This is a genomic window from Bradyrhizobium sp. WSM4874, from assembly GCF_055811835.1.
Window position 1 is genome coordinate 54903 of record NZ_JBVVPR010000001.1, and the last position, 55144, is coordinate 110046.

Sequence of the window (55144 nt, forward strand, 5' to 3'; positions counted from 1 at the left end):
CGTGAGGCGTTTGCGCTCGGTCTCGACGTCGGCCGCCGGCGCGCCGGGATTCTTCCGGGCAAACACCTTCGCGATCACCTCGCCGGCGCGCTGACGCGCATCGCCCTCGAAAATGATGAAGCGCCAGGGCGCAAGCTTGCCATGGTCGGGCACGCGCGCGCCGATGGTGAGGATGGTCTCGAGCTCGGCCGGGGAGGGGCCGGGACCGGACATCTCGCGCGGCTTGACCGAGCGGCGGGTCTTCAGGAGTTCGATGGCGTCGGGCACTGCGGTTTCCTCTTCGGCTGGTCGTCGGGCGTGCAGTCCCCACATAGGAATGCACGCCCGCAACCGAAAGCGAGTTTAGACCGATTTCAGATGTCAGGCCGCGCCGCGCGCCCGCTTAACATCCGGCGAGGTCGCCTCGTCGACGAGGGCGGCGATGGCCTCCGCCGTTGTCATCACGTTCTGCCCGTCGCTGCCGAGCCGGCGGATCGAGACCGACTGCGTCTCGGCCTCTTTCTTGCCGACCACGAGCAGTGCTGGAATTTTGGCCAGCGAATGCTCGCGGACCTTGTAGTTGATCTTTTCGTTGCGCAGGTCGATCTCGGCCCGAAGTCCCGCACGCCGGACTTGCTCCAACACCTGCTTGGCATACTCGTCGGCTTCCGACGTGATGGTGGTGACCACCACCTGCACCGGCGACAGCCAGAGCGGGAAGTTGCCGGCATAGTGCTCGATCAGGATGCCGATGAAGCGCTCCATCGAACCGCAGATCGCGCGGTGCACCATCACCGGCGGCTTCTTGCCGCTGTCGTGGTCGATGTAGAACGCACCGAACCGTTCCGGCAGGTTGAAGTCGACCTGCGTGGTGCCGCACTGCCAGTCGCGGCCGATGGCATCTCGCAGCACATATTCGAACTTCGGCCCGTAGAAGGCGCCTTCGCCGGGATTGATCTCGGTCTTGATGTGATTGTTCTGCGACTGGATCTCGCGCAGCACCGTCGCCATCACGCGCTCGGCGTGATCCCACATCGCGTCGGTGCCGACGCGTTTCTCCGGCCGGGTCGACAGCTTGACGGTGAGGTCGCCGGTGAAACCGAAATCGGCATAGGTCGACAGGATCAGTTCGTTGATCTTCAGGCACTCGTCGGCGAGCTGGTCCTCCATGCAGAAGATGTGCGCGTCGTCCTGGGTGAAGCCGCGCACGCGCATCAATCCGTGCATCGCGCCGGACGGCTCGTAGCGGTGCACCACGCCGAACTCGGCGAGCCGCAGCGGCAGGTCGCGGTAGCTCTTCAGGCCATGTTTGAAGATCTGCACGTGGCCCGGGCAGTTCATCGGCTTGAGCGCGAACCAGCGTTTGTCCTCGGCCTCGTCGCCGGCCGACTGCGCAGCGAACATGTTCTCGCGGTACCAGCCCCAATGGCCGGAGGTCTCCCATAGCGACTTGTCGAGGATCTGCGGGGCGTTGACCTCGCTATAGTCACCAGCCAGGCGCCGCCGCATATAGGCGATCAGCTGCTGGAAGATGGTCCAACCCTTGGCGTGCCAGAACACGACGCCCGGGCCTTCCTCCTGGAAGTGGAAGAGGTCGAGCTCGCGCCCGAGCTTGCGATGGTCGCGCTTTTCCGCTTCCTCGATCTGCTTCAGATAAGCGTCGAGGTCCTCCTGCTTGGCGAATGCCGTGCCGTAGATGCGGGTCAGCATCGGGTTGTTGCTGTCGCCGCGCCAATACGCGCCGGCCACTTTCATCAGTTTGAAGGCGTTGCCGACCTTGCCGGTCGAGGTCATGTGCGGGCCGCGGCAGAGATCGAACCAGTCGCCCTGGTAATAGATCTTGATCGGCTCGTTGCCGGGAATGGCGTCGACCAGCTCGACCTTGAACGCCTCGCCCTTGTCGCGGAACACCTGTTTTGTCTTTTCGCGATCCCAAACCTCCTTCGTGAAAGGTTTGTCGCGCGCGATGAGCTCGCGCATCTTTTTCTCGATCGCGGCAAAGTCTTCCGGCGTGAACGGCTCGTTGCGGAAGAAATCGTAATAGAAGCCGTTCTCGATCACGGGGCCGATGGTGACCTGGGTGCCCGGCCACAGCGTCTGCACGGCTTCGGCAAGCACGTGGGCGCAGTCATGGCGGATCAGCTCGAGCGCGCGCGGATCGTCGCGGTTGATCAGCTCGATCCTGGCATCGGCTTCGATGGGATCGTCGAGGTCGGAGACCACGCCGTCGAGCGCCATCGCGACCGTGCGCTTGGCCAGCGACGGCGAAATGCCTTTGGCGAGTTCGAGGCCGGTGATGCTCTTGGCGTATTCGCGCCGGGCGCCGTCCGGGAAGGTAAGGGTGATTTTTTCCGGCGGGGTCACGGGCCTCAAATTGCTGAGGCTGTACTGGAAGCCGGATTCGGATTTGGGCTGCTCGGACTTGGATGGGTCCTTGGATTGGTCGTTGGGCTGGTCGGTCATGGCATGTCTCCTGAGGCTCACTCCTGCGAACGAGCGCAGGTAAGCGGGAACGAGCGATATATCAGGCGATTCGGCCTGCGCAATCCGGCATTTCCAAGAAACCGGCGCGCAAAAGCGGGGGCGCTGCACGAACTATTCCGGGCAACGCCCTTTAACTGGTCGCAAGGCGGCTCTACATGCGTTTGCATGGAAAATGCACGCGCCGGCCGTTTCGCGCCAACAGCCCTGATGCTCGGAAATCTCGTCACCGGCTGCTCGGTCTTGGCACCGGCCGGCATGCTGCCCGAATTGGCGACGGGGCTCGACGTCAGCATCCATGCGGCCGGGCTCCTGATCACCTTCGGCGCCATCATCCTGTGCATCGGCTCGCCGCTGACGGCCTGGCTCACCAGCCGGATCGAGCGCCGGACGCTGCTCGCCACGACGCTGGCGGTGCTCGCTTTTGGCAATCTGGCCTCAGCCTTTGCGCCCGACTATGCAAGCCTCCTCGTCATCCGCCTGGTGATGCTCGCGGTCGGCGCGCTCTACACGCCGCAGGCCGCCGGCACGGCGGCGCTGATCGTGCCGGTGGAGCGTCGCGGCAGCACGATTGCCTACATCTTTCTCGGCTGGTCGCTCGCTGCCGCCGTCGGCCTGCCGCTGATCACCTTTATCGCAAGCCGCTATGGCTGGCGCGCGGCCTATGGCGGGATCGGCGCCCTTGGTTGCGTCAGCTTGCTGCTGTTGCTGATGCGGCTGCCGGCGGGCTTGAAGGGGACGCCGGTGGATCTGAAGACCTGGAGCGCGGTTGGTCGCAACAGGACGATCCTGCTTCTGCTTGCGATCACGATGTTGCAGATGTCCGGGCAGTTCGTGGTGTTCACCTTCATGGGGCCGCTGCTCAACAAGCTGACCGGCGCAGGGTCCGATGCGATCGGCCTGGTGTTCGCTCTCTATGGTGTCTGCGGCTTCCTCGGCGTTGTCATCGCGACCCGCATCGTCGACACCTCGGGGCCCTATCGCACCTCGCTTTTGTTCACCTGCCTGCTGCTTGCAGGAATCACGGGCTGGGCGCTCGGCGCCGGCACGCTCGCGTTGATGGCGGGTGCGGTCGCGATCTGGGGCCTCGGCTTTGCCTCGACCAATTCGATGCAGCAGGTGCGGCTGGTCTCAGCCGCACCGTCGCTGGCATCGGCGACCGTCGCACTGAACACCTCCGTCCTCTATATCGGCCAGGCGGTCGGCTCTGCCGTCGGCGGACTGCTGTTCGCCCGCGAGCTCCTGCATACGCTCGGCTTCGTCGCGGTCGGTTTCGTCGTGCTGGCGCTGATCCTGGTGGTCTTGACCCGGCCCCGGCCGGCAACTGCCGCCCCGGCCTGAACGGAAGCGTGTCCGTGTGCGCAAGGTGCTTGGCAAACCGCGCGCCGGGAGGCTAGAAGGCCGGTCATGGGGACCAAAGAGGGTTGACTGAAATGAGGATGATTCTGGCGGTTGCCGCGGTGCTCTATTCAGCTTCCGCTTTCGCGCAAGCCGACAAGCCACCAATGATCGGGGACAAGCCGTTGGTGCAGGTCAAGCCCAAGGGCAGCAAGGAGGCTGCGGCCAAGCCGGCTGCGGCGCCGAAGGGCAAGCCACAATCGATCGCGGCGCGGCTCCAGGCTTGCTTGGACCTCGATGACGGCACCAAAGACCGGCTCAATTGCTACGACGCCGTGATCGCGCCGACACCGAAACCGAAGCCGGCGAAGGCCAAAGGCTACGCCGATTGCCGTTTCTTCAAGGAAGAGGACGAGCGGCTGGCTTGTTTCAACGGCTTTGCCGAAAGCATTCCGAAGCTGCCAAAAACCTGAGGCAGATCGCAAAGTCTGGGAGCCGGGCGGTTAGTCGCTGACCCGGCTCAACACGGCCCTGAAGGCAACGCCCGGCAGTTGCAGTGCGGTGCCTTCGAATTCCGCGGTGTCGCCATCCTCCCGTCCCGCGAGCGTCAGCGTGATCCGGTCGAGACCGAACAGCGCCTTGAAGGACGGGTCGTCATTGTAGCGCTCGGTCGAGATCTTGACCTTGATGCTGTCGCCTTCGCCCGTGCAGGTGCCGATGAACGCGAAAGCGGAATTGCCGCCGCGCATCTTGCCCTCCGTCACATAGACGACGCCGCAACCGGTGCCGTGAACCGTGTGGAAGTCGACCTTGTAGAGTCCCTGACGCACTGCATGTCCCCGCAGAATCCCAATGCAACTTGGCCGGCAAAGTATGATTGTTGCCAGCGGAAACAATCCGGCCGGCCCCGGGACCGTCGGCCATCAACATCAGATTTGGTCAAGGCCTGAGAAAATTGCGGGGCGTGCAGCCAAATGCTGACCGGCGCAATACGCTACCGGCTCGACGCGGATGGATTGGTGGAGGCCACGCGCGTGAGCGCGAGTGATGGCGTCGCCGACATCTTGACCAGGACGTCCTTGAGCGGGTCCCGCGTCCACGCTCGGGTCACATAGTCGCGATGGGTGATGCCGTCCCCGGTTTCGACGAACACCACGCTGCCGGGACGCAAGGGGCCGTCCATGTCTTCGGAGACGGTGATGCCTTTCTGCCGCAGCGTGCTCATCAGTTCGCGGTCGCGCCGCGCGGTGTAGCGGGTGTAGGAGCTGACGAAGAAGCCGGAGCGGTGGCTCTCGATCCACGAGGCGAACTTGTCCATTTCGCCGTATACGGCGTCGAGCAGCACGACGCCGCGGACACGGTCGCTGATGCCACCGACCTCGAGGCTCCAGGCCGTCGGCAGGAAGCCGCCGCTGTAACCGACGATCACGACCGGCATATTGGCGAAGGCGCGGGCGCTGTTGGGATCGCCAGTGAGCCGGGCCAGATGGTTCGCAGATTCGTCCAGGAAGCGCTTGAGGCCGCCGGCCTGCCAGAATTTGCCGGCGCTGGAATCGGCGGCGTCAACCGCCATTTGCGGCGCAAGCAGGATGGCGTTGGCGCCGGAATCGGTGACCTGCTGCGGCACCAGCTGTCGATCGCGGACGTCGCGCTCGAGCGTTGCGCCGTTGCCGTGGAAGAACACCACGATCACGCCTGGCTTCCGCACGTCGAAATGTTCGGGTACGTGCATCAGAACGCGGTTATCGTTGTAGGTCTCGTCCTGCCAGAACACGCGCCCGGAATAGCTGCGGTGGCCGCGGCGGTCGCCCTTGGAGATGTTGAGGAACGGCGCGTCGGAGGCGGGGTTGTTGCCGAAATAGGGGAAGGCTGACGACTTCATGCTGACGAGCGTTGTCAGGTCCTCGCGGGGTGGACGCTGGTAGGGGATCTGCGGCGCGAGCGAAGCGACCTTGTAAGGCGCCTGCTCCGGCTGTGGCTGCACGGCGCGCTTGGGTGCGAAGTCCGACATCTGCCGTTGCAGAAAACCCTCGCTGGCGGATGGGAAGCGCTCCCTGAACTGGGGGGCCGGGAAGCGATCCTCGAACGTGTCGTTGCTTGCGACTTGCTGGTTTGTCTTCGCAACGACCTGGACGTTGGCTTGGGCGTTGCCTTGAACGTTGGCCTGCGAGTTCGCCGCGAGCGCTGCCGGATTGGGTGCCTTGCCGCATTGAACCAGGGTCAGCGACAACGGCACCAAGGCTGAGATCAGGGCGATCCGGAGCGCACGACCGCGCGCGCCGGACGTCGTCCGGTCGGCGCGGATGTCAGCTCTCGGTTTCGGAACGGCCCCGACCATTCACCCATGACCCCAAGTCATGACCACAAGTCCATCGGCAGTCATTAAGGCAATTGAGCCGATGGGCCTTTAGGCGACGTTAAGTGTCCGGAGAAACTTCCCCACATCCGGAACGCTCAAAGGGACCACGCAATCGTGTCCTGATTGTGGGGGAGGGAGACGGGATGGTCCCGGTGTTTGCGAAGCTTTATTGCCCCGGACCGTGCAATTATGGTGTTGGAGTACCGATTTTGCCCGCCTCATTTAACCCTTGTTAACCCTGCTTGAATTGACTGGACCGAACTGCACGATGCTTCCCACGAGGCGTGACGCCTGAGGTTGAGGACGGCGATGACGGCATCAGATGCGGGTACTGCACCCTGGACCGGCCGGCTGACCGGAAGCGGGTCGGGGGTCTCCGTTCTGGTCGCAACCGCCATTGTCGTGGCCGACATGATCGGGGTCGGCGTTTTCACCAGCCTCGGCTTCCAGGTCAAGGACATTCCCTCAGGGTTCTCGATCCTCTTGCTGTGGACCGTCGGCGGCATCGTCGCGCTGTGCGGGGTATTCTCCTACAGCGAGCTCGGCGCGATGTTTCCGCGCTCGAGCGGCGAATACAATTTCCTCGGCCGTGCCTATCATCCCGCCTTCGGCTTTCTCGCCGGCTGGGTGTCGGCGACGGTTGGCTTTGCGGCACCTGTCGCGCTCGCCGCGATGGCCTTCGGTGAATACGCCAAATCGGTCGTCCCCGATGTGCCGCCGATCCCGCTTGCCATCGCCGTGGTGTGGCTGGTCTCGCTCGTGCAACTGACCGGCGTCAGGCACTCCTCGACGTTCCAGTTGATCTCGACCATCCTGAAGGTCGTGCTGATCGTTGCCTTCCTGGTTGCCGGCTTCATCGTCGGCGTACCGCAGCCGATCGCCTTCACGCCGCAGGCGGGCGATCTCGCGCATATCGTCAGCGCGCCCTTTGCGATCGGGCTCGTATTCGTGATGTATTCGTTCTCGGGCTGGAATGCCGCAACCTACATCATCGGCGAGATGAACATGCCGCAGCGGGACCTGCCGCGTGCGCTGCTCGCGGGCACGCTGATCGTGCTCGTGCTGTACGTCGCGCTCAATGCGGTGTTTCTCCATTCGACGCCGGTCGGCGCGCTCGCGGGTCAGCTCGACGTCGCCAGCGTCGCCGGCAGCGCGATCTTCGGCAATCTCGGCGGCCGGATCGTCGGCGCGATGATCTGTTTCGGCTTGATCTCCTCGATCAGCGCGATGATGTGGATCGGCCCGCGCGTGATGATGACGATGGGAGAGGATATTCCGGCGCTGCGCGTGTTCTCGAAGCGCTCGGTGCGTGGCGCGCCGGCCTATGCCATCCTGTTTCAGCTCGCCGTCGCCAATCTGCTGCTGTTCACGCGCAGCTTCGAGGCCGTGCTCGATTTCATCCAGTTCGCACTGCTGTTCTGCTCGTTCTTCACGGTCGCCGGCGTCATCAAGCTGCGCATCACGGATCCCGACTTGCCGCGGCCCTATCGTGCCTGGGGATACCCGTTCACGCCGCTCGTTTTCCTGCTCGTGACCGGGTTCATGATGTACTATTTGTTGACCGAGCGGCCCGTGCAATCGCTGTTGGGGATGCTCGTCATGGTCTCGGGCCTGTTGATTTATGCTGTTTTCCGCAGGCGGCCGGTCGCCGCTGGCACTTCATCACATCGCGAATAGACATGTTTCGACCCATGAGAATTGCGGCCGTCGCTCTCGCCTTGCTGGCTGCGGCCGTCTCGTCCGCACGTGCTGCCGAGGCAACCTTCGACGACACCGCGCGCTTCCTCGCGGGCATGCAGCCTTCGGCGGATTCGCCGCTGGTGCCGCTCACAAAGGACCCGGGCTGGCAACGCCACGCAAAGTTCTTCGACGGCGCCTTCGCCCAGCTCGAGCAGCGCCAGCTCTCGAAGATCCGCAACTGGGCCGACGTCAATCTGGCGGCGCCCAGGCCGACCATGTTTTATTTGTTCAGCGGCCCCGACTTCCTCTACGCCAATGCCTTCTATCCCAAGGCCAGCACTTACGTGCTCGGCGCGTTGGAGCCGGTCGGTGCGGTGGCTGACCTGACGCGATTGCCGCGCGGTTCGGTCGGCGCCGCGCTCTACAACGTCGAGCGCTCGCTCGGCTCGATCCTGAGTTTTTCCTTCTTCATCACCAAGCAGATGAAGGTCGACCTGCACACCAACCAGATCAACGGCACCTTGCCGATCCTCTATGTCTTCCTCGTCCGCTCCGGCAAGACCATCCGCAACGTCGAGATGGTCGCACTCGACGACAAGGGCGGCGTGCATGTCGGCAACGACAATCCTGGACCGAACGCGACGCGCGGCGCCCGCATCACCTTCGCAGGCCCCGACGGGGAAGCTCGCACCCTATATTATTTCTCGACCGATCTCTCCAATTCAGGTGCACGCGCGGCAGGGTTCCTGAAATTCTGCGAGACGCTCGGCCCAGGCAACAGCCTGATCAAGAGTGCGTCCTATCTGCTGCACTCCGGCAACTTCACCGTCGCGCGCGACTGGTTGCTCGCCAACAGCGCGACCATCGTCCAGGACGATTCCGGCATTCCGCTTTCGAACTACAATTCGCGGCAATGGCGGTTCTTCCCGTTCGGCCGCTATCTCGGACCGATCGGCGAATTCCCCGGCCGCTACCAGGAACGCTACGCCGCGCTGTTCACGCGCGCCCAGCCGATCGATTTCGGCGTCGGCTACCGCTGGCGGATGCACGAGTCGAACTTGCTGCTGTCGGTGAAGGTACCGGGAAGCGAGACGGCGCCGGGCGCGGAGACCACCTCGTCCGCCGAGCCGTCGCCGAAACCGCCGCGTCCGAAGCGGCCACGTCCGCCCGAGCCGGTCCCGCCGCCCGGGCGCTTTTTCTGGTCCCGTTAAGCCTGGTGCCAGGCCCGGCGTTATGCCGCCGGGCTCTGGGCGACGACGACCAGGACCTCCGCCTTCTGTCGGCCGAGGCTCCTGACCTCGTGCGGTGTCTCGCCTGAAAAATACAGGCAATCGCCCTTGCCGAGGACGAGTTCTTCGCCGTCGAGCTTGATGGCGATCTTGCCGTTGATGACAAACAGCAACTCCTCACCCGCATGCGAGGCGCGCGTCGCCGATTTGTGCGGCGGGCTCAGGAGGAACGGCTCCATCATCTTGCGGGTGCGGCCGGTTGCCAGTGGTACCACGCCAAAGGTGTCCTGAAACAGCGGGACGTTGCCGCCTTCACGGCGGAACAGCGTGTAGCGCGGCGCCGGCTCGGCGTTCGGGTCGAAGAAAGTCGCGACGTTGACCTCGAGCGCGGCTGCCATCCGCAGCAGGGCGGCGAGCGAAGGGATCTTCAGGTCGCGTTCGACCAGCGAGATATAGCCGCGCGTGAGATCACTCTGCCTGGCAAGCTGGTCCAGTGTCAGGCCCTTGGCGATCCGCGCCTGGCGAATATTGGCCCCGACGGCTGCCGCTTTGCTGACATCAAGCACGCATGAGTCTCCCGAACTGCTGATGTCTCTTTGCAACAGATGTCGCCCGACTGCCAGTCCGTCGGGGGGCGCTGTCGCTTCCGCCAGCGCGCAAGTGTATTCCCTAGGAAAACTCATGCGCAGAAATTTAGAGCAAGGGCGCGGATATTGTAAGCAGAAGCTTTGGAATATCGCATAAAATAGCTCAGGAACGGTGCAGTAAGCGTGTTTTGCCGCTCCGTACGGCAATTGCCGCGTTCCGCGCCGTTGATTTCCAGGAGTAAACATGATCGATTTTACCGTCCGGGCTGCCGATGGGCTCCGTGGACAGAACCAACTGCTTCCCCTGGCGCCGGTACTTTTGGAGACATCGATGACCGTAGCAGACGACGTAACCCTGAACGTAGCGCCGGACGAAGCGGCGAGCTTGCGGCGGATCGTGTGGTCCAGCGTGATCGGCACTGCCGTCGAATGGTACGACTTCCTCATCTACGGCACGGCGACCGCGCTGGTCTTCAACAAGGTCTTCTTCGCTGCCGGCAATCCCACGCTCGCCACCATCGCGGCCTTCGGCACTTATGCGGTCGGCTTTCTGGCGCGACCGCTTGGCGCCGCGATCTTCGGTCACTACGGCGACCGGGTGGGCCGCAAGGCGATGCTCGCGATCACGATCATGGTGATGGGCATCGGCACCTTCCTGATCGGCCTGCTTCCGACCTATCAGCAGATCGGGATCGCCGCGCCGCTGCTCTTGATTGGGCTGCGATTCCTTCAGGGCATTGGCCTCGGCGGCGAATGGGGTGGTGCGGTGTTGATGGTGGTGGAGAATTGCCCGACGCACCGCCGCGGTCTGCTCGGCAGCATGGTGCAGGTCGGCAATCCCATCGGCAATCTCGCCGCGATCGGCATGTTTGCGCTGGTGGCGAGCCTGCCGGAAAGTGAGTTCATGTCCTATGGCTGGCGCATTCCGTTCCTGATCTCGATCTTGCTGGTCGGCGTCGGTCTCTACATCCGCCTCAACATGGAAGAGACCGTGGCCTTCCGTCAGGTCCAGGCCAAAAAGGAGGTCGCAAGTCTGCCGCTGGTCGAGATCTTCAGGCATCACCGCCGGCCTTTCTTTACTGCGGTCGGGCTGAAGATCTCGGAGATCGCCTATGCCAGCATCGGCGGCGTGTTCGTGATGTCCTACGCCACGGCGAATCTTGGCTTGTCGCGTACGGTGGTATTGAACGGCGCCTTCGCGGCATCGCTGGTCGCGCTGCTCGCCATTCCGCTGTTCGGTTGGCTGTCCGACATCGTCGGCCGCAAAAAGATGTTCTATGCAAGCTGTCTGTTTTCGGCGCTGTTTGCCTTTCCGCTGTTCTGGCTACTCAACACCCGCGATCCCACCATCGTCATCTGCACCATCGTGGTCGCGATTACTTTCGGGCAGATGGTGATGTTCGGTATCGGCGCGCCCTGGTACTCCGAGCTGTTTTCCGCGCGGCTGCGCTATAGCGGCGCCTCGCTCGGGTTTCAGGTCGGGGCGGCCATCAGTGGCGGATTGACGCCGCTGATTGCGGCGGCTCTGATGGCCTGGAGTGGCGGCGCCACCTGGCCGGTTTCGCTGCTGCTGATCGGCTGCGCCGCCATCACGGCGACCGCGACCATGTTCGCGCCGGAAATGGCGAACAAGGAACTGACCTGATCCCGCGGCGCGCCGCTGCTGGCGGCGCGCCATCACTTCGCATAAGGATTTTGTCATGCTCGATGAGATAGGCGCCGGCTCGGCTGATAGCACAGCACGCCTCGGCTGGACTGGCCTAGTCCGCTTCCTCCATCTCGCTCCACGCGCGTTCCTGCCAATGCGCGCGATGGAGCAGCTCGTTCTCGTCGCCGGCCAAGGGATCGAGGGCGACCGCTACATGATCGGGCGCGAGGAAGGATATTATTCGCACAAGCCCGAGGAGGGCCGGCAGGTCACCCTGTTCGAGCTCGAAACCTTGATCGCGCTCAAGCGCGACGCGGGAATCGAACTCGGTCCCGAAGAGCATCGCCGCAACGTGACGGTCGAGGGCGTGCCGTTGAATCATCTGGTCGGCCGCCGCTTCTGGTTAGGTGAGACCTTGCTGGAAGCAACCCGATTATCGATTCCATGCCGGCATATCGAGGAGATCACCGGCAAGGCGATCTTCGATCCGCTCATCAACCGCTCGGGCCTGAACTGCAGGATATTGCAAGGCGGCATCGTCAGGGTCGGCGACACCGTGCGGAACGCGGCATGAGCGTACGGCCCATCACGACGATCAAGACGGTTGTCGCCGGCATCGAGGGCGCCGGCGCGGGCATCAAGGTGTTCACGCTGGCCGATCCCGACCGTTGGGCCCTGCCGCCGTTCAAGCCTGGCGCCCACATCGACCTGCATCTGCCGAACGGTCTCGTGCGGACCTATTCGCTGTGCAACGAGCCCGCCGACAACTCGCGTTACGTCATCGCGGTCAAACGCGAGGCCGATGGGCGCGGCGGTTCGCGCGCGCTTCACGACGAGGTTGGCATAGGCGACGTCATCGGCGTGTCACTGCCGCGCGGCGGGCTGGAGCCGGGTGCGGACATTGCGCGCCATGTGTTCGTCGCGGGTGGCATCGGCGTGACGCCGTTCTTGTCGATGGCCCGTCACCTCCTGCAGATTGGCAATGCAGACTTTGTGCTGCACCTCATCGTTCGCGAGGAGGTGCCGCTTGCCGCACACCTCGCGCCGCTGATGGAAGCGGGGCGTGTCGTCGTGCACCGCACGTCCTGCGCCGGGCGTCCGGATCTGGCGTCGCTGGTCGGAGAGGTTGGGGTGCAGACGATGGTGGCCTGCTGCGGGCCCGAAGGCATGACCGAAGAGTTCGAGGGCGTGACCGCAGCCTGGCCCGCAGCCAACGTTCACATCGAGCGCTTCGTGGCGCCGCCACCGGTGATCGACCCCGACGCAAAACCTTTCGTGCTGTCGCTGGCACGTACGGGGACGGAAATCCCGGTTCGCGCCGGCCAGACCATGCTGGCCGCCTTGCAGGAAGGAGGCATCGACGTATCGACGTCCTGCTGCGGCGGCATCTGCGGCGCCTGCAAGGTCGGCTGGATCGAGGGCAAGCCCGTGCACCGCGATCGCGTCCTGTCGCCCTATGAGCGCGAACGCTTTCTCATGATCTGCGTCGCCGGATCAGACGCCGACCGGCTGGTGCTGGACCTCTGAAGTCTAGCCCTACCAGTGCACGCTCTGGCTCGGCACGATGAATGCCGTCGTGCTGGGCGGCGTGGCAGTGCTCGTCGCCAAATACCAGCCGGAGCCGACGACGAGCATTAGCAGAGCGATGATGGCGATCATGTCGAGGGTTCTGGGATCGTGGCCTCGCGAACCACCCCGCGAATCCGGTCTAGACCTGACGCGAAAATGAGGGCTGATTTTCCAGCGCATTGTTGTTTCCTCCCGCGGGAGCATCACATCAACGCGAGGGGAGAATTTCGGTTCCACTCAGGGTAGCGACGCCTAAGGAGCCGCATCAGTCTTGGGATGCGTTGACGCCGCGCCAGCGGCCGTAGCGCCAAGGCGAGTACCAGTGTGCGCCCTGTGGCGCGGTGAGGGGCACGTTGTCGATGCCCGAGGTGCCGAACGGGTTGCAACGGAGCAGGCGCGCGAGCGTCATCCAGCCGCCGGCCCACAGCCCGAACCTTTCGATCGCCTCGTCGCCATAGACCGAGCAGGTCGGCAGGTGCCGGCAATTGTAGCCAACCAGCGGCGAGAGCGTGTGGCGGTAGAGCCAGATCAGCGCACGGCCGAATTTGCGCGGAAGCCGGAGCGCGCCCGCGACGGGATTGGAACAGTGCTCGCAGGCTGATTGCTTCATGGGCGCTTTGCTGAGATCGTGGGCGAGGTTCTGCGCGGTTCCGGTGCAGGGAACTGTAAGCTGTTGTTTGTACGTCATATTTTGCATGCTTTTTGGGAGCAGTGCAGCAAGTGCCTATGGACGAGCTGTATTCCCCCGGATACCATTTTTGTGACGTTCATGTGAGACTCATTGGAACGTCAGAACGGGGCTTGGCTGAGTCGGTTCGCTGTAAGGCTTGGGTCAAAGCTTGGGACTTGGGGAAGGGACCAGTTTGAAACTTCTGAAGGCGCTCAAACTTCGCGGCTGGTTGCTGGTGGGAACCGCTGCTTGTGGAGTCGTGTTGGCTGGCGCCGTCGCGACCCTCGGGTCGTCGGCTCGGGCCGGTGCTGCCCTCGAAGAGCGCAAGCTGCCGATGAAGTTCGGCTGGGTCGCCTGCGAGCCGAATTGCCGCGGTTGGGTCAGCGCGGTCGGCATCATCACCGCCGATACGCCCAGGGACTTCGAAGAGTTTTCCCGCGGACGCCAGCTCGGCGGCGCCACCGTGGTGCTCGATTCCAGCGGCGGTTCCGTCAACGACGCGATCACGCTCGGCCGGCGCTTCCGCAATCTCGGACTTTTGACCACCGTCGGCATCAGCGTTCAGAGCCGCGGCGGGCAGACGGTTCGTCCGGCGGTCGCGCCTCAGGCCTATTGCGAATCCATGTGCGTATTCCTGCTGCTGGCCGGCAAGAAGCGCTACGTGCCGGAAGCGGCCCATGTGCGGGTCCACCAGATCTGGATGGGCGATCGCGCCGATGATGCCAAGGCGGCGAGCTACAGCGCGCAGGACCTGATGATTGTGGAGCGCGACATCGGTCGGCTCGCCAAATACACGTTCGACATGGGCGGTGCCGGCGATCTGCTGTCGCTCGCGCTCAGCGTCCCGCCCTGGGAAGATTTGCACGAGCTCGATGCAGGGGAGCTCAAGCTCACCAATCTCGTGACGACGGATCTCGTGGCCGACGTGCTGCCGCATGTCGACATCTCGGCGCCGGCAATGGCGGAGCTGGCACCGAAGACCCAGGCGAGGTTCGGTGCGGAACCGGAGCAGCCTGCCAAATCGACCAAGACGGCGGAAGCGCTGGTCCCGACGGGCAGCGTGGCCACGCCGGTTGCGGCGTCGCAGAAGTAGCCTCGAATTGCCGATTTCATTTCGGGCCCAGCGACGAGCCCGGAATCAGCCTCCGGAATTAGCCTTGCGCCGCAGCCGGCTGCTTCGCCTTAGCCTCGATCTGCCCGATGGCATCGACCACGGCATCGAAGGTCAGGAGCGTCGATGCGTGGCGCGCCTTGTAGTCGCGGACCGGCTCGAGGAACTTGATCTCTTCCCATTTGCCTTCAGGAGGCGCGCCGTTCTCCTTCAGCATCTTGCGAACAGTTTCGCGTAACTCGCGGAGTTCGCTCGCAGTCGATCCGACGATCTGACTTGCCATGATGGATGAAGACGCCTGTCCCAGCGCGCAGGCCTTCACGTCGTGGGCGAAGTCGGTGACCTTGTCGCCCTCCATCTTGAGGTCGATTTTGACGGTCGAGCCGCACAGCTTGGAGTGGGCGGTGGCGGTGGCATCGGGATCCGGCAACCGCCCGAGCCGCGGAATATTCCCGGCCAGTTCGATGATCCGCTTGTTATAAATGTCGTTCAGCATGTGATGGAGTCCAGCAGGATCGGCCTTGGCGTGCGCCGTCCACGGCCCTATATAGGGTCGGAACTGGCGGAAAAACAGTCCAGCGCTGCGACAGTGGTGTGATCCAGAACCGTGCTGTCGGCGTTCTAACTTGCAGATCTTTTCGCCGAAACTGTTCTCTCAGGCGTCCGGCGGTTCGCCGCCCCGTCTGCCGGTGACACTCCGGCCGCAAGGCCGTCGAACGGAGTAGACATGGACGCTACCATCAAATCCATCCGCCCCAACAAGCCCTCCGACCGGCAGCCCGAGAGCCGTCCGGCGGAGCTTGATCCTTCCGAATTCCTCGCAGCCGCCGTCCGCGCCGACCAGCCGCGCCCCGCGCGCGCCGAGGCCGAGCAGGCGGTTAAGACGCTGCTCGCCTATATCGGCGAGAATACCAACCGCGAGGGTTTGCTCGACACGCCGCGCCGCGTGGTCGAGGCTTTCGACGAACTCTATCAGGGCTACCACCAGTGCCCAGCCGAGGTGCTCGATCGCACCTTCGGCGAGACCGCCGGCTATGATGATTTCGTCCTTGTGCGCGACATCGAGTTCACCTCGCAATGCGAGCATCACATGATGCCGTTCTATGGCAAGGCGCACATCGCCTACACGCCGGTGGAACGCGTGGTCGGCCTCTCGAAGCTTGCGCGCCTCACCGACATCTTCGCCCGCCGGCTCCAGACCCAGGAGCACATGACCGCGCAGATCGCGGCGGCGATCGACGAGATCCTCAAGCCGCGCGGCGTTGCCGTGCTGATCGAGGCCGAGCATACCTGCATGTCGGTGCGCGGCGTCGCCAAGCATGGCGCCTCCACCTTCACCAGCCGCTTCACCGGCATGTTCCGCGACAATCCGGCGGAGCAGGCCCGTTTTCTGTCCCTGGTGCGAGGCCTGCAGCGCTGACCTCGCGAACAGACCGGCGAGGGCGTTGTGTCCGCTCACTCTCATGAAACCGAGGAAGGTCTCGCCTTCCTTCCCAGGTTCGATGCGGCCGGCCTCGTGACCGTCGTTGCGACCGACGTCGCCACTGGCGACGTGCTGATGGTCGCGCACATGAACGACGAGGCGCTGCGCAAGACCATCGCGACCGGCGAGGCCTGGTACTTCAGCCGCTCGCGCAATGCCTTGTGGCGAAAAGGTGAGACCTCAGGTCAGACCCAGCGTGTGGTCGAGATCCGCACCGATTGCGATCAGGATGCGGTCTGGCTCCGTGTCGAGCAGATCGGTGCCGCGTGTCACACTGGCCGCCGCTCCTGCTTCTACCGCAAGGTCGAGGCCGAAGACGGCGGCGCCAGGCTCGTCTTCGTCGATGCAGACAGGCTGTTCGATCCGGACGCGGTGTACAAGAAGTAGTCCTCCCGTCATGCGGAGGTGCCGGCCCGAATTAACCCCGCATTAACCATACCTGTCCCACGGTGATACGATTAGGGCGCCGAATTGCCGGCGCCCCTCAACGCCGCGCGGGGCGGGCATTTCATCATGTCGGTCGATAATTCCAGTGCCTCTCCGACGGCGGTTCTCGATCCGTCGCGGGCACGCGTCGCCGGTGCGATCAAGCAGGCCTCGAACGTCGGTGGCGTCAGCTTCCAATACATGCTGACCACCGCCAAGATGGAATCGGATTTCGATCCCACGGCGGGGGCGACTACGTCATCAGCGCACGGGCTCTACCAGTTCATCGACCAGACCTGGCTCGGCACGGTGAAGGAAGCGGGTACCCAGCTCGGCTATGGCAACTACTCCGACGCCATCACCAGGACGTCGTCGGGCACCTACACCGTCGATGATCCCGCGATGAAGCGGTCGATCATGAAGCTGCGCGACGATCCGGAGGCCGCGTCCAGCATGGCGGCTGCGCTGACGCAATCGAACAGCTTCAAGCTCACCGGCCTGCTCGGCCGCAGGCCGTCCGACAGCGAACTCTACATGGCGCATTTCATGGGGGTCGGCGGCGCCGCGAAACTGATCGCCAATGCCGAGGACAATCCGCAAGCGGTCGGCGCGCGGTTGTTTCCCAACGCGGCCTCCGCCAATCGCTCGATCTTCTACGCCAAGGACGGCCGCGCGCGCAGCGTCTCCGAGGTCTATTCGGTGCTGGATGCACGCTACGCCAGCGCGGCAAATTCGAAAGCCACCCGCAGCGCGATGGCGATTTATGGCGGCACGCCGTCGACCACGCAGGTCGCGAGCGCCAACGGCGTACAGCCTGCCGCGCCGCTGATCGACAATGCCGCGTATCTCCAGACCTTTCCGAACACACGCGCGGTGACGCCGGTCAGCGCGACAGCGCCAATGACGGTCGCGGACAATGCACCGAGCACGCCGGTGTTTCGCTCGATCTATCAGCCCGGCGACACCACCCAGCCGGTCTCGACGACCGTGCAGAAATTGTGGGGCAACAATGCCTCGCTCACCTCGGTCGCGACCTCGGCCGCATCGGCGACGCCCGACGTCCGGCCGCCGCAGCCGCTTGACCTTTTCAGCGATCGCAGCGGCACGTTCTCAAGCTAACACGCACCCCGTGTCTCGGACGCGTCGCAGCGTGAACGCTGCTGCGCACGTCCCGGCGCGTGCGGGTCGCCTTTGTTCCCTTAATAAAACGTCAATAAAACCAGCCAGTTATGGTGAACGCTTTGTTAAGCGTCGTGGTTTATTTTGTGTTGCAGGTGACAAGCCGTCACCGCTTCGTCTTCGTTGCGTAAGCCGGAAGCACCATGATCGTTCGGCAGTTCATCAATTGGATCAGGACGGCGCCCGCTGGCGAGCGGGCCGAGGCAACGCGGGCGCTGGCCCGGGCCTGGCTGATCTCAGACCTTTCCCATGACGACCGTGTTGCCGCTGAAGGCGCGCTTCTGATGCTGCTCGACGATGCCTCGCCGCTGGTGCGGCAGGCGATGGCCGAGGCGTTTGCGCGCAGCACCGAGGCGCCGGCGTCGATCGTGCGGGCGCTGTCGGCGGACCAGCCGACCGTCGCGTTGCCCGTGCTCGAACATTCTCCGCTGCTGATCGACGCCGATCTCGTCGACATCGTCGCGACCGGTAGCGACGAGGTGCAGTGCGCGGTCGCGCGCCGCATCGCGCTGCCGGTATCGGTCTGCGCCGCCATTGCCGAAGTCGGCTGCGCGGCGGCAGCGCTCGAGCTGATCGAAAATCCTCATGCCGAGCTTGCGCCGTTCTCCTGGGATCGCATCGTCGAGCGTCACGGCCATCTCGCTGCGATCCGCGAGGCGATGCTGGTGCTGGAGGATCTGCCGTCCGCAACGCGCGCCGCGCTGGTGGCAAAACTCTCGGAGACGCTGGCTCAATTCGTCGTGGCCCGGAACTGGCTGACTGCTAACCGCGCCGAGCGCATCGCGACGGAGGCGCGCGACCGCTCCACCATGAACATCGCGGCGCGCTCGCGCGGCGAAGACATGGAAGGTCTGGTTCGGCACCTGCGCATCACCGGCCAACTCACCGCGGGTCTCATTCTGCGCGCGCTGCTGTCGAGTAATCTCGACCTGTTCGATGCGGCGCTGGCTGAGCTCGCCGAGTTGCCGCTGGCGCGCGTGTCCGCGCTGCTGCACGATCGCGGCGGCAACAGCCTGCACGCGCTGCTCCGTCGCGCCGGGCTTCCCGAGACGACGTTTGCGGCCTTCCAAGTCGCCCTCGATGCCTGCCACGAGCAAGGCTTCGTCGACAGCGACGACAATGCGGCGCGGCTGCGCCGCCGCATGGTCGAGCGCGTGCTCACCCATTGCGAGACCGACCGCGGCGCGACGGAGCCGCTGATGGTCCTGCTGCGCCGCTTCGCCACCGAATCCGCCCGCGAAGAGGCAAGGCTGTTCTGCGACGAGCTGGTCGCGGACGAGACGGTTGATCCGGTGTATGGCGAGCTGATTGCGGCGTAGTTCGAGCCGGTCCCGAAAACTCCGTCATTGCGAGCGTAGCGAAGCAATCCAGAATCCCATCGCGGGAACAGTCTGGATTGCTTCGCTACTCTCGCAATGACGAGAGGGAAAAGCTACCCCGCCGGCGCGATGCTGGGCGCCAGGATCACCTCGAGATGCTCGGGGCGGTCGCGGTTGGCGTGGGCGAGATAGTCGTCGGCGACCTTCCGCAGGCGCCGGCCGAGCTCGGCGGAGACGCTGATGCTGTCGAGTTTGGTATTCTCGTGCACGATGGCGAGGATGGCGTTGATGTGGTGCGTGAACAACTCGGCCGGCACCTTTTCGAGATCGGGCGCGTGCTCGATGACGCGGCACAGGCTCTCGGCTACGCCCGCCGCCGCCGGATAGCCGAAGGTCGCGGCATCGCCCTTGATGTCGTGCGCGGCGCGAAACAACTCGTCGCGCCTGTCCTTGGTGAAGCCGTCGTGTCGGATGGCGACGTAGGCGGCCGATAGCCGATTGATCTCGGTCGCCATCCAGTCCTTGAACTCGCCGGCGAGGCCCGCGAGTGCCTGTTCGGCGCGGCCGACCGGATCGTCCATGTCCTTCTCTTCGACACGGCGCAGGACCGACCGCAGCGGGTTGGGCTGTGTGATGATTTGATGCGTGGCGAAGGCCGTGATCTCGATGTCTCTTGCGCTGTTCTTCGCCATGGTCGGCCTCGATCGTGAGAGACGTTGCGCTAGATGGTGGAGCGGGCCTTGTCGAGCAGCGAGGGCTGCTGCAGCACCTCGTGCTTTTCGCCGACGCGGCGCTCGGGGCCCATATAGGCGGAGTTGATGTTGCGGCGCCGGTCCGGGCCGAAATAGGTCTTGGTCTTGATGAAGGGGCGGGGACTGGCGACCACGTTGAGGATGCGCTGGTAGAGCCCCTTGGCCGAGATCGGTTTGGCCAGGAATTCGGTGACGCCGGCATCGCGCGCCACCGTGACGCGGCGCTTCTCGGAATGGCCGGTCAGCATGATGATCGGCGCGTAGGGATTGCCCTTGGATTCCGGCTGCCGGATCATCTGCGCCAGCTCGAGCCCGTCGAAGATCGGCATCGCCCAGTCGGTGATGACGATGTCGGGCACATAATGGCTGTACATTTCCAGCGCCGTGGCGCCGTCCTCGGCCTCGTAGACTTCGCGCGCGCCAAAGGAATGCAGCAGCGTCCGCAGGATGCGGCGCATGTGCGGATTGTCGTCGCAGACGAGGAAACGCAGCTTGTTGAAATCGATGCGGAACATGGAGCCCGGGCCGGAGCGGTCAACTTTCGTTAACCATATCTCGCCGGGGGTTAATGAAGGGTTGCGATCTGCAGTCCGGCGAGGCGGCTCAAGAGCCGAACTGTTCGCGCAGAATACGCTCTTCCAGGCTGTGACCGGGGTCGAACAGCATGCGCATCGAGATGGTCCTGTCGGACAGCACCTCGACGCGGCGAACATCGCGCACCTCGTCGTGGTCGGCGACCGCCGCCACGGGGCGCTTGTCGCCCTCCAGCACCTCAATCACGACGTAAGCCGTGTTCGGCAGCAACGCGCCGCGCCAGCGTCGCGGGCGGAAGGCGCTGATCGGCGTCAGCGCCAGGAGCGCGGCGTTGATCGGCAGGATCGGTCCCTGAGCGGACAGATTGTAGGCGGTCGAGCCGGCCGGCGTTGCCACCATGATGCCGTCGGCGATCAACTCGGACATGCGCTCGCGCTCGTCGATCAGGATCCGCAGGCGCGCGGCCTGGTAGGTCTGGCGGAACAGGGCGACCTCGTTGATGGCGTGATGCAGGTGGACGCGGTCGTTGGCGTCGGTCGCGCGCATCAGGAGCGGGTGGATTTCGGATTCCTGCGCCGCCTCGAGACGGGCTCGAAGATCGACGGTCGAGTACTCGTTCATCAGGAAGCCGACGGTGCCGCGGTGCATGCCGTAGATCGGCTTGCCCGTATGCATGTGCTGATGCAGCGTCTGGAGCATGAGCCCGTCGCCGCCGAGCGCGACCACGATGTCGGCGTCCTTCGGATCGCAATTGCCGAAGTCCCTGGTGAGCTGGCCGAAGGCGGCTTGCGCCTCGCTGCTCGGGCTGGCGACGAAGGCGATCCGGTCGTATCGCGCTGGCTTGGTCATGGCTTCCGGGCAGGGCCGCTGGCTGGAGAAAGTTCCGCCGGGCTCGTCTAACGATCTCGACCTCGATTGTCGAGGAGGACCGCCCTTCAAAGGAGACTGGCAACTGGCCATCTCGGCCTGAAGACAAAACCGGGTCGATTTATGCCTAACCGGGCCCTTCAGGCGCGGCCGGGCCTGTGATCCCCCAAACCGTCGCAATTCCGAGCTAGCCTCACCGTCCGCGCCGGTTCTTGCAGCCGGGCAGGGAGAACGATCATGAACATGAAGATCCCGGCGCTCCGCCGTGCGACGCTGGTGCTGGTGCTGGTGCTGGCAGTGTCGGCAGTCGCGCTCGCAGGATTTGCGCGCGCCGACGATCCGCCGCAGCTGCGCGCCGAGGCGGCGGCCGGACAAAAGGGCGGTCGCGGCGGCGCACAAAGCGCGTCGCAGAATGCATCGTCATCCGCCGAGCCGCACCGTCTTCCGTCGGATTCGACCACGAAGCAGACGCTCGATCTTCCCGGCCGCACCCTCAATTTCGCGGCGACCGCCGGATCGATCCGCGTGTTCGACGGCAAGGGCGAGCCGCTGGCCGACATCGCCTATACTTCCTATGAACTCGACGGCGCCGATCGTGCGACACGCCCGGTGACGTTCCTGTTCAACGGCGGGCCCGGAGCGTCCTCGGCATGGCTCCAGTTCGGCGCGGCCGGGCCGTGGCGGCTAGCGCTCGATGGCGAAGCGCTGTCGCCGTCCGCCTCACCCGAGGTGAAGCCGAACGCGGAGACCTGGCTCGATTTCACCGATCTCGTCTTCATCGATCCCGTCAGCACCGGCTACAGCCGCTTTGTCGCGACCGGCGATGACGCGCGCAAATCGTTCTACTCCGTCGACGGCGACGTCAATTCGATCGCGTTGGTGATCCGCCGCTGGCTGGAGAAGCATGACCGGCTGACCTCGCCGAAATACGTCGCCGGCGAAAGCTATGGCGGCATTCGCGGGCCGAAGGTGGTGCGCCAGTTGCAGCTCCAGCACGGCGTCGGCGTCAGGGGATTGATCCTGGTGTCGCCGCTCCTGGACTTCCGCGAGTTCACCGGCACCAGCCTCCTGCAATATGTCGCGACGCTGCCGAGCTATGTCGCGGTGGCGCGCGAGGCGAAAGGCCCGGTCAAGCGCGCCGATCTCGTCGATGTCGAGGCTTACGCGCGCGGCGAATTCCTGGCCGACCTCGTCAAGGGCGAGGCGGACAAGGAGGCGACCAATCGTCTTGCCGACAAGGTCGCCGAGCTCACCGGCATCGACCAGGCGGTCAGCCGCCGGCTTGCCGGCCGCTTCGACGTCGGCGAATTCCGCCGCGAGTTCGACCGCAAGAATGGCAAGGTCACGGGGCGCTACGATGCCTCGGTGCGCGGCTTCGATCCCTATCCGGATTCGAGCAGCTCGCGGTTCGGTGATCCCTCCGGCGATGCGCTGCAAGCGCCGCTGACGAGCGCCGCGGTTGAGCTGCTGACACGCAAGCTCAACTGGCGGCCCGATGGCTCCTACGAGGTGTTGAACGGCGCCGTCGAGGGTCACTGGGATTTCGGCCGCGGCATCAACCCGCCGCAGTCGGTCTCCGAGCTGCGCCAGATCCTCGCCACGGATGCGAAGCTGAACGTGCTGGTCGCGCACGGCCTGTTCGATCTCGCCACGCCCTATTTCGGCTCCAAGCGCGTGCTCGACCAGTTGCCGGCCTTCGCAACACAGCGAGTCAAGTTCGTCGTCTATCCCGGCGGCCACATGTTCTATTCGCGCGACGGCTCGCGCCAAGCCCTTCGGAGCGAGGTCGAGACTCTCATTCGGGAGTAGGCCGTCGCTTGCGCGGCTTGTATCTCCGCGCGATCTCGCGCGCCACGACGGCCGCAGGCTTGACGTTGGCGCCCGCGATCCAGACGTCGCTGATCCTCCCGCGCTTGTCGCGGACGCGGCGCACCGGCTCGCCGTGGCTGGAGTAGCCGGCGGCCCAGGCGAGCTTGCCGGTGTCGCGGCCGGTGACCTCGATCTCGGCGGCATCCATGAACGGGTTGTTGAACTGGGGATTGGCGACCAGCACGCGGTTGCCGACCGGCACGAGGTCGTTCGCGCCCCAGATCGTCCACCAGCGGCCGGTCCAGTCGCGCACGCGGCGGTCGGGTGCACCACGGGCTTGGAAGACGCGCAGGATCTGCATCGCGCCGTCCATCCAGAACGGCGCCGCGCCGTCGATGGAGTTGCTGAGGATACTGATCGCGAGCTCGCAAGCGGGGATGGAGCAGGTCCGGGAGATGTAACCTTGAAAGCCGCCGCCATGGCCGAACCAATCCCAGCCGTCGGTTTTGCCGGCGTTGACGCCGAGGCCGTAGTAGGCCTCGAAGCTTTGCGGCACGCGCCAATGGTTTCGCGTCATCTCGCGGCGGCTCGCGACCGATAGCACGCTCTTCTTCGCATTGGGCGCGAGCTGCGCGTAGAAGCGGGCGGTATCGGCGGCGGTCGCGATGAAGCCGGCGGCGGAGGCCATCGCTTGCGCGGGATTGTCGCCGGGGATCACGCATCGCTCCCCGTACGGCAGCTTGCGGGTGTGGCCGCGCGCGAACGACGCGCCCTTGGGAAGCGGTGCATCCGGCTCGGTCTCGCGCAGGCCCGCGGGTTCGATGATCTCGCGCTTGATCCAGACCGGGTAGGGCTCCTTCGTCACGGCCTCGATGACGAGACCGATCAGCCCAAAGCCGTGATTGGAATATTTGAAGCGTGTGCCCGGCTCGATTGCGGTCGGCAGCTTCAATTCCGCGAGCAGCTCGCTCGCGTCGAGATAGGGACGGCTGTCGATGAACTGGCCGGAATCGGCGCCGTCCCGCGTCAGTCCCGCACTGTGCGAGAGCACTTGCGCAATCGTCGTTTCGGCGACGCGCGGATGCAGGCCGGCGACATATTGGCCGATAGAATCGTCGAGCCGGAGCTTGCGCTGCTCGCGAAGCTTCATGACGCCGGCGGAGGTGAAGCTCTTCGAGTGCGAGGCGACGCGGAAGCGGTGGCGCGGGGTGAGCTTCTCGCCGGTGTCGAGATTGGCGAGGCCGAACGCATGCTCGGCAACGACCTCGCCGCGATGGACGAAGGCGACCATGACGCCCGGCTGCTGGATTGTGGTGTGCTGGAATTCGATCCAGGAGCCGATGTAGTCGATCGCGGATCGCAGCCACTTGTCCATTGCGCACCGATTTGCGAGGGGAGGACTGGTGGGCAAGCTAGCCGAGAACGCAGAACGGGCACAACCCTGCGGTTGTGCCCGTTCGCCTCATTCGAAAATGCGATGCGCTAATAGACGAGGGTCGCGCCGGTCGGCTTGTCGAGCGCGGCGGCGAGCGAGCGATACTCGGAGCTGTCAGTGCCGGCGAGCGAGGCGAGCTTGTTCAGGTGATACTGCGCCTGCTCGCGGTTGCCCTGCTCGAGCTGCCAGAGGCCATAATACTGCCAGGTGCGGACGTGGTTCGGATCGTCCTTCAGCGCCAGCTCGTAATAGACCTTCGACGACTGGTAGTCGCCGAGCTTACGATAGGAATAGCCGATCAGATTGGCGACGTCGGCGACGTCGTCGCGCTTGAGCGACTTCAGCTGGCCGATCGCGCCGGTGTAGTCGTGATTGTCATAGATCGTGGTGTAGGCGGTGCGATAGGCAGCAAGGAATTTCGGATCGCTGATGGAGGAGCTCTTCTTCTTGCCCTTTTTGGTCGAGGTGTCCGACGCCGGCGGAGAGGAGGGGGTGTCGCCACCTGCGGCATAGGCGCTGGTCAGAGCCGGCCCGGCCGCCAATGTCATGGCGACAAGTCCCGGCACAAGAAGCGTTGAGAGTTTGCGCATCGAAGTTCTCCGGTATGGAACGTGGCGATCCTACACGATTGCCCAAAGACCGGAACACCCATCAGGCAAAAACATTCCCGGCATCCCGGCCTATTCGTCCTGCGGCCGGATGACAAACTTGTCATCCAGATGAACGGAAGCCTGCTGCGGGCTTCAGATTGGGTTCAGTGCGTGCCCCCTAGGCTCCAACCTACGATCAAAGGGTTGGCGAGAGGGCGCCCGCCTCAAGATCCTTCCAAGAGGAGACCAACCATGTTGAAGACCATTTCCGCAGCCTTGCTCGCAGCTTCCGTAATCGCAGCCCCGGCCTTCGCAGCCGAGACCGGCAAGACCACGACGACCACGCCGGTGATCAAGGCGGACCAGAGCCAGACCAAGGTGTCGACCACCGCCGCGAAACCCGACGCCGGCCTCAAGGCTGGTGCCAAGGCTTCGGACGTCAAGGCTTCGGACGTCAAGGCCGACGCCAAGGTGGATGCCAAGGTGGACGCGAAGTCGAAGGCGATGAATGCCAACGCCGCGGTCACACCCGACGAGCACAAGACCGTGCGCACGCATCGCCACCACCACAAGCGTCTCTCAGCGAAGAAGTCGCTGAAGACGCAGCCGGACGTGACCAAGCCGGCGACGATGGACAAGCGCAGCTAACCACTGATCCTGCGCGGCGGCGTCCTAGCATTGCCCCAGCCGCCGCGTGAGGAATTCAGGCGGGCCCGTTCGTCACGCCTTGCGCGAAAGCTCGAGGTGCTGGCGGCGGGCCGGTACGACCATGATGATGCCCGCGAGCAACGTCCCAGGTTTGGCGGCCGCAACCAAAACCTCGAAAACAACCCCATGCACAGTAGCCGATGCTAGATAAATCAATGGTTCGACGGGTGGCTCATCTGCGGATTTTACGAAGCCGTTTGACTTGTCGGGCAAAACACCTGTAGACATGCATCATTGCAACCTTGGGGCTGGAACGTCTCCGAGACTGATCGAGCGGAGAGCGTGAGCGGTGCGGCGACTAGCGGAACGCGCAGTGAGCTTGGCGTTGATGCTGGCACTGCCGCTGGCGCTCACGGGATGTTTCGGCAGCGGCGGTGATCGTCCGGCTCTGATGGAGGGGACCCAGGCCGGAGGCCCACAACCGTTCCCGGATAATTTCCGCGGCGATACGCTGGCCTTGATGCGCACCTACCTGAACAACCCCGTCGGCGTGCGTGACGCCAGTATGGCCGAGCCGGTGCAGCGCGAGGTCGGCGGCCGGCAGTTCTATGTCAGCTGCCTGCACTTCACCCCACGCGAGACCGACGGCACCTACAAGGCCATGAGAGAACGCGCCGTGATTTTCGTCAACGGCCGGGCGGACCGCGTCGTCGATCGCGCCAGCGAGCTGTGCGCGGGCGCGGTTTACGTACCCTTTCCGGAACTTGAAAAGATGACGCGGTAGCGCAAAGCCCACCTTCATCGCCGGGTGATAGAACAGAGCCCGCCGGAGTTGCGGGATCACATTTCGGCGAGCTTTGAACGGGGTGGTTTTGCGTTGCGACTAATCGGTACGGCAGGTTGCAGCCGACGGAAAAAACCGTCGGCACCAGCCTGCGGGACGGAACAAAACGGCGTGTTGTTGCCGCTCCGTCACAGTCACGAACGATCAACGTTCCGGCATCGCCGCGAAGCAACCCAATTCACGCCACGTTGTTTCCTGAGTGTCGTAATTGAAAGAACGGGGATGATCATGAAGAGGATTTTGCTGGGTGCAGTTGCCCTGCTTGCGCTGGCCGCGCCGGCTGCCGCAGCCGACATGCAGGCGCGCACCTACACCAAGGCGCCGGCCTACACGCCGCCGCAGGTGATCTACAACTGGACCGGCTTCTACATCGGCGGCCATGTCGGCGGCGCCTTTGCCGGCGACAGCAGCTTCCAGTCGAGCGACGCGCGCTTCCTCGGCGGTGTCCAGGGCGGCTTCGACTACCAGTTCGCGCCCAATTGGGTCATGGGCGTCGAGGCCCAGTATTCCTGGCTGCCGACCAACAATAGCGGTGCCACGTTCCCGCTCGGCACGCAGGTGACCTCCAATACCGACCAGCTCGGCTCGGTAACCGGTCGCATCGGCTACACCTGGGGTCCGGCGCTGCTTTACGCCAAGGGCGGTTATGCCTGGCGCAACGGCGGCCTTGGCGTCAATATCGCCGGCGTCCCGCAGACCTTCACCGCCACCGGCAACAGCAAAGACGGCTACACTGTCGGCGCTGGCCTCGAATACATGTTCGCGCCGAACTGGTCGGCCAAGGCCGAGTACCAGTATTACAACTTCGGCAGCACGACGATCACCTCCGGTCCGGTCGACGTTGTCGGCGTCCGCGGCCGGGAGGACGAGCATACCGTCAAGGTCGGTGTGAACTACCGCTTTGGCTGGGGCGGTCCGGCAGCCTCGCGCTACTGACGCGCCACCAATGACCACGAACTGACAAAGGCCGGCTCTCGCCGGCCTTTCGTTTGCCCGGCCCTCGTTGGCGAGTTTTGTTTGCATTGCGTCAACCATCTGGCGCGTCATTTGCAAGCAAACGTTCTGGCGGGCGCTTTCTCACGCGCGTCATGGAGCTTGGGTAAAGCAAAAATAATTTTTGCCGCTTACGGAACTCGCGCGCCGGAACGCGTTATATGACAATTACCGGGCTGGTGGGACGACGGACATGCGTATCTTGGTGTCGGCAGTGGTGCTCTCGTGCTTCGTCGGTTTGCCGTGCGCTGCCCAAACAATCCTCAAATCCGAGCCTCTGATGCTGGCACCCTATGAGGTGGCCTTCGTCAAGGATGCCTCGTGCTCTTCCGGCAAGGTGCTGAAGGTCACCGGAGCGATCCGCGGGCTGCATCGCCGGAAGGCCTGCGTGGCTATGGCTGGCGAGCAGGCCTCGCTGGCAACCGCGACGCCCTGAGATTTTTCTGAGCTGTGGCTTCGAGCCGTCCTCAGGAATTGAGTTCAAGCTCCATCCTGGCCTGGCGATCGGCCTCGTCTTTGTTCCGGGCCGGGTCCTCCCCCTGTGCGGCCCGGCACGGCTTGATCTCATAATCGTTGTCGAGCACCCGGCGGGGCCCGGGACGGTTGTCATCCGCAGTTACGTCCACCACCAAGCCACTTCGCTGCGCGAGCCTCCAGACGTCGGACTCATCAGGATAGGCCTTGCTGATCTGGGCGTCGTTGCAGAACAGGGCGTAGGGCATTCTTCCCGCTCCCGGAAAGCGCGTTAACGACTTTGCGGGGGAGGGGTTCCGATCGGCAGGTCGATCACGCCGCCGTGAACGGGGTCGCCGGGTCCTGAGTCCTTAACGAGTCCTGAATCCCGAAAAAAAGAATCCCCGGGACTCGTTTGGCGGAATCAGGGGATGTTTTCGGCCATGACGACCGACCTGAAAACCTCTTGCGGGCACATGCTGCTGCCCCTCACGCTGGCCCTTTTCGGCGCCTGCGCGGCCAATCTCTGGCTGGTGTGGTCCTGGCTGTAGCCCGCGACGGGAGGCCCCGGCTTTACTTGTCAGCCGGCGGACGGGGGGGAGGCGTCGCCGATGGCGGCGCGCAGTTTGGTCAGGGTGGCCGCGCAATATTCCTCGCGCTCGCGCTCGAACCGCTCCTGATGCTTGCGGAAATTGGCGATGCGGGCCTGCATCTCGGTGCGGACGTCGTGGCTCGCCATCCGCGGCGGAGGCAGAGGTAAGGGCTGCGGCGGAGCGGCCTGAAGTGGCTCGGTCTCGACGACGGTGTTGGCGGGGACGATCTGCACCGACACGGCCACTGCCGCCGTCGGGATCTCCGGTGGATGCAAGTCATCCTTTTTGCCGGTTACCGATTGGACGAAGGCCATTGTCTGCGCAATCAGCGCGTCGCGTTCCGCGATCCACTTCATGGTGCACCCCTGTTGGGGCTATTCCAGCAAAGCTGGCCAGCCGAATCAAGAAGGTGTTGGGCGGGGGATTGCATATTTTTCCCGACCGCCCGACAGTGGGGAATGGATGCCAAAGCAGACCATTCGACCGAAGCGGAGGGCCTGAGACTCGTCCGCGCGTTCCTGTCGCTGCCGCCCGACAAACGGGCGGAGGTGATCGCGATCGTTGAGGAGTTGGCCCGCGCCAAACGCCGTCCCGAGGAGGGCGCCGACGTCTCGCCGGTGTGAGCGCTAGCGCTCCCGCGGATTGAGGTTGGGCTCGAACGGGGCCCCGACCACCCGAACTGGCGTCGGAGCGATCATGCCGATCGCCGACGCTTCTGCCTGCTGCTTTGCCGGAGCCGGTTCGAACAGCGCAATTGCTCCAGCCAGTGCGCTACAGCACAGCGTAACGGTCGCCAGCAGAAATATGTTTCGGTTTTCTTCCCTGATCCGCATGGACCGACAACGACTGACGCCGGCGACCGGTTCCGGTTTTCCACGCCAGGCTCGCTCCCCGAATAGTCCGAAGCTTACGCGAAGCTTACGGCGAAAGCCTAAATAGTTAGTTTTCCGTAAGACTACTCGGGATGTTTGGCATCAAATCTTAACGTCAGCTGGTTCCAATGCACGGTGCTGGGAATATGCGCCGGCGGAAATCACTGGGCGGCTGCAATGAGCGTTTTGAACAATCTGAAGATCGTGTGGAAGGTCGCGCTGATCGTGGCCGTGATGGGCTTTGCCATGGTCGCCGTCGCGGGCTTCGGCACGCGCGAACTCTCGGCGACTGTCGACGGCTTCGCCGAGCTTTCCGCCGCGCAATCCTCAGCGCTCAACTTGACGCGAGCCCAGCGCCGCGCCGAGACCTATCATGCCGCGCTCTATGCGGTCTTCACCGAGGCGACGGAGGCGGGCAACGCCAACCGCCTCAAGGCCGCGACCCAGAACCGCGATGAAATCCGCCAATACCTCGACGCAGCCGAGCAGGACGATCCCGCGCGCGCGAGCCAGATCAAGAGCATCGGCGACCAGCTGAAAGCCGTATTCGCCGGCTGCGATCCGGTGCTGAAGGCAGGCTCGCTCGCAAGCAGCCCGGAAGAGAACGCGAAGGCATCCGAACGCGCGCACAAGGAGTGCGACCCGGTGATGGATGCGGCCCTGGGGCGCATTGCCCAGTTCGTGGGCGAGACCGCACAGGCGGTTGCCAAGCGCAAGGACGCCATCAACCGCGACGCCAGATCCGCAACCTGGACCGTGATCGGCGTCAGCGCCGGCGGCCTGATCCTGGGTATCGCGATCGCGCTGTTCATCGGCCTCAACGCGATGTCCCGGCCGATTGCCCGCCTCAAGCTCGCCATGGAGGGCCTTGCCCGCAACGATCTCAAGACCGAAGTGCCCGAGAAGGACCGGCGCGACGAGATCGGCGACATGGCCAGGACGGTCGAAATCTTCAAGACCAACGGGATCGAGGTCGAGCGCCTCAAGGCTGCGCAGGTCGAAGTGGAGAAGCAGGCCGCCGATCAGCGCAAGCGCGACATGGTCAACCTTGCCGACGGCTTTGAGCGCGCGGTCGGCGAGATCATCGAGACGGTGGGCTCGGCGTCCACCGAGCTCGAAGCGTCGTCCTCGACGCTGGCCACCACCGCGCAACGTGCGCAGGAACTGACCTCCGTCGTCGCGGTCGCCTCGGGCGAAGCCACGGTCAACGTGCAGTCGGTTGCGACCGCCACGGAAGAACTGTCCTCTTCGGTTAACGAGATCAGCCGGCAGGTGCAGGAATCCGCGCGGATGGCGGGCGAGGCCGTCATCCAGGCCCGCACCACAACGGAGCGCGTCAGCGAGCTCTCGGTTGCGGCGACGCGCATCGGCGATGTCGTCGAGTTGATCAACACCATTGCCGGCCAGACCAACCTCCTGGCGCTCAACGCCACAATCGAGGCGGCACGTGCCGGCGAGGCCGGCCGCGGCTTTGCCGTCGTCGCCGCCGAGGTGAAGACGCTGGCCGAGCAGACGGCCAAGGCGACCGGCGAGATCAGCCAGCAGATTTCCGGCATCCAGACCGCGACCCAGGAATCCGTCAACGCGATCCGCGACATCTCCGCGACGATCGAGCGGCTGTCGGAAGTGTCCTCGACCATCGCCGCGGCCGTCGAGGAGCAGGGCGCCGCGACCCAGGAGATTTCGCGCAACGTGCAGCAGGCCGCCCACGGCACCCAGAAGGTCTCCACCAACATCGCCGACGTGCAGCGCGGTGCGGCCGAGACCGGCTCGGCCTCCTCGCAGGTGCTTTCCACCGCCAAGATGCTGGCGACCGACAGCAACCGGCTGAAGGACCAAGTCGGGAAATTCCTCCACACGGTGCGCGCCGCCTGAGTCAGCGCGGCGGCTTTCGTCCGCCGCGCTACGCACTCATCGCGCCAGCAGAAATCCCATTGCGAATGCGAACAGCACGGCCGTCATGACGATGGCCGCCGCCGCGCCGGCGGCGATCCTGGCCTTCTCTTTGGCTGTGGTGGGGCGCATGGGGACCAGACGCGACAGATGACGTAAGCAGGTTCGCTTACGGACCGTTTCGGACCGCTCGCTTTGCCTGTATAGTGCGGCTGCGCCGGAATTCACATCCCGTCCATGATCTCCAAGCGTTCACCCGTGCTCGCCCATGAGCGGTTCGTCGCCGACCGCGATAATTTCGCGGGCCTCGATCTCGCCGCGCGGTTCGAGCGGATCGAGCAGACCAACCTGTGGGGCGCAGCCAGTTCGGTGTCGGGCCTCGGCTCCGAGGATCCCGCGACCGCCGCGATCCGCGAGGCGCTTCCTGCACTGCTGCAACGGCTCGGCGCGCACTCGCTGCTCGATGCGCCCTGCGGCGACGCGGGCTGGATCGGCCGCATCAAGCTGGATCTCGACTATACCGGCATCGACATCGTGCCGTCGCTGATCGCGGCCAATCGCCAGCGGGTGGCTGGCGGCGAGTTGTCAGGCCAATTTCTCGTTGCCGACATCACGCGCGATGCACTGCCGCGCGCGGATGTCGTTCTGTGCCGGGACTGCCTGGTGCATTTGAGTTTCGGCAATATCGCCCGTGCCGTCGCGAACTTTCGCGCCAGCGGGGCGCATTTCCTGTTGGTCACGACCTTTCCCGAATGGGACGGCAATCGCGATTGCGAGGACGGCGACTGGCGGGCGCTGAACATGGAGAAGGCGCCGTTCGACTGGCCGGCACCGCACGCGCTGATCAACGAGCGTTGCGAAGAAGGCAATGGCGGCTGGCGCGACAAGAGCCTCGGGCTGTGGGCGATGGATGAACTGCCCGATCGTGTCCTCACTGTCCCGGGGACGTGACGGACGCGGGCTGAACGTCCGTTGCGTCAGTGATTGCCGTCGCGCTATACTTTGGGTTGCATGATGCCGTCTCGCATTGCGGTGACGACGCCGGAGCACGCCATGAGACCGAGTGTTGTCGTGGTCGCCATGCTGGTCTGGTGCTGCGCGCCCGCGCTGGCGCAGCAGGACGGCGCTTCGCTCTACGGAAGCCACTGCGCGCAATGTCACGATGGCGGTGATGGCCAGAGCCGTGTGCCAGGCCGCGGTGCCATGCAGGCGATGTCGTTCGATCATGTGCTGGGAACGCTGACTTCCGGCAGCATGGCGGCGATGGCGAAGGACCGCAGCGACTCGGAACGGCGCGCGATTGCTGCCTTCGTCACCGGCAAGGCCGCGGTGGGCGACAATGCAGTCGATGCGGAGGGACGCTGCACGCAGCAGGTCAACTTCTTTCCGCAACCGCTCGATGGTCCGCGCTGGAATGGGTGGGGTGTCGACGCTGGCAACAGCCGCTTCCAGCCGGCCGACATGGCCGGCCTGACCGCGGAAGAGGTGCCGCGCCTGCGGCTGAAATGGGCTTATGCCTTTCCCGGCGCCTCGGTGTCGTTTGCGCCGCCGACCATTGTGGGCGGTCTGCTGTTCATCGGCGGCACTGACCGCAAGGTGCGCGCGCTCGATGCGCGAAGCGGCTGCACGCTGTGGACGCTGCCGACCGATGCCGCGGTGCGCGCGGCGATCAGCTTCGGGCCGCTTCCCGGCACCGATCAGTTCGCGATCTTCTTCGGTGACTTGCGCGCCAATGCCTATGCGGTGAACGCACTGACTGGCGCGCTGATCTGGAAGACGAAGATCGAGGAGCATCCGGCAGCGCGCATCACCGGAGCACCGACGCTGCATTCCGGCGTGCTCTATGTCCCGGTCTCCTCGCTGGAGGAGGCCGCCGGTTCGCAGGCCAGTTACGAATGCTGTACTTTCCGCGGCAGCGTGGTCGCGCTCGAGGCAGTGACCGGCAAGCCGGTGTGGCAGGCCTACACGATCCCCGAGGTGCCGCACCCGACCGGCAAGAATGCAAGAGGCACGCAGCTATTCGGCCCGTCCGGCGCGGCGGTGTGGTCGGCACCGACGATTGATCCGAAACGCAACGCCGTCTACGTCGCGACCAGCAATTCCTATTCGAATCCGCCGGCCGCAACCGCCGATGCGGTCCTCGCTTTCGAGCTTGCGACCGGTAAGCTGCTCTGGAAGCAGCAAGCGACCCCGAGCGACGCCTTCATCGTCGCGTGCTTCGGCGCGGACAAGACCAATTGTCCGGAAGATCACGGGCCTGACCACGATTTTGGCCAGTCGCCGATCCTCGTGACCTTGCGTGACGGCAGGCGCGTTCTCGCCATCGCGCAGAAGTCCGGCGTCGTGCACGCGCTCGATCCTGATGATGGCGGCAAAATCCTGTGGCAGACGCGGATCGGGAAGGGCGGTGCGCTCGGCGGCAGCGAGTGGGGCTCGGCCGCCGACCAGGATCGCATCTATGTCGCGAACTCCGACGTGCGGTTCCTGCGCGATGGTACGCGGCGGCTCGATTCCACCCAAGGCGGCGGTCTGTTCGGCCTCGACCTCGCCAGTGGAAAAATTGCGATGGAAGTATCTCCTGTCGCCTGTGGCGATCGCCTCCAATGCAGCCGCTCTCGGCTGCCGTGAGCCTGATCCCCGGCGTCGTGTTTTCCGGCGGCGTCAGCGGGTTCCTGCGCGCCTACGCGACAGCCGATGGAAAGCTGTTGTGGGAATACGACACGGCGCGAGACTATACGACGGTGAACGGCGCCCCTGCTCATGGCGGCGCGATCGACGGCCCGGGGCCGATCATCGCTGGCGGCATGCTCTACACCAATTCCGGCTACGGACAATGGGGCGGTGTCGCCGGCAACGCACTGCTGGCGTTCGAGGTTGCGAAGGAGTGAGGGTCCGTCCTGGATCGCCCTGCGCTCCAGCCGAGCGACAGAACCCGTCAGCCAACTGAGAGGAAGGAGTTTCGATGATCGGCGCGAGATGTCGTTGCGGCGCGCTCACACTGTCGCTTCCGGGACCGTCCGGCCTCGTCGTCGCCTGCCACTGCATTGACTGCCAGCGTCGAACCGGCGCGCCGTTCGGAGTCGGTGCGTTCTATCCGGCGGAGGGCGTCGCGATCTCGGGAACGTCGAAGGAGTACGTCCGGACAGCCGCAAGCGGCGGCAAGGTCCGCAGCTATTTTTGCCCCGAGTGCGGTTCGACGGTCTATTGGAAGGCGGACAATCTGCCCGCGATGATCGGCGTTGCAGTCGGCGCGATCGCGGCTCCGAACTACCCGGCTCCCATCCGCTCGGTTTTCGAGCAGTCGAAACATGCCTGGGTGGAGATATCAGGCGCTGAGCACTTCCACCAAGGCAGCGCGCCGAAGCACTCGAAGTGAGAGTTGCGCGTCAAATTTTGCGCCAATGCTTCGCGGCGGGATGAATTAACGCCGTTCCCGTTCGGTTCCCGCCGAGAGGCGTTGGAATTTGCGGCAGCCCCTCTGCTTCGCGTGAGACAATAGCTAGCGGTCCGGATTGGAACGAACGTCACAAAAACTCGTTTGCCGACCGGAGCTAACGATTAATAACGCGGAAATTTTCGAACCTTTCTTGAAGCGGTTGCGGGTCAGCACCGAAATTGATGAAGAGGACGAGGTCGCTATCCGTGATCTGCCAATCACGGTGAAGCGGATGGCTGGCGGTCAGCCGGTCGTTTCTCTCGGAGATCGACCTTCGGCATGCTGCCTTGTCGTTGATGGCTTTATCCTGAGATCCAAGATCGTCGGCAATGGCCACCGCCAATCATGGCCTTTCACCAACCCGGCGACATTCCCGATCTGCAGGGTCTCTTTCTCCATGTGATGGACCATGACGTCAGCACCCTTGGCGATAGCGTTCTCGGCTTCATTCCGCATGCGGCGGTGCGTTCGCTGATAAGAAAGCGGCCCAACGTGGCTCAAGCGCTTTGGCGCGATACACTGACTGACGCCGCGATCTTCCGGGAGTGGATTTGCAACGTCGGTCAACGCGAAGCGACAAGCCGCGTGGCGCACCTCGTGCTTGAGCTGTACACCAGATTGAAAGCGATCGGCCGAGCGGACGGCCTGTCCTTCGATTTTCCGGCCTCGCAGGCACTCCTCTCCGACGCCGTTGGCACGAGTGTGGTTCACATGAATCGCGTCGTTCAGCAGCTGCGTGCTCAGCGCGTGTTGGACTTGGAGCGGGGACGAATATCGATCCTTGATGAAGCCAGGCTGCGCGAAATAGCAGACTTCGATGTGCTTTACCTGCATCTCAATCCGTCGCTGTGAGCCATGAAGTTTTACTTCGACATCAAGGACGACTTCTTTGCTGCGGTCGACGAGGATGGGATGGATTTGCCCGGCCCAGAAGCCGCCGAAAAAGAGGCGATCGCGATGGCGACCTCCATTGTTAGAGACGTCGCGTCGGCAAAGGGGACGCAGGTCCTTATTACAGTCAGGAACGAGAAGCACCCGCTGCTCGAGTTGAGTGTGACGGTCGCTCGGAAAGCTCTGACGTGATTGCGTCGGAAATCGATTCTAGGCGTCGTTAGCCCCTAAGGACGTTCGAGAGACCCTTGGGCCGCTGCTAACGATGAAATGGCTGAAGGACGAGCACGGGTCTGCCACGAGCGCAAAGGTGATGGGCTTGGTCATTTTAGATGTTCCTGTTTGTGACTGACAGGACCATCGTGATTCAAACAATCGTATACCGCGCCTGATTTGCGGGGCGTTGCAGTTGAAGTGGGCTCATTGCAACGAAGTTCTTGCGTGCGGTTGCTCACAGATGGCGCGATGGCCGTATGGCACTGATGTCCAACTCTCAAAAGGGGACCGGTAATGAGCCGCGACTGGACGATTCGGTGGAAGGGCCTGATCTTTGCTGGCCACGGCGTGATGCTTGCACTCGTCGTGAACAAATTTGTTTTCGACGGACCAGGTTGGAGCAAGTTCCCCGTGATGCTCTTCCTGGCGATAGTCTTTGGCGTGATCGGCCATCGCATTGGACAAAAGCAAATGCGCGACAACGTTTGACGTATACGACTTCTGGACCCAAGCTTCACGGTGAGGACAATTGTAATGCACCACGGCTGCCCCGTCGTTGAAGCTGGTGCATCGACAAATAACCGAAAGTTTCGACTACCCTGGGTAGGGCCCGCTAAGTTGTCGATTCCGGCGGCGAATGGTGCCGGCTGAGGGGATTGAACCCCCGACCTTCGGTTTACAAAACCGCGTGTCTGTAAACAGGATATCTCTCGACGAACCAAGAATGGCAAAATTTGTTGACGGTATAGGAGGTTAAACGGACAGCCAAAGCGACCGCTTGTGGAATGGGCCTTGGACCTCCATATCGTTGTAGCCCCGTGTATCCCCAAAAGGCTAGGAAGATGGCGAACAGGCGCTACGCGTTGACCAAGGAGTTGCTGAGCGAGGCTAGTGCCAAGCGCGACGTGAGCGCCGAATGTCAGTTCGCCATCGATAATCCAAGGGGTCTAAGCATCCGTGTCAGGGGCGGAGAGGTTGCATACTATGTGCAGGCTCGCACGCGCGTCCCCGGCCAAAAATCCTCAGTTGTAAAGCGGCGGCTTGGGGCGGCAGGAGATTTCACCTTCGCCCAGGTAAAGAAGATCGCTACTGAAACGATTTTCGCGATCAAGAATGGGCGCGATCCGGATGCAGTCATTGAAACAAGGCTTATGGGTGGAGACGAGAAGTCCGTCGCTGTCGCAGTAGATCGCGCTGAAGCTTTGAAGGGCGAACTGTGGACGTTCGAGATGCTGATCACTCAGTATGCGCAACGTACGAAAAGCTCGAAAAATGGTGGTCGCAATGAAGCACCCAAGCTGCGACTTGCACCTTCGTCAATCACCGAGATTGAGACGCGATTGCGGGATCGGCCGGAGAACGCTGACCTCAAGAAGCGTTTCGTCAAGGAGCTTCGGCTTGAGGATCTTGAAGAGGTTCGCGACCTGATTGAGGCCAGTGGTTCAGGTCCTTCAGCTGCCGCAAAATATGCTGATCTTGCCAAGCGGGTTCTACGCTGGGGACTCAAGCAAAAGCGTCGCTTCACCGGTCTCGAACCGACTGCGACCTGGTGGGAGGCGTTATCCCACGAGTACGAGATGGAGGATCGCTCAGGGCGCTATCTCACCCCGGCGCAGATCGGGATGCTCATTGCCCTTCTGGAGGCCGTCAGGCCTTTGGGAGGCAATAACAACGACGCAGTGCTGGGGGCTCTGCAGGTTTCATGGATGATCCCTCAACGGAGCTCCGCGCTGGTGAATATGCTCGCCTTGCGCTCCGATCGCTGGGTTCCTGATCCCGCCCCGGAACGTGTCGGTTGGCGCGTCTATACCTGGAAACCGGACGAGGTGAAAAACAAGCGCGAAATCAAGCTGAGCGTTCCGCCTATCGCGATCGAGATCCTCGAAAGAGTTGCGCGGTACTCGAAACAACAGTTAGGCGCAGTATCGACCTGGGCGTTTCCGCAGGATCGCAACAAGTACCTTGTGCGCGCTCTCGCCGCTAAACAACGTAACGACAATCGCGTACCGGCCCACCTGGATAAGGCGATTACCCCTTCCTCCCTCAATCACGCGCTTGATGCCCTGGCAGGTCGCAAACCGGGATGGCCGGATCTGCTTACTGTTGTCGGGCTGCCGAACCGGATTGGCCCTCATGACGAGCGTCGGTCGGTCACGAGTTTCTTTGAGAATTTCGGGGAAGGTGCATATGCATCCGCGCTTCTGGATCATCGCGTGAGCGGCGCAGACAAAATGTCGCGCGAGGTCGCTGCCATTACCCAGACCGTCTACAGCGCCGCCGACCGCGTCGTGTTCAAGGCCGAAGGCATGCTGATGTGGATGGAAGCGGTGTTGCCGGCCTACGAAGCTGCAAAGAAGGACCCCCGCTTGGCGAAGGCAGTCGAAATGCGAAAGGCCGCGTTGGCGACGAGGTTACCGGACGAAAAGACGAGAGGGCGAGCCAAGGCGCGTTCCGCGAGGGCGCTTGCCTAAATCCTTCCGGTGTGGGTGTAGTCGCCAGGCGCGGGTGATCTTTCCATCCCTGATCCAGAAGTGGGCACCACATTTTCCGGGGCACCCACAAAAATGGATCTTTCAATTCATCTCGTTCAGTACCTTTGGACCTTGCCCATGCGCGGCGGCTTTACCGGGCCCGCTACTCCGTAAATGACCGTGATGCCCGAACCTCCACCCCATGTCGAAGTGGGACGAAGAGGGTCAGGCGCGGCGGCTCCGTTGAGATCATTCCAGTTATTAGCCGCCCAAACGTTGCCGGCCGCATCAATCGATACATCGGTCAGCATTTGGATGCTGCCGCCTCTGAAAACGTGGATGGCATCGCCAGTCTTCATACCCGCCGGATGACTCGTGGTGTTGTCACCCGCCATCAACACGACACCACGGCCCCAGAAATTGCCGATCCAGACGTCGTCGTTACCGTCAATATTCAAACCCCACGGCACACTGACTGCTTTGTTGCCGGTGAAGCCCATCGGAGCAGGCTGGGAGCCGTCGGGACGGATCATGTTGACGACGCCGGTGACCATCTTGGGGTTGGTCTCGAGGACCTTGAGCATGTGTCCCGCGGCGATCTTGAATTGCTCCATGATAGACGCGCCGTCGGGAATGACCGGCGGGGGGAAGTCGAGCGACATATTGCTGGCCACCCAAGCGTTCCCCTTACTGTCGAGCGCGAGAGCACGAACACCAATCCCGGCGCGGAATGTTTCCGTTTTAGAGGGATCACCGGCGTCAAACCGGACGACGGTGTCCGACTGAGAGTTGCTGACCCAAACCCGATTTTGGCCATCGACGACGATGTCGAAGGGAGACTTCAGACCGGCGACTTTGACGATCCGGCCGTCCTTCACCCGCCCACCAGGAAAGTGCAGCAACTGATTGTCGGAGCCATCTGCAATCCAGACATCACCGCCTGCCGAGACGCCGATGCCCATGAGGCCAAGAAATTTCTCCTTGAAAGGAAAGTCGCTCTCCATGGCGCTGGGGCGACCGTCGAGATCCATCACGAAAATCTTTCCGTTAAAACTCGTGGTCCAAACCCTATCCTGCGTCACAGCGGTGCCCCAGCCGACTCCATCAATACCCATCCCGGTGAAGCCCGTGATTGGTGGCGAGAGCGCGGTTCCGGCGGGCGAGAGTTTGGCCACACCGCCGCCGGTACTTTGATTGACGCCAGACTGCGAACCGGCCATCCAATTTTGTCCACTCCAAAGATTGCCCTCGGGGTCGAACATCAGACGACCGGCCGAGTAAACCCCGCCGCCTGCGAAGCAAAGCGAGAGAGCGAAGTCATCGGGGACGTAAGCCAAGTACGGCACGAACGGCGCCTTGCGTCGGGCGCCGTCCTTGGGTTGCGGGTAGGCTTCATCGAACAACGCGTAAAGTGTCTTTGGGTCTGCCCAGGGCTTGCGGGCGATGCTTACCATCGCTTCGAGCGTGGTCTTCGGCGTCACGCCGCTGCTGGTGGTGGCGGCCTTGAGGAAGCGGGCTCGCCAATCATCATTACCTGCGGTCGCAAACGCCGCAATCAGCGAGCCTAGAGTGTTTAGGCTTGCAAGTGTGGTGGTTTGCGTGCTGTTGAGCGGATCAAGGAGCACCTTGCCCCATGCCCCGGTGGTCGGATCAACCAAGTTTGGAGCATTTCCAGCGGCGATGCGTAAACCGAGTGGATTGCCAGAAATGGAGTCGCCCTTGATAAATTGGGCGGCAGTAAACGCCGACGCGACGGTAGTCATCTCGTTGATGACGACCTGCGCGGGAGGATTGTTGCCCAGCACACTCAACAGAGTGGTCGCCGGATTGTCGCCGCTGCCGGTTTTAGTACCTGCGCCACCTTTAGCAATCACATACAGGACTACGTCCTTGCCGGGTGTTTCGTCAGTTCGAAGCTCAAATCGGCCGTCACTGTCCGATCTTGCCTGAGCCAACTGCTTGGGTTCGCCCGCACTCGCACCCCACAGGGTGATGGTCGAGCTTACGAACGGTCCACCGCCGGCCTGGACCTGGCCCGCGACGCGCACCGAAGCGGCAGCAGTCTCGCAGGCACATGCGAGTGCGAAGGTCAGGATCGCCAGAACCAAGGGCACTTTGGCAAATTTGATCACCGGAGGCTCCCCTTTTCCAAAGTTGCTCAACGCAGTCACCGTCAATGAGCGGGGTGTATATTCGAGCTTGTTATTGTCTCTTGCCAGGCCTCTTGTTCGATAATGCCTCTCGGTAATCGCGACTATGCGAAAACGGCCAAACGTAATTCCTGGTATCGAATTCGCGGCCGCGGCGAGCCAATCTGCGGTTGCTAGGATTTTTCCCACGGCCGAATTTGAGTAGTCATTTCAACACTGCTCGAAGGGTGAACGCATCCCATTCACTCTGGGGGCGAGTGCGAAGCATTATCTAGCGGAGATGAAAGTGCCTTGGAGCAAAGTCTTCGCCTTCGAAGATCCGCACCTCTACCAGCCGCGATCCGGGCTGGAGACTGGAAAAGGTTTCCCACGAAAGAGGACAATTCCGCGCCGAATTGACTCAAATGGTGATGAACAAATTGTGGATGCGGCGCTTTAGCGAGGAGTTGCCGCGCGTCCACAAAGGAGCAATCAACTCCGGCCGCAAGGTAATTACCTTTCCTACGGAACGTCAGCCGGAGGTGTACAATCGTGGAAGGCTGCTGTCGTTTAGTTAAATGCAGGCATGCTGCTGTGGATGGAAGCGATGTTGCCGGCCTACGATGCTGCAAAGAAGGACCTACGCCTGGCGAGGGCGGATGAATTGCGAGAGGCACCTTGGAAAATGGTGTGGCAGATGAGAAGACGAACGGGCGAAAGGCGCGTTCGGCGACGCGGTTGCCTCGGCTTAGGCTACCGAGGTCATGATCCAGAGGCGGCGGCCCCCTCGATAATGATCCCGTCTTTTGGTTGGCGGACGCCGCGCGGAAGCGCTCGCGCGCCTTCATCTTGACCTTCGCCGGGCCCGGACGACTGATGAGAGCGCTGAACCAGTCAAAAACCAGTTGTTGAGATATTCTCCGGGCATCGCGCGAATCTCGAGTTCACACTCCAGGGTCATTCGCGCCACCAGAAGCGAGCCTGAGCTCGCCGATTTCGCATAGTCAGCACTCCAAAACCCTGGTTATTGTGCTTCCTGTCCGAACGTCATTGACGAGGCGAGAGACGGAAGGAAGTTGTTAGATGCTTACAAAACGGGAGTTGCTCCGCTCTGCTGCAATCGCGGGGCTCGCGTCCGCTACGTTGGTATCCACTGACGTGCATGCCCAAAACAGACCGGAATGGCCGAGTATTTTTGAGGCGAAGGACATCGCCGAAGAAGGTTTCATCTTCGGCTTGCCGCTCGTGATGAACTATGCGGTGATGCAGGAATTCGCGGTTGATAGGAATTCGGGGCAGTTCAAGGCGCCTTTCAACGAAATCAACAACCAGCATCGCGTCGCTACCCCGGAGGACACCGCTGTCATTACCCCGAACAGCGACACTCCTTACTCGTTGCTCTGGCTGGATCTCCGCGCTGAAGCAATCGTTGTCTCGGTCCCGATGACTGAAAAGGACCGTTACTACTCGGTCCAGTTCATCGACGGCAATACCTACAATTTTGGCTACATCGGCACACGAGCCACTGGGAGCGCGGCGGGTGACTATCTGCTGGTTGCTCCGGGCTGGAAGGGTGAAACGCCCAGCGGGGTCAAGCAGGTCTTTCAATCAACGACCCCGTTCGCGCTCGCGATTTTCCGTACTCAGCTCTTCAATCCTGGCGATATGTCGAACGTCGAGAAGGTTCAGTCCGGGTACAAGGCGCAGCCGCTTTCTGCATACCGTAGACAACCCGCGCCGCCCGCCGCGCCCCCGATCGACTTTCTTCCTGCCACCACGGCTGGCATCAAAGGTAACTTTTTCCAATATCTCGACGCGGCGCTGCAATTTGTCCCCGAGACAGCGAGAGACAAATCGATCCGTGCGAAACTTGCAAAGATCGGCATCGGGCCCGGCAAGACTTTCGCGTTCAAAGATCTATCGGTCGAACACAAAGCCGAAATCCTTCTGGGGATGAAGCGGGGTGAGGAGAAGGTAGACTCATGGCTATCCGCCGGAAACAAAAACATCGACGGCTGGAATGTTGGTTCGTTCTTTGGCGACGAGACCTTCTACAACGGCGATTGGGTCATGCGAGCGGGCGCTGCCAAGGGCGGTCTATACGGCAATGATGCTGTCGAAGCCATGTATCCCTATACCCGAGTGGACGCGAGTGGTGAGCCGCTCGACAGCAGCAAGCACAACTACACAATCACCTTCGCGTCGGGCCAGCTGCCGCCAGTAAATGCGTTCTGGTCAGTTACGATGTACGATGGCAAGAGCCAGCTACTGGTCAAGAACCGGCTCAATCGGTACCTCATCAACTCTCCAATGATGTCGACAATGAAAAAGGACGCGGACGGCTCCCTGACGCTGTACATTCAAAAGGACAGTCCCGGCGCGGACAAGGAGGCGAATTGGCTCCCTGCGCCCGATGACAGGATCTATCTCGTGATGCGCCTGTACTGGCCAAACCCTATGCCGCCGTCGATCCTGCCAGCTGGCGAAGGGACGTGGAGGCCGCCCGGTGTGAAGCGTGTCTGATGGAAGTCATGCGTCGATAGAAAATTATCTGCTGCGGGTCGAAATGCGAAGAACTCAGCGCAGGGTGGCCGCTTTTTTCTTCAGCGAGGAGATAGGCTACTGACAGCCCCTTGGCGTTATGACGGAATGAAACACACTTGGTACGTCACTTTCGAAGTTCCGCCGGATGGCACGGTCTCGAGACGGCGACATCCCCGCTTAACCAAGACGTTTGAAACCGAATCAGAAGCCAAGGAGTTTGCACGAGCCAAGTTGAACGGCGGATTGATCGTTACGGCAGGGACTATCCTCCCGCACCAGCCAAGAGCGTCAATCCCGTCGGAGAATATTCCGGTCTGGCTCGAAGCTGACCAATTACATGACTAACCATCGGACAGTAAACCGGGATCTTGAAGATGTCGGAAGCCAAAACGAATCCGTCACCGCAACGTTGCTGATGCCCGACTGCGCGTCAGAACAGGCCGGGGATCAACATCGCGGCAGGAGGGGAAAGCTGGAGATGGCGCTAGTCGCCTCCTTCAAGGACGTTGCACTTACCAGATGAATTCTGCTGGGAGCGCTCACGCCACATCGGCCATCCGTAGGCTCGGTCGCGCGGTGGCTCGGAACAACGTAGCCGAAGGTGTTTCCCCAAACATCGCGCGGTAATTCACCGAGAAGCGCCCCAGCTCCCAGAATCCGTGCTCCATGGCAATTCTTGTCACCGTTGTCGTGGAAGAACCGGCTTGCAAGAGTGCACGGCGAACAAGGTGCATTCTCCTCAGCGCGAGGTAGCGGATAGGACCCATACCGAGATGTATTTCGCAGGCGGCGCGAAGGCTGCGCTCCGCAGCTCCGATCGCTCCGCATATGTCTCCTAAATAAAGCGGCACGTTTGGGTTAGCTTCGAGATATTCATGGAATTTTGCGATTATCCGAGCCTGACGCAGGCCGCAGTTAATGGATCGACTAGAGGCGCTCTCGGTGAGACACCTGACCAATAGATGGATGAACTGGTTCTCCAAAGAGCGCGCCGCCTCGTTGACGATAAGAATCTCGGGCGCGTTCGCAGCGATTTGGCCCACTATCTCATGCAGGTTCAGCAGCCGCGACATCATAGCAGCATCTGGCCGAACAAGCTGCCTTTGCGAAGAGCTCGAAAACAAATCGCAACCGGCTATGACTTGGCAAGCAGCATCAAGTCTGGGCATCTCAAGAGATATCGATCCTAGACGAAACTCGGCCTCGGTCTGCTGGTGTATCTCGTCACTGTCATTGACGATAATGGTCCCAGACGAAACGTCCATCCCGCAGTGCCGCATACTAGCTGGGGACGATGACGTCAGGAATGTAAGTACGCTGCGTCCGGGCTTGATGAACCCGGAGTTGATCGTGGGCAAATTGTGGAAGAAGCGTTGGAGCAATAGCTCGCCTAGGCGAACCTTGGTCAGTTCCCCTTTGAAGGAACTGCCGGACGTGGGTAGCACCTCGAAATTCGCAGTCGTGATCGCGGCCTGGTAACAAAGTGGATCTTCAAAACTGAGGGTCGCACTCCGATCCATCTTCTCCTCCGCAGTTTTCGGCACACGTGTTGAGTGTGGCGCGTGTTTCTTATCGGACGGTTCGGGTTAGCGGCTCGGCCGCGGGCTCCAAATCAAGCGATCTGGTTGGCCACCCTTTTGCTTCAAGGTTTGAGGGGGTCGGGGAGGGTTATGGGCACGGAGCCAGAGCAGCCGATCAAGCTGACAGCGGACGAGTGCGACAAAGTCGCCGACGCACTGGCCGACCAAGCTGCCGGTCTGCCGGCCGGTCAAAAACAACTTGAAATAGTGAATTTGGCGCATTGCTGTCGCCATCTTGCGAGATGAAGCGTTTGGTCGCCCGGAACGTGAATTGATGGATCAAGAGTTGTCTTCGCGCCCGCTGTGGAGTGCGGGTGTGCCGCCGCCGCAGCGAAGGTATCTACGTGAGGAAGATATTCGGCCAAACCGCACCGCTGAATTGGACCAAGGTCCCACATTGGCAGAGCCGAAGGATATGGGGCGCTGGGCTCTATCCAATGCGGCTTTGTCCCGCCACGGCCCCAAGCCGAGTTCACGACTCGACAGTTCCCGAATGAATGCTCTATTCTCGCCCAAGTTTCGAATGGACGAGCTCCGTGAAAGCCTGCGATCGGGGTGGTTGGCCGGCTGCTAGGTACGCGCGCTTTTGGCGCGGCGTATTTTTGCTGATTTTTTTCGCGCCTTGGATTTTCATCGCGCAATCTCAGGCTGAAGATGCATCGCGGCGGGTCTTAGTTCTTCACTCATACAATTATACGTTCCCGGCTACTGCAATGGTTTCGGATGCGGTCCGGAAGCGCTTTCTGGAACGTTCTGCCGAGCGGATCGAAATCGACGCCGAATATTTGGATTTGGCCCGACGTCCGGATGAGGCCCACGCCTCACGAATGGCCAATTTCCTTCGCGAAAAATACGACGGCGTACATTTTGACCTCCTGTTCGTGATCGGCGTCTCGGCGATACCTTTCATCCTGAAGTATCGCGACGTGGTCGGCCCGGCGGTTCCCGTCGTATTCTCGGATGTCACCCGGTCGACTTACGAAGCGCTGCAGCTGCCGCCGGACATCACCGGCGTGATCAATAACTCCTACCCCGGAAAGACACTTGAGCTTGCAGAAAGGCTTCAGCCCCAGGCACGTCGCTTAGTGGTGATTAGCGGGACCGATACCGTTGATCTCCGCTGGCGTGAAATCGCACGCACGGCGATCGAAAGCCAAAATGCCGGGCCTGAGGTGCTCTACTGGTCCAACCTCACATACGCGGAATTGCTCCGCGATGTTTCGCAGCTGCCAAGAGACAGCATTGTCATGATTCTTACCTTTTTCGCAGATCGCGAAGGCAAACGCTTCATCCCAAGAGATGTGGCTGCCGCTGTGGCGAAAGCTTCCGCCGCTCCGGTCTACGGGATCTTCGATACCTATATCGGCGGCGGGATCGTTGGAGGGTACACAGACACATTCGAATCTCTGGGCATAACTGCCGCTGACATGGCGCTTGATATACTTTCGGGTACCGAGGTGACAAAGGTACCTCCAAAATCCAATCCCAAGCCCGCCTTCCGTACTGACGCGCGGGCTATGAAGAAGTGGGGCCTCAAAGAAAGTGACCTTCCGCTCGGCAGCATTGTGCTCTTCAAGGAGCCGACTCTCTGGAGTGAGCATCGCTACCTCGTACTGAGCACGATCTTGATTGTCGGATTGCAGGCATCCTTCGTCGTCGCATTGCTGTTCCAACGACGCCGGCGCCATCAAGCTGAAATCTCGCTCAAGGAAAGCGAGGAGCGAATGAGCTTCACCGCGGCTTCGGTAAATGTGGGCCTATGGCAGTTTGATGGAAGTACCAACGAAATGTGGACGACTGAGCATTGCCGAGCAATGTTCGGACTCGTGGGTGACCTGCCGCTTACTCGCGATGCGTTTTTGGAGGTCGTACACCCTAACGACCGCGATGTCGCACTCGCCGCGATCCGCCAAATTAGGAATCCCGGGGAACCTGCCGTAACGCGAGTTCGTGTTATATCAGAAGGGCGGGTCCGGTGGATCAGCATCCGGACGCGTGTGCGCCCAGACGATCATGGAGCTCCGAACCGATTTAGCGGAATCTTCGTTGATGTCACCGAACAGAAGGCCGTCGAGGCCGAAGCGGAGTTGCAACGACAGGAAGTCACGCACTTGATGAGGGTTTCCGTTCTGGGTGAGCTCTCCGGCGCGATCGCGCACGAAGTCAACCAGCCACTCACGGCGATCTTATCGAACGCGCAGGCGGCGCTCTATCTGCTGGCTGACGATCCCCCCAACGTCGCGGAGGTTGGAGACGCGCTGCAGGATATTGTGCAAGATGTTAACCGGGCGGGCGAAGTCATTTATCGGCTGCGAAGCCTGCTGAAGAAGGGCCAGGCGGAACTGGAATCTGTCAGTATGAACGCATTGATCGATCAGACGGTCGCGTTGCTTCGGAGCGAAATGATCGATCGCCGCATTGTGGTCAACATGGATCTTGCGGCCGCTTTGCCTCATCTCTTAGGCGATGCCATCCAATTGCAGCAGGTTCTCTTAAACCTTCTCGTGAACGCAATGGACGCGATGGCTTCAACCGAGGGGACGCGGATGATCACGGTATCCAGCCGGGCAACGCAGGGATGCATTGAGGTTTTTGTCAGAGATCGGGGACCAGGGATTGAGGTTGCCCAGGCAGGCCGATTGTTCGAGCCGTTCTTCACCACAAAGAACCATGGCCTTGGACTTGGATTGACGATCTGCTCCAGCATCATTGAAGCGCATGGAGGAAAGATTGTCGTGGCCAATGACAGTACTGGTGGCGTCGTCGCCACCATATTGCTCCCAACGCAAGAAGTCCTTGCGGAGGCTTGAATGAAAGATCCGGCGTTCACGATTTTTCTTGTTGATGATGACACGAGGGTGCTGAATGCGTTGTCGCGGCTGTTACGGGCGCGAAACTTCAGCCTCAAGGCATTCACGTCTGCGCCGATGTTTCTGGCCGAACACGATGGGTCGGTACCCGGCTGTGCGATCCTCGATGTGTCTATGCCGGGATTAAATGGGCTAGAGTTGCAGCAGACCTTGACTGCAGCAGGTTCGCAAAGGCCAATCATCTTCCTAACTGGCAAGGGCGACATACCGACCAGCGTCCGCGCGATGCGTGCGGGTGCGATCGACTTCCTGACCAAGCCGGTTAAGGAAACAGAATTGTTGACTGCGATCGCACGAGCCGAGAAACAGGATGCGGCGACCCGTGCCGCTATCGTTGAGATCGACGAGATCAAGGTACGGCTCGCGATGCTGACACCGCGGGAGCGCGAGGTTCTGACCCAGGTAGTCGCCGGCCGCCTCAACAAGCAGATCGCGGGGGACCTCGGTACTGCGGAGAAGACGATCAAGGTGCACCGCGGGCGGGTGATGATGAAACTCGGGGTACGCTCGGTAGCGGACCTCGTAAGGCTGACGGAAAAAGCGCGGATCTAGTGCCGAGTGGTACCAAAGTGATGTTGGTCCAAGGGCCAACTCGACAGCCCACAACCCTGACGCCGATAGTGTCGCCATGGGAGACAACTCGGGCTGCATCGCGATTGTGGATGACGACCCTTTCGTGCTGAGGGCTCTCGAGCGCTTGTTAAGGGCTCGCGCGCTCAAGGTTAGGACATACACCTCCGCTCGGGACTTTCTGACCAGCCTGCCGCTCGGAGTACCAGTGTGCCTGATTGTCGACCTGCAGATGCCCGAAATGAGCGGCCTTGAGCTTCAGCACCAACTCACTCGCTCAGGGATCTGGATTCCGACCATCGTCATCACGGCTCACAACGAGGCCAGCGCTCGCGAACGCTGCGAAGCCGCTGGGTGCGCGGCTTTCCTTACCAAGCCGCTGCAACCTGCGTCCCTGCTGGTCGCCATCGAAACTGCGACGAACACCAAGATGTAAGCTTCGCCCATAGACCGTCGGCGACCTTGGTGTACAGAGGTAAAAACGGGCTACCCGACTTCTGTTTTAAGGGTCAGGAGCGCCAGTTTGCCCAATCCCGCAAGCTTTCGGTCCGTCCCTATCAACCGGCATTCAGTTGGGTTGCATCAACGGCAGTGATGGGCCGGAATTAGAGCCACATTGGACAAGCTATTACGTTCGCGCCATACTGCCGCAGCTATCAAAGCGGCCGGCTGGGATGACAATGTTCATTTTCCGAGCTCGAGCCAAAGGGACGGCGCAAGAGCTGGGTTTTGCCGATGTGGTTCGATCGTACTGTTGCCTGATGCTAGTGCCGGCTTTGGTATGTGTCTCCGGTCCCGTCCTGGCTTGGCTCAGGATCCTAGCGACAGCAATGGTGGATCCGGACCGACTTCGTGGCCTAATGTTTATTTGGACTAGAGAACGAACTACGCCACGGCGCCCGCCAATACACTTTCGATCGGCTTCAGCGGTCCTTCGCTGTCAACCGCCAGCGCGGCGCTTCGAATCCGCTCGGATCTGTCGAGTTCATCGCGACTTGCGAGCTTTCCGGCACCATCGTCGCCATCGACCCAAAGCATCGCACTTGACATTCCGCTGACGGTCGATATTAGCGACGCCGTTTCATTGTATGGCGGTTTCACGGCGAGCGCTTTGCAAAGTGGTACGTCTGACTGGTCGTCCCTTGCGATCTCTAGCTGGAACGTGGGTTTCCAAGCTGACCTTTATCAGCAGAATAGCGGATCGATACCAACGATTACACTGCAGACCACCATCACGAGATCGGGGCCGGATTCGGCCCAACAACTGGAAATTCACGGGCCGCCCGGGCGTTCAATAGTTCGGCGGAGCGCAACTGCTGAACCTGGCGACAGTGCCATCCTTTACTCAGCCAATTGTACGGTTCGACCTCGTCTGGATGGACGATAACGATAATCGCCTGTTTGGCATCACAGCCCAGATTGCATGGACACCAAAGCCTGCCTATCAGCTGACGATTAGAACGCCGCTATACTTCGTCAGAAACTGAGGCGCCGGGCGGCGCCATCTTGTCGACGACACGGCGCGGCGGATACCGGCCGCCTGAGGTCAATTGGGCAATGACCTATTGACAGACATGTCGAAGGCCGTCAGGCCCCTTGAAATAGGTGCCGGGGCGGCAAACGATGCCATTACGAGTGGCATAGGTGTTCCAGTTGCCGTGCCAGCCCATCTCGCCGGCATTGGCGTAAGAGTTGCCCCATCCGCCAACCGTAGCACCTGCTGCCGCAGCGACGGGCTGGCTATTGGCGCGCCGCGTTGATTGTCGATATCGATAGCCGGTGGTAGGGGTCGCCCCAGTCCCAAGTCCCGTGCAGCTTGCGAATTCAGCTTGGCACATGTCTGGATTAGAGAGGGCCGATTGTGCCGATGCAGCAGAGCCGGACAGGGCTGATGCCACAATCACGGTCGCGCCCAGAACCCTTAGATTCATCATGGCTTGCTCCTAGTGATCGCACGTGGCGCGAGATTGCCACCTGAAGAGGGTACCAACAGGTGCGGGCCTGGCTATGCTACTTCGGCTACTGCGCTGCAAAAAGGGCTTCGCTTTGTGAGGAACTAGCTCTCTCCGCATGCTGAGGGAGCGACAGCACCGGCCACAATCACATCAAGCGCACTCTTATCCTGCTCGTGCACTCGTCTCGTCGGCCATCACGGGCGTCGTCTTAGGTCGGACGAGATGCCCGGACGCGCGAAACCGAAAGTTTTCAGATGAAGCAAACGTTGTTGCCGAACTAGCATAGTGGCGAGAGGCAGGCTCCCCTAATCTAGTTTCAAAGTAGCGGTGCGCCTGTATGTTCACGTTCCGAACGTCGATAACGCTTGCTGTGGCGTCTTTTGTGGTCGCGCTTGCAGGTTTATTGATTGCGATTCAGGTTCGATCTCTGCGCTTGGCAACGCACGAAGCGGCTTCAGCCTATATGGACGCAGCAAGCGCCAAGGCTTTGGGCCGCTTGCATAGTGAGTTGAGCTCCATCTCTTCAATTGTGAACGTGCTTGCTACTAGTTCGAGCGTAGCGGATTCGGATGACCGATCCGAAACGGGCAGGGCGATCCCCCTGTTCAAGGCCGCACTGCACGAAATGCCGCAGATGGACAGCATCTACGTCGGCTTTGCGAATGGCGCCTGGTTACAAGTGCGGCGCACCAGCGATCTCACTGAGGACCAGCGCGCAAAGCTGCGAGCACCGGCCAATGCTGACATCGTGATTAATCTCGTACGGCCCACGGCGGCAGGCGAGCTGCCGATGCGCCGGGTGTTCCAAGATCGGCAGGGCAGCGAAGTCGACGAAATCGATTTCTGGAAATACGGCTACGATGCTCGGACGCGGCCTTGGTACACCCAGACCATGAAGATCGGCCGGACCTTTGTCACCGAGCCGTATCTTTCCTTCAATCTTGGCGCACCAGTGATGACTGTGGCTGCGCCCTTGCAGGGCAAGGTCACCGGGGTACTCGCGGCCGATCTTAAGCTCGATAGCTTCAGCGCTTTCGTCCAGGCCCAGCGCCCAGGACCACATGGCACCGCAACGATCTTCGACCAAGCTGGCTCCCTGATCGCCCATCCTGACTTTGTGGAATTACTCGATAATGCGATGATCGATCCCGCGCGATCGCAGCTACCCAACATCGGCGAAATCAAAGATGAACTCGTTGCCTCTGTGCTGCGGATGTCACGCAATCTCGGCGTGGACGAAGGTTCGGTCGAAGATAACCGGGGGCACGGTTATCTTTTTAGATTGACGAGTTTCACCTTGAGCGATGGCTACAGCGCCAGCATATTGCTGGTGGCGGCGCAGGATGATTTTGTCCAGAATGTCAGGAAGGTACAGTTCACGGGCTTGATCTTGGCGATCGTCGTTGGCGCGGCATTCATCCCGATGGTCTGGATTTTCGGCAATCGCATGGCGCGTTCCTTAAACGCTATTGCTGCGCAGGCCGGAAAACTTCAGAATCTGGCTCAGCCTGATCCAGTGCCAGTAACATCCTACATTGCAGAGATACACGATCTAGGCAGTACCGTGAATTTGGCGCAGCGTGCGATATGGTCGTTTGCGCATTTCGTTCCAAAAGAGATAGTGCGCGGCGTGCTGGACAACTCCATCTCCACTAGGCTCGGAGGGATCAAACAGGAGATCACGTTGATCTTTACGGACGTTCAGGGCTTCACGACGATCGCGGAATCGGTCGACCCCGACTTGTTGATGCAACAGACCTCGCGCTACTTCTCGGCCCTAAGCCAAGCCTTCCTCGCCGAAGGTGGTACAATCGACAAGTTTATCGGTGACGCGGTGATGGTATTCTGGAACGCGCCCGCTGCGCAACCTGATCATGTCGCTCGTGCCTGCCGTGCGGCACTGGCAGCCAGAGCTGCCGGGGAGCGACTCAACGCTGAGTTCGCGGCGGAAGGGTGGAAGCCATTCATCACGCGGTTCGGTATTCATGTTGGAGAGGCCGTCGTTGGAAATGTCGGATCAACTGAGCGAATGAACTACACAGCTCTCGGCAACACAGTGAACCTTGCTGCTCGGCTCGAAGGACTCAACAAGCAGGTCGGTACGACAATCCTAGTGAGCGAAGCCGTCTACTCGCGCGTTCGCGATCAATTTAGATTTAGGGCCCTCGATGCGGTCATGGCGAAGGGGATGTCCACTGAAACGCGCATCTACGGGCTCGATGGAGCGTCCGCATGAAATTCGCTTCGATCTGGCGCGGCCTGCTGTGGGCGATGCTCGCTCTTTCTGGTCCGCTGGGTCATGCTTCCGAAGAGACCATCAAGGTGGGCATTCTGCATTCGTTGTCCGGAACCATGGCGATCAGCGAGTCCGTTCTCAAGGATACGGTTCTGATGATGATTGCGGACCAGAACAAAAAGGGGGGCTTGCTGGGGAAAAAATTGGAGCCAGTAGTCGTAGACCCTGCTTCGAATTGGGAAGCTTTCGCCGAAAAAGCTCGCGAGATGCTCACGGTGGACAAGGTCGCCGTCGTATTCGGCTGCTGGACCTCCGTGTCCCGAAAAGCGGCAACACCCGTTTTCGAACAGTTGAATGGCCTGCTCTTCTATCCCGTTCAGTATGAGGGCGAGGAGAGTTCGCGTAACATCTTCTACAGTGGCGCCGCGCCGAGCCAGCAGGCAATTCCGGCGGTTCGGTATTTAATGAGCAAGGAGGGCGGCCAAGTTCGCAGATGGGTATTGCTCGGCACCGACTATGTCTATCCGCACACCACCAACAAGATCCTGAGCGCCTATCTGTACAGCGAAGGCGTAGCTCCCGAGGATATCACGACGATCTACACGCCCTTTGGGCAATCAGAGTGGCGCGAGATTGTCGGAAGGATCAAGGCGTTCGGTTCGAAAGGGAAACGGACGGCTGTCATCTCGACCATTAATGGAGACGCCAACACCTCTTTTTACCGTGAGCTGATCGCTCAACAGGTCAGCGCTACGACCCTCCCTGTTATGGCGCTCTCGATCGGAGACCGCGAATTGCATCAAATCGGCGCTGACAGGCTGGCTGGTCAAATGGCGGCATGGAACTATTTTCAGTCTATCAAGTCGCCAGAAAACGACGCGTTTGTCAAAATGTGGACCGACTTCAACGGGCAGCGTGACAGCATGACAAATGATCCGATGGAAGCCACTTTCGTCGGTTTTCGAATGTGGGCCCAGGCGGTCAGCCAAGCCGGCACTGTTGAAGTGAACGCCGTCCGTCAAGCGATGTACGGTCAGCGAGTGAAAGCGCCCAGCGGCTTCGAGGTTGTGATGAACACCAATCACCATCTGTCCAAGCCTGCCATGGTTGGTAAGATAAATTCTGCAGGAACGTTCGACGTAGTTTGGCGATCGATCTCACCAATCAAACCGTCGGTTTGGAGCCGATACATTCCCGCAAGCGCGAGACTGACAGCCGACTGGAGTTTTCCCTGGGTTTGCGGGGGGTGCGCCGAACCCACATTCAAGGACTGGTGAGAAGGTCTCGTTCGCACTTATCGTCGGATTCGAATGAGCTTATCCGATTCCGCCGCGGAGCAGCGCGACGCCCAAGCTGACGTCAGTCGCTAAAGGACACGGTCGCTGGGGAGGTCAGATGATCAAAGCCATAGTTGTCCGCCGCGAACCGACGCAACGTGATCGAGGGCGGTTCTCCGAACATCGTTCGGTAAGCCGCCGCAAATCGCCCCAGTTCCCAGAAGCCATGATCGGTGGCAATCTTTGTGACTGTCGAGCATGAAGGATCAGCCCTGAGCAGCGCGCGACGGACCAGATGCAATCTTCGCAGAGTCAAATAGCGGATGGGTCCCATCCCCAGATGTTCTTCGCAGGCCACTCGAAGTGTTCGCTCGGCCACGCCGATCGCGGTGCAGATATCAGCTAAATACAACGGCTGCACGGGATTTGCTTCGAGGAATTCCTCGAACCGCGCAACTATCCGCCCGTGACGATGGTTGGCGCCTTCTACTTTCGACGTTAAGCCCTCAGTGAGGCACTTGATCATAGTGTACGTTATGTTGTGCTCTAAGGCCCGGGCCACCTCTGGGAGTTCGAGAAGGTTTGGTGTCGCGATGGCCATCTTGCCAATTAATTCGTGCTGTTGTTGCAATTGCCGCATAAGGACCGAACTTGGCCGGACCAAATATTCCAACTCCACTCCAGAAAACTCATCACCCGCGATAGCCCTGCACGCGGCCTCGAAATCGCCAGGGGCCAGTGACATCGCTCCAAAGCGGCAGTCCCCTTCGGTTCTGTGATGCACTACGTCGTAATTGCAGACAACGATTTCGTTGAGCGAAAGATCTCTGCCGCGATGGAGAAACGTCGGCTGCTCGCCGGTAAGAAAGGCGATAACCCTTCGACCAGAGGTGATCTGGCTCGTGTAGACTTGCGGCAGCGTAACGTCGAAGCGCTGCATCATTAGCCGATTGAATGTCACCTGGGTCAGTTCGGCGCGGAAGTCCCCCTTTTTTGTTAGCAGCAGCTTGTTGTCCGACCCTCGGATAGACTGCTGGAAAGGGAATGGATCGTCAAAATTGAAAACACGACTCCAGGCCATAGGCTGCTCAACACTTTCCATTGCTAAATACGTCCGGAGATCTAATTTGTGCTCCCTGCGAAGTATTTGATGCCGCATTAAAAATCTTATTAGCGGCCGAGAGAGGACTTCGCTTTTGCGTGAGTTCAGCAAGCTATCTTTGCCTACACGCAAAACGTGCGGACAAGTTAAAGCTGGGAAGGACGTTGACTATGCAAAAACGGCGGGAAAAGGCGGTGGCGCCGGCTTTAAGAAGCGATGCGATCCATCGGGTGCTATGCCGCCTTTCATGCTGAGTAAGCTAGTTTGAGCCGCGGAGGAACATTCGCTTCATCTGGCCAAGGGTCCCGTAAGCTTCCAGGCGCTCATTCCGATGTCCGCATGGCATGCCTGCAGCTTCCTGACAGAGGGCTTGCGCCAATTCGTCGCACTGCTCAGCGCTAAAGCATTGGTCTTGCTGATGCATCATAGCCTCGCGGTCAATTTCGTTGATTCCGATGGCGCTTTTCCTGGACATTTCCGTTCCGATTTGATGCTTTATGTCACGGTTGAGTCACATGGACTATGC

Annotated in this window: 55 protein-coding genes (2 of these 55 only partly in view); 34 read left to right on the top strand and 21 right to left on the bottom strand. The window is 61.6% G+C overall.

Annotated elements, in window-relative coordinates:
- Window positions 1–267, bottom strand: the beginning of a protein-coding gene (locus tag AC0L3P_RS00295) for a nitroreductase family protein (RefSeq protein WP_473300770.1). Its footprint begins 297 nt before the window's first position; the window shows 267 of its 564 coding nt (coding positions 1–267); the start codon lies at window positions 265–267; its stop codon lies beyond the left edge, outside the window.
- Window positions 268–360: 93 nt separating this feature from the next.
- Window positions 361–2442 carry a threonine--tRNA ligase gene (gene thrS / locus AC0L3P_RS00300; protein ID WP_473300771.1) on the bottom strand — a complete coding sequence of 694 codons (2082 nt, stop codon included), beginning with the start codon at window positions 2440–2442 and terminating at the stop codon, window positions 361–363.
- A gap of 186 nt (window positions 2443–2628) precedes the next feature.
- Between thrS and AC0L3P_RS00305 the strand changes: the two genes are divergently transcribed.
- Both AC0L3P_RS00305 and AC0L3P_RS00310 read left to right on the top strand, forming a co-directional pair.
- Window positions 2629–3801 (top strand): MFS transporter, encoded by a 1173-nt coding sequence (locus tag AC0L3P_RS00305; RefSeq protein WP_473300772.1) that lies wholly within the window; start codon window positions 2629–2631, stop codon window positions 3799–3801.
- A gap of 92 nt (window positions 3802–3893) precedes the next feature.
- Window positions 3894–4271 carry a hypothetical protein gene (locus tag AC0L3P_RS00310; RefSeq protein ID WP_473300773.1) on the top strand — a complete coding sequence of 126 codons (378 nt, stop codon included), beginning with the start codon at window positions 3894–3896 and terminating at the stop codon, window positions 4269–4271.
- Window positions 4272–4301: 30 nt separating this feature from the next.
- On the opposite strand, the gene AC0L3P_RS00315 is transcribed toward AC0L3P_RS00310, so the two are convergent.
- Both AC0L3P_RS00315 and AC0L3P_RS00320 read right to left on the bottom strand, forming a co-directional pair.
- On the bottom strand, window positions 4302–4628 hold the full coding sequence (locus AC0L3P_RS00315) for a GrlR family regulatory protein (RefSeq protein ID WP_275168378.1): 327 nt from the start codon (window positions 4626–4628) through the stop codon (window positions 4302–4304).
- A gap of 164 nt (window positions 4629–4792) precedes the next feature.
- The gene (locus AC0L3P_RS00320) at window positions 4793–6136 is read right to left on the bottom strand and encodes an alpha/beta hydrolase (protein ID WP_473300774.1); all 1344 of its coding nucleotides are present in this window, start codon (window positions 6134–6136) and stop codon (window positions 4793–4795) included.
- A gap of 330 nt (window positions 6137–6466) precedes the next feature.
- Between AC0L3P_RS00320 and AC0L3P_RS00325 the strand changes: the two genes are divergently transcribed.
- Both AC0L3P_RS00325 and AC0L3P_RS00330 read left to right on the top strand, forming a co-directional pair.
- Window positions 6467–7834, top strand: a complete 1368-nt coding sequence (locus AC0L3P_RS00325; RefSeq protein WP_473300775.1) for an APC family permease — start codon at window positions 6467–6469, stop codon at window positions 7832–7834.
- Window positions 7835–7836: 2 nt separating this feature from the next.
- Entirely contained in the window at window positions 7837–9048 is a 1212-nt protein-coding gene (locus AC0L3P_RS00330) for a hypothetical protein (protein ID WP_473300776.1), read from the top strand.
- A gap of 20 nt (window positions 9049–9068) precedes the next feature.
- Here the strand turns inward: AC0L3P_RS00330 and AC0L3P_RS00335 are convergent, their stop codons facing one another.
- Window positions 9069–9632 carry a helix-turn-helix domain-containing protein gene (locus AC0L3P_RS00335; RefSeq protein WP_354058532.1) on the bottom strand — a complete coding sequence of 188 codons (564 nt, stop codon included), beginning with the start codon at window positions 9630–9632 and terminating at the stop codon, window positions 9069–9071.
- Window positions 9633–9984: 352 nt separating this feature from the next.
- Between AC0L3P_RS00335 and AC0L3P_RS00340 the strand changes: the two genes are divergently transcribed.
- The 3 genes from AC0L3P_RS00340 to AC0L3P_RS00350 are packed head-to-tail and all read left to right on the top strand — an operon-like array spanning window position 9985 to window position 12828.
- Window positions 9985–11298, top strand: coding sequence for an MFS transporter (locus AC0L3P_RS00340; protein WP_354058534.1), 1314 nt, complete (start codon window positions 9985–9987; stop codon window positions 11296–11298).
- A gap of 55 nt (window positions 11299–11353) precedes the next feature.
- Entirely contained in the window at window positions 11354–11875 is a 522-nt protein-coding gene (locus AC0L3P_RS00345) for an MOSC domain-containing protein (RefSeq protein WP_275168372.1), read from the top strand.
- Window positions 11872–12828: a PDR/VanB family oxidoreductase gene (locus AC0L3P_RS00350; RefSeq protein WP_275168371.1), complete on the top strand. Its 957-nt coding sequence runs from the start codon at window positions 11872–11874 to the stop codon at window positions 12826–12828. Before AC0L3P_RS00345 ends, AC0L3P_RS00350 begins: the two co-directional genes overlap by 4 nt.
- Window positions 12829–12837: 9 nt before the next feature.
- Here the strand turns inward: AC0L3P_RS00350 and AC0L3P_RS00355 are convergent, their stop codons facing one another.
- On the bottom strand, window positions 12838–13050 hold the full coding sequence (locus AC0L3P_RS00355) for a hypothetical protein (protein WP_473300777.1): 213 nt from the start codon (window positions 13048–13050) through the stop codon (window positions 12838–12840).
- A gap of 85 nt (window positions 13051–13135) precedes the next feature.
- On the bottom strand, window positions 13136–13480 hold the full coding sequence (yidD, locus tag AC0L3P_RS00360) for a membrane protein insertion efficiency factor YidD (protein WP_275168369.1): 345 nt from the start codon (window positions 13478–13480) through the stop codon (window positions 13136–13138).
- A 253-nt stretch (window positions 13481–13733) separates the two neighbouring features.
- Here yidD and AC0L3P_RS00365 point away from each other — a divergent pair, with 253 nt between their 5' ends.
- The gene (locus AC0L3P_RS00365) at window positions 13734–14633 is read left to right on the top strand and encodes a COG3904 family protein (RefSeq protein ID WP_354058544.1); all 900 of its coding nucleotides are present in this window, start codon (window positions 13734–13736) and stop codon (window positions 14631–14633) included.
- A gap of 58 nt (window positions 14634–14691) precedes the next feature.
- Here AC0L3P_RS00365 and AC0L3P_RS00370 read toward each other — a convergent pair whose 3' ends face one another.
- A complete protein-coding gene (locus AC0L3P_RS00370; RefSeq protein WP_473300778.1) occupies window positions 14692–15147 on the bottom strand; it encodes an iron-sulfur cluster assembly scaffold protein in 456 nt (151 codons plus the stop codon).
- 231 nt (window positions 15148–15378) lie between these two features.
- Between AC0L3P_RS00370 and folE the strand changes: the two genes are divergently transcribed.
- The 4 genes from folE (at window position 15379) to AC0L3P_RS00390 (ending at window position 19058) form a co-directional block, all read left to right on the top strand.
- On the top strand, window positions 15379–16071 hold the full coding sequence (gene folE / locus AC0L3P_RS00375; protein ID WP_007602630.1) for a GTP cyclohydrolase I FolE: 693 nt from the start codon (window positions 15379–15381) through the stop codon (window positions 16069–16071).
- A 27-nt stretch (window positions 16072–16098) separates the two neighbouring features.
- On the top strand, window positions 16099–16521 hold the full coding sequence (gene hisI, locus AC0L3P_RS00380; RefSeq protein WP_275168366.1) for a phosphoribosyl-AMP cyclohydrolase: 423 nt from the start codon (window positions 16099–16101) through the stop codon (window positions 16519–16521).
- An 84-nt stretch (window positions 16522–16605) separates the two neighbouring features.
- The gene (locus AC0L3P_RS00385; RefSeq protein ID WP_473300779.1) at window positions 16606–17679 is read left to right on the top strand and encodes a lytic transglycosylase domain-containing protein; all 1074 of its coding nucleotides are present in this window, start codon (window positions 16606–16608) and stop codon (window positions 17677–17679) included.
- A gap of 203 nt (window positions 17680–17882) precedes the next feature.
- Window positions 17883–19058 carry a DUF2336 domain-containing protein gene (locus AC0L3P_RS00390; RefSeq protein WP_473300780.1) on the top strand — a complete coding sequence of 392 codons (1176 nt, stop codon included), beginning with the start codon at window positions 17883–17885 and terminating at the stop codon, window positions 19056–19058.
- Window positions 19059–19171: 113 nt separating this feature from the next.
- Here the strand turns inward: AC0L3P_RS00390 and AC0L3P_RS00395 are convergent, their stop codons facing one another.
- The 3 genes from AC0L3P_RS00395 to AC0L3P_RS00405 all read right to left on the bottom strand — a co-directional run bounded on the left by AC0L3P_RS00395 (window position 19172) and on the right by AC0L3P_RS00405 (window position 21193).
- A complete protein-coding gene (locus tag AC0L3P_RS00395; RefSeq protein WP_354208630.1) occupies window positions 19172–19750 on the bottom strand; it encodes an Hpt domain-containing protein in 579 nt (192 codons plus the stop codon).
- Window positions 19751–19779: 29 nt separating this feature from the next.
- Window positions 19780–20325 (bottom strand): response regulator, encoded by a 546-nt coding sequence (locus tag AC0L3P_RS00400; RefSeq protein WP_007602647.1) that lies wholly within the window; start codon window positions 20323–20325, stop codon window positions 19780–19782.
- 88 nt (window positions 20326–20413) lie between these two features.
- Window positions 20414–21193, bottom strand: coding sequence for an NAD kinase (locus tag AC0L3P_RS00405; RefSeq protein WP_007602648.1), 780 nt, complete (start codon window positions 21191–21193; stop codon window positions 20414–20416).
- Between the two features lie 255 nt (window positions 21194–21448).
- Here AC0L3P_RS00405 and AC0L3P_RS00410 point away from each other — a divergent pair, with 255 nt between their 5' ends.
- Complete coding sequence (locus AC0L3P_RS00410; protein ID WP_473300781.1) at window positions 21449–23020, top strand: S10 family peptidase; 1572 nt, start codon at window positions 21449–21451, stop codon at window positions 23018–23020.
- Here AC0L3P_RS00410 and AC0L3P_RS00415 read toward each other — a convergent pair.
- Window positions 23007–24395, bottom strand: a complete 1389-nt coding sequence (locus AC0L3P_RS00415) for a serine hydrolase domain-containing protein (RefSeq protein ID WP_473300782.1) — start codon at window positions 24393–24395, stop codon at window positions 23007–23009. The genes AC0L3P_RS00410 and AC0L3P_RS00415 overlap by 14 nt on opposite strands.
- 107 nt (window positions 24396–24502) lie before the next feature.
- Window positions 24503–25045 carry a tetratricopeptide repeat protein gene (locus tag AC0L3P_RS00420; RefSeq protein WP_354058561.1) on the bottom strand — a complete coding sequence of 181 codons (543 nt, stop codon included), beginning with the start codon at window positions 25043–25045 and terminating at the stop codon, window positions 24503–24505.
- Window positions 25046–25297: 252 nt separating this feature from the next.
- Here AC0L3P_RS00420 and AC0L3P_RS00425 point away from each other — a divergent pair, with 252 nt between their 5' ends.
- Window positions 25298–25693 carry a His-rich protein BRANT gene (locus AC0L3P_RS00425; protein WP_473300783.1) on the top strand — a complete coding sequence of 132 codons (396 nt, stop codon included), beginning with the start codon at window positions 25298–25300 and terminating at the stop codon, window positions 25691–25693.
- 72 nt (window positions 25694–25765) lie between these two features.
- Here AC0L3P_RS00425 and AC0L3P_RS00430 read toward each other — a convergent pair whose 3' ends face one another.
- Window positions 25766–25981: a hypothetical protein gene (locus AC0L3P_RS00430; RefSeq protein WP_473300784.1), complete on the bottom strand. Its 216-nt coding sequence runs from the start codon at window positions 25979–25981 to the stop codon at window positions 25766–25768.
- A 100-nt stretch (window positions 25982–26081) separates the two neighbouring features.
- Here AC0L3P_RS00430 and AC0L3P_RS00435 point away from each other — a divergent pair, with 100 nt between their 5' ends.
- From AC0L3P_RS00435 to AC0L3P_RS00445, 3 genes are all read left to right on the top strand, one after another.
- Window positions 26082–26477 carry a hypothetical protein gene (locus AC0L3P_RS00435; RefSeq protein WP_473300882.1) on the top strand — a complete coding sequence of 132 codons (396 nt, stop codon included), beginning with the start codon at window positions 26082–26084 and terminating at the stop codon, window positions 26475–26477.
- A gap of 288 nt (window positions 26478–26765) precedes the next feature.
- Complete coding sequence (locus AC0L3P_RS00440) at window positions 26766–27473, top strand: outer membrane protein (protein ID WP_354058565.1); 708 nt, start codon at window positions 26766–26768, stop codon at window positions 27471–27473.
- A gap of 250 nt (window positions 27474–27723) precedes the next feature.
- Window positions 27724–27966 carry a hypothetical protein gene (locus AC0L3P_RS00445; RefSeq protein ID WP_473300785.1) on the top strand — a complete coding sequence of 81 codons (243 nt, stop codon included), beginning with the start codon at window positions 27724–27726 and terminating at the stop codon, window positions 27964–27966.
- 31 nt (window positions 27967–27997) lie between these two features.
- Here AC0L3P_RS00445 and AC0L3P_RS00450 read toward each other — a convergent pair whose 3' ends face one another.
- Both AC0L3P_RS00450 and AC0L3P_RS00455 read right to left on the bottom strand, forming a co-directional pair.
- The gene (locus tag AC0L3P_RS00450; protein WP_473300786.1) at window positions 27998–28252 is read right to left on the bottom strand and encodes a hypothetical protein; all 255 of its coding nucleotides are present in this window, start codon (window positions 28250–28252) and stop codon (window positions 27998–28000) included.
- 311 nt (window positions 28253–28563) lie between these two features.
- Window positions 28564–28932, bottom strand: coding sequence for a hypothetical protein (locus AC0L3P_RS00455; RefSeq protein ID WP_473300787.1), 369 nt, complete (start codon window positions 28930–28932; stop codon window positions 28564–28566).
- Between the two features lie 102 nt (window positions 28933–29034).
- Here AC0L3P_RS00455 and AC0L3P_RS00460 point away from each other — a divergent pair, with 102 nt between their 5' ends.
- The 6 genes from AC0L3P_RS00460 (at window position 29035) to AC0L3P_RS00485 (ending at window position 34717) form a co-directional block, all read left to right on the top strand.
- Window positions 29035–29199, top strand: a complete 165-nt coding sequence (locus tag AC0L3P_RS00460; RefSeq protein ID WP_275168354.1) for a hypothetical protein — start codon at window positions 29035–29037, stop codon at window positions 29197–29199.
- Window positions 29200–29625: 426 nt separating this feature from the next.
- Entirely contained in the window at window positions 29626–31323 is a 1698-nt protein-coding gene (locus tag AC0L3P_RS00465; protein ID WP_354058571.1) for a methyl-accepting chemotaxis protein, read from the top strand.
- A gap of 255 nt (window positions 31324–31578) precedes the next feature.
- Window positions 31579–32292: a class I SAM-dependent methyltransferase gene (locus AC0L3P_RS00470; RefSeq protein ID WP_473300788.1), complete on the top strand. Its 714-nt coding sequence runs from the start codon at window positions 31579–31581 to the stop codon at window positions 32290–32292.
- A 102-nt stretch (window positions 32293–32394) separates the two neighbouring features.
- Complete coding sequence (locus AC0L3P_RS00475; protein WP_473300789.1) at window positions 32395–33969, top strand: outer membrane protein assembly factor BamB family protein; 1575 nt, start codon at window positions 32395–32397, stop codon at window positions 33967–33969.
- Window positions 33945–34229 (top strand): hypothetical protein, encoded by a 285-nt coding sequence (locus AC0L3P_RS00480; RefSeq protein WP_473300790.1) that lies wholly within the window; start codon window positions 33945–33947, stop codon window positions 34227–34229. Before AC0L3P_RS00475 ends, AC0L3P_RS00480 begins: the two co-directional genes overlap by 25 nt.
- 74 nt (window positions 34230–34303) lie before the next feature.
- Window positions 34304–34717: a GFA family protein gene (locus tag AC0L3P_RS00485; RefSeq protein ID WP_473300791.1), complete on the top strand. Its 414-nt coding sequence runs from the start codon at window positions 34304–34306 to the stop codon at window positions 34715–34717.
- 175 nt (window positions 34718–34892) lie between these two features.
- On the opposite strand, the gene AC0L3P_RS00490 is transcribed toward AC0L3P_RS00485, so the two are convergent.
- Window positions 34893–35114: a hypothetical protein gene (locus AC0L3P_RS00490; protein ID WP_473300792.1), complete on the bottom strand. Its 222-nt coding sequence runs from the start codon at window positions 35112–35114 to the stop codon at window positions 34893–34895.
- An 8-nt stretch (window positions 35115–35122) separates the two neighbouring features.
- On the opposite strand from AC0L3P_RS00490, the gene AC0L3P_RS00495 reads away from it, so the two are divergent.
- From AC0L3P_RS00495 to AC0L3P_RS00510, 4 genes are all read left to right on the top strand, one after another.
- Window positions 35123–35629: a Crp/Fnr family transcriptional regulator gene (locus AC0L3P_RS00495; RefSeq protein WP_473300793.1), complete on the top strand. Its 507-nt coding sequence runs from the start codon at window positions 35123–35125 to the stop codon at window positions 35627–35629.
- Window positions 35630–35632: 3 nt separating this feature from the next.
- Window positions 35633–35860 carry a DUF6894 family protein gene (locus AC0L3P_RS00500; RefSeq protein WP_473300794.1) on the top strand — a complete coding sequence of 76 codons (228 nt, stop codon included), beginning with the start codon at window positions 35633–35635 and terminating at the stop codon, window positions 35858–35860.
- 318 nt (window positions 35861–36178) lie between these two features.
- Complete coding sequence (locus AC0L3P_RS00505) at window positions 36179–36373, top strand: hypothetical protein (RefSeq protein WP_473300795.1); 195 nt, start codon at window positions 36179–36181, stop codon at window positions 36371–36373.
- 353 nt (window positions 36374–36726) lie between these two features.
- Entirely contained in the window at window positions 36727–38355 is a 1629-nt protein-coding gene (locus tag AC0L3P_RS00510; protein WP_275168344.1) for a hypothetical protein, read from the top strand.
- Between the two features lie 116 nt (window positions 38356–38471).
- Here AC0L3P_RS00510 and AC0L3P_RS00515 read toward each other — a convergent pair whose 3' ends face one another.
- Window positions 38472–40487 carry a hypothetical protein gene (locus tag AC0L3P_RS00515; protein ID WP_275168343.1) on the bottom strand — a complete coding sequence of 672 codons (2016 nt, stop codon included), beginning with the start codon at window positions 40485–40487 and terminating at the stop codon, window positions 38472–38474.
- Between the two features lie 1080 nt (window positions 40488–41567).
- Between AC0L3P_RS00515 and AC0L3P_RS00520 the strand changes: the two genes are divergently transcribed.
- On the top strand, window positions 41568–43007 hold the full coding sequence (locus AC0L3P_RS00520; RefSeq protein ID WP_275168342.1) for a DUF1254 domain-containing protein: 1440 nt from the start codon (window positions 41568–41570) through the stop codon (window positions 43005–43007).
- 560 nt (window positions 43008–43567) lie between these two features.
- On the opposite strand, the gene AC0L3P_RS00525 is transcribed toward AC0L3P_RS00520, so the two are convergent.
- Complete coding sequence (locus AC0L3P_RS00525) at window positions 43568–44548, bottom strand: helix-turn-helix domain-containing protein (RefSeq protein ID WP_275168340.1); 981 nt, start codon at window positions 44546–44548, stop codon at window positions 43568–43570.
- Window positions 44549–45144: 596 nt separating this feature from the next.
- On the opposite strand from AC0L3P_RS00525, the gene AC0L3P_RS00530 reads away from it, so the two are divergent.
- From AC0L3P_RS00530 to AC0L3P_RS00540, 3 genes are all read left to right on the top strand, one after another.
- Entirely contained in the window at window positions 45145–47418 is a 2274-nt protein-coding gene (locus AC0L3P_RS00530) for an ATP-binding protein (RefSeq protein WP_473300796.1), read from the top strand.
- The gene (locus tag AC0L3P_RS00535) at window positions 47419–48030 is read left to right on the top strand and encodes a response regulator transcription factor (protein ID WP_275168338.1); all 612 of its coding nucleotides are present in this window, start codon (window positions 47419–47421) and stop codon (window positions 48028–48030) included.
- Between the two features lie 76 nt (window positions 48031–48106).
- Window positions 48107–48484 carry a response regulator transcription factor gene (locus tag AC0L3P_RS00540; protein ID WP_275168337.1) on the top strand — a complete coding sequence of 126 codons (378 nt, stop codon included), beginning with the start codon at window positions 48107–48109 and terminating at the stop codon, window positions 48482–48484.
- A 1126-nt stretch (window positions 48485–49610) separates the two neighbouring features.
- On the opposite strand, the gene AC0L3P_RS00545 is transcribed toward AC0L3P_RS00540, so the two are convergent.
- Window positions 49611–49982 carry a hypothetical protein gene (locus tag AC0L3P_RS00545; protein ID WP_275168336.1) on the bottom strand — a complete coding sequence of 124 codons (372 nt, stop codon included), beginning with the start codon at window positions 49980–49982 and terminating at the stop codon, window positions 49611–49613.
- 358 nt (window positions 49983–50340) lie between these two features.
- Here AC0L3P_RS00545 and AC0L3P_RS00550 point away from each other — a divergent pair, with 358 nt between their 5' ends.
- Both AC0L3P_RS00550 and urtA read left to right on the top strand, forming a co-directional pair.
- On the top strand, window positions 50341–52239 hold the full coding sequence (locus AC0L3P_RS00550; protein ID WP_275168335.1) for an adenylate/guanylate cyclase domain-containing protein: 1899 nt from the start codon (window positions 50341–50343) through the stop codon (window positions 52237–52239).
- The gene (gene urtA / locus AC0L3P_RS00555; protein ID WP_473300797.1) at window positions 52236–53516 is read left to right on the top strand and encodes an urea ABC transporter substrate-binding protein; all 1281 of its coding nucleotides are present in this window, start codon (window positions 52236–52238) and stop codon (window positions 53514–53516) included. Before AC0L3P_RS00550 ends, urtA begins: the two co-directional genes overlap by 4 nt.
- An 82-nt stretch (window positions 53517–53598) precedes the next feature.
- Here the strand turns inward: urtA and AC0L3P_RS00560 are convergent, their stop codons facing one another.
- Entirely contained in the window at window positions 53599–54618 is a 1020-nt protein-coding gene (locus tag AC0L3P_RS00560) for a helix-turn-helix domain-containing protein (protein WP_275168334.1), read from the bottom strand.
- Window positions 54619–55133: 515 nt separating this feature from the next.
- Here AC0L3P_RS00560 and AC0L3P_RS00565 point away from each other — a divergent pair.
- On the top strand, window positions 55134–55144 hold the 5' end (the start) of the coding sequence (locus tag AC0L3P_RS00565; RefSeq protein WP_473300798.1) for a helix-turn-helix domain-containing protein. 1105 nt of this gene lie beyond the right edge of the window; 11 of the gene's 1116 nt are visible here — the first part of the coding sequence; the start codon lies at window positions 55134–55136; the stop codon falls past the right edge of the window.

Excerpts from the sequence above, each read along its gene's own strand:
- AC0L3P_RS00410 (WP_473300781.1), top strand. The coding sequence starts at position 21,449 with ATGAACATGAAGATCCCGGCGCTCCGCCGTGCGACGCTGGTGCTGGTG.
- AC0L3P_RS00390 (WP_473300780.1), top strand. The coding sequence starts at position 17,883 with ATGATCGTTCGGCAGTTCATCAATTGGATCAGGACGGCGCCCGCTGGC.
- AC0L3P_RS00440 (WP_354058565.1), top strand. The coding sequence starts at position 26,766 with ATGAAGAGGATTTTGCTGGGTGCAGTTGCCCTGCTTGCGCTGGCCGCG.
- urtA (WP_473300797.1), top strand. The coding sequence starts at position 52,236 with ATGAAATTCGCTTCGATCTGGCGCGGCCTGCTGTGGGCGATGCTCGCT.
- AC0L3P_RS00325 (WP_473300775.1), top strand. The coding sequence starts at position 6,467 with ATGACGGCATCAGATGCGGGTACTGCACCCTGGACCGGCCGGCTGACC.
- AC0L3P_RS00425 (WP_473300783.1), top strand. The coding sequence starts at position 25,298 with ATGTTGAAGACCATTTCCGCAGCCTTGCTCGCAGCTTCCGTAATCGCA.
- AC0L3P_RS00510 (WP_275168344.1), top strand. The coding sequence starts at position 36,727 with ATGGCGAACAGGCGCTACGCGTTGACCAAGGAGTTGCTGAGCGAGGCT.
- AC0L3P_RS00525 (WP_275168340.1), bottom strand. The coding sequence starts at position 44,548 with ATGGATCGGAGTGCGACCCTCAGTTTTGAAGATCCACTTTGTTACCAG.
- AC0L3P_RS00330 (WP_473300776.1), top strand. The coding sequence starts at position 7,837 with ATGTTTCGACCCATGAGAATTGCGGCCGTCGCTCTCGCCTTGCTGGCT.
- AC0L3P_RS00505 (WP_473300795.1), top strand. The coding sequence starts at position 36,179 with ATGAGCCGCGACTGGACGATTCGGTGGAAGGGCCTGATCTTTGCTGGC.
- AC0L3P_RS00450 (WP_473300786.1), bottom strand. The coding sequence starts at position 28,252 with ATGCCCTACGCCCTGTTCTGCAACGACGCCCAGATCAGCAAGGCCTAT.
- AC0L3P_RS00475 (WP_473300789.1), top strand. The coding sequence starts at position 32,395 with ATGAGACCGAGTGTTGTCGTGGTCGCCATGCTGGTCTGGTGCTGCGCG.
- AC0L3P_RS00455 (WP_473300787.1), bottom strand. The coding sequence starts at position 28,932 with ATGAAGTGGATCGCGGAACGCGACGCGCTGATTGCGCAGACAATGGCC.
- AC0L3P_RS00340 (WP_354058534.1), top strand. The coding sequence starts at position 9,985 with ATGACCGTAGCAGACGACGTAACCCTGAACGTAGCGCCGGACGAAGCG.
- AC0L3P_RS00540 (WP_275168337.1), top strand. The coding sequence starts at position 48,107 with ATGGGAGACAACTCGGGCTGCATCGCGATTGTGGATGACGACCCTTTC.
- AC0L3P_RS00550 (WP_275168335.1), top strand. The coding sequence starts at position 50,341 with ATGTTCACGTTCCGAACGTCGATAACGCTTGCTGTGGCGTCTTTTGTG.
- AC0L3P_RS00370 (WP_473300778.1), bottom strand. The coding sequence starts at position 15,147 with ATGCTGAACGACATTTATAACAAGCGGATCATCGAACTGGCCGGGAAT.
- AC0L3P_RS00320 (WP_473300774.1), bottom strand. The coding sequence starts at position 6,136 with ATGGTCGGGGCCGTTCCGAAACCGAGAGCTGACATCCGCGCCGACCGG.
- AC0L3P_RS00435 (WP_473300882.1), top strand. The coding sequence starts at position 26,082 with ATGCTGGCACTGCCGCTGGCGCTCACGGGATGTTTCGGCAGCGGCGGT.
- AC0L3P_RS00400 (WP_007602647.1), bottom strand. The coding sequence starts at position 20,325 with ATGTTCCGCATCGATTTCAACAAGCTGCGTTTCCTCGTCTGCGACGAC.
- AC0L3P_RS00485 (WP_473300791.1), top strand. The coding sequence starts at position 34,304 with ATGATCGGCGCGAGATGTCGTTGCGGCGCGCTCACACTGTCGCTTCCG.
- AC0L3P_RS00480 (WP_473300790.1), top strand. The coding sequence starts at position 33,945 with ATGCAGCCGCTCTCGGCTGCCGTGAGCCTGATCCCCGGCGTCGTGTTT.
- AC0L3P_RS00420 (WP_354058561.1), bottom strand. The coding sequence starts at position 25,045 with ATGCGCAAACTCTCAACGCTTCTTGTGCCGGGACTTGTCGCCATGACA.
- AC0L3P_RS00445 (WP_473300785.1), top strand. The coding sequence starts at position 27,724 with ATGCGTATCTTGGTGTCGGCAGTGGTGCTCTCGTGCTTCGTCGGTTTG.
- AC0L3P_RS00520 (WP_275168342.1), top strand. The coding sequence starts at position 41,568 with ATGCTTACAAAACGGGAGTTGCTCCGCTCTGCTGCAATCGCGGGGCTC.
- AC0L3P_RS00465 (WP_354058571.1), top strand. The coding sequence starts at position 29,626 with ATGAGCGTTTTGAACAATCTGAAGATCGTGTGGAAGGTCGCGCTGATC.
- AC0L3P_RS00355 (WP_473300777.1), bottom strand. The coding sequence starts at position 13,050 with ATGCGCTGGAAAATCAGCCCTCATTTTCGCGTCAGGTCTAGACCGGAT.
- AC0L3P_RS00350 (WP_275168371.1), top strand. The coding sequence starts at position 11,872 with ATGAGCGTACGGCCCATCACGACGATCAAGACGGTTGTCGCCGGCATC.
- AC0L3P_RS00345 (WP_275168372.1), top strand. The coding sequence starts at position 11,354 with ATGCTCGATGAGATAGGCGCCGGCTCGGCTGATAGCACAGCACGCCTC.
- folE (WP_007602630.1), top strand. The coding sequence starts at position 15,379 with ATGGACGCTACCATCAAATCCATCCGCCCCAACAAGCCCTCCGACCGG.
- AC0L3P_RS00415 (WP_473300782.1), bottom strand. The coding sequence starts at position 24,395 with ATGGACAAGTGGCTGCGATCCGCGATCGACTACATCGGCTCCTGGATC.
- thrS (WP_473300771.1), bottom strand. The coding sequence starts at position 2,442 with ATGACCGACCAGCCCAACGACCAATCCAAGGACCCATCCAAGTCCGAG.
- AC0L3P_RS00560 (WP_275168334.1), bottom strand. The coding sequence starts at position 54,618 with ATGGAAAGTGTTGAGCAGCCTATGGCCTGGAGTCGTGTTTTCAATTTT.
- AC0L3P_RS00430 (WP_473300784.1), bottom strand. The coding sequence starts at position 25,981 with ATGTCTACAGGTGTTTTGCCCGACAAGTCAAACGGCTTCGTAAAATCC.
- AC0L3P_RS00395 (WP_354208630.1), bottom strand. The coding sequence starts at position 19,750 with ATGGCGAAGAACAGCGCAAGAGACATCGAGATCACGGCCTTCGCCACG.
- AC0L3P_RS00405 (WP_007602648.1), bottom strand. The coding sequence starts at position 21,193 with ATGACCAAGCCAGCGCGATACGACCGGATCGCCTTCGTCGCCAGCCCG.
- AC0L3P_RS00305 (WP_473300772.1), top strand. The coding sequence starts at position 2,629 with ATGGAAAATGCACGCGCCGGCCGTTTCGCGCCAACAGCCCTGATGCTC.
- AC0L3P_RS00500 (WP_473300794.1), top strand. The coding sequence starts at position 35,633 with ATGAAGTTTTACTTCGACATCAAGGACGACTTCTTTGCTGCGGTCGAC.
- AC0L3P_RS00495 (WP_473300793.1), top strand. The coding sequence starts at position 35,123 with ATGGCCTTTCACCAACCCGGCGACATTCCCGATCTGCAGGGTCTCTTT.
- AC0L3P_RS00535 (WP_275168338.1), top strand. The coding sequence starts at position 47,419 with ATGAAAGATCCGGCGTTCACGATTTTTCTTGTTGATGATGACACGAGG.
- AC0L3P_RS00310 (WP_473300773.1), top strand. The coding sequence starts at position 3,894 with ATGAGGATGATTCTGGCGGTTGCCGCGGTGCTCTATTCAGCTTCCGCT.
- AC0L3P_RS00460 (WP_275168354.1), top strand. The coding sequence starts at position 29,035 with ATGGATGCCAAAGCAGACCATTCGACCGAAGCGGAGGGCCTGAGACTC.
- yidD (WP_275168369.1), bottom strand. The coding sequence starts at position 13,480 with ATGAAGCAATCAGCCTGCGAGCACTGTTCCAATCCCGTCGCGGGCGCG.
- AC0L3P_RS00545 (WP_275168336.1), bottom strand. The coding sequence starts at position 49,982 with ATGATGAATCTAAGGGTTCTGGGCGCGACCGTGATTGTGGCATCAGCC.
- AC0L3P_RS00470 (WP_473300788.1), top strand. The coding sequence starts at position 31,579 with ATGATCTCCAAGCGTTCACCCGTGCTCGCCCATGAGCGGTTCGTCGCC.